Here is a 57,671-nt window from a genome sequence, read left to right as displayed (position 1 = left end):
GAACATCGATATTTGTAGATCCCAGCGAGGAAATTCTCGATGGTGCCCTTGCTGTAGGCACCGATCGCATAGAATTTTACACCGGACCCTACGCGCACCAGTATGCGATTGACCGGGCGGCGGCAGTAGCCCCCTTCGCCATCGCCAGTAGCCATGCGGCAGCTCTGGGACTGGGCATTAACGCGGGTCACGACCTTAATTTGGATAATCTGGCCTTCTTCTCTGAAAAACTTCCTGACCTTCAAGAAGTTAGCATCGGACACGCGCTCGTGGTCGATGCCCTGTATTACGGCCTGGAGAACACCATTCAACTGTACTTAAACCGCCTGAGCAGATGATTTGCCGCGGTGCTGGCTAGCATCTAAGATCGTCCACTGCCGACGGTACCGAATTTGGTTGCGCGCCATTTTACAAGGACGGACGAAAAAATTATTGGTTGCTTAGGCAGCGAAATATTTTAACTTAGCGTTCACATTTTGGCCGCTCCACTCATTTAGTGGGGTGGGGATGATGCAGATTTCGATCTGTTTTATGCCAAAAATCCGCCCGACCATACCCAGATACCAGCCACACGACCGACCCTAACAGAGCCCACAGCGAGCAATCGAGCCTGCTGTGCCCTAACCATATTTTTTCACATTGAGACAAGTAATCAACTAAATTTAGACTAGCATGAAAAGACTTTCACTAGTGATTGCGTTCGTCTGTTTTGCCTGTGGCATAGCGATGGCGCAACAGACCGTAACTGGCACCGTCCAGGACTCGCGGGGAGAGCCACTCATCGGCGCTTCCCTTCTTGTAGAAGGGACGACTTCGGGCACCGTCACCGACATCGACGGTAACTTCAGTATCGCCATACCGGAGGGTGCGGAGAACCTGGTGGTCAGCTATACGGGCTTCACCACCAACGTCGTTTCCATTCAGGGCAATACTGTGCTCGACATCGTTCTTGAAGAGAACGCCGCTCAGCTGGGTGAAGTCGTCGTTACGGCTCTTGGCATCGAGCGCCGGCGCGACGAGGACCTTTCCTCCGCCACACTCGTTAAGGCGGATGTGCTGCAGCGTTCGGGTGAGACCGGCGTGGTACAGGGCCTGGCCGGCAAGACGTCCGGCATCAACATCACGCGTAACTCGGGCGACCCCGGGGCGGGTGCCTACATCCAGATTCGCGGACAGAACACCATTCTCGGTGATGCCTCGCCGCTGATCATTCTGGATGGCGTGCCGATCTCCAACTCCAACATTGGCGGAGGTACCGCCGGTGTAGTACAGCAGAGCCGGCTCAACGACATTAACCCACAGGACATTGAGAGCATCACGGTGCTCAAAGGTGCTTCTGCCGCCGCCGTTTACGGTACCGGCGCAGCCAACGGTGTACTGGTGATTAACACGAAGCGCGGACGTACGGGCGGTAAAAAGTACAGCGTGAGCGCCGGTATTTCTTACGGCCTCGACGAAGTAAACCGCGAGTACGACAAGCAAGACGTATTCGGTCAGGGTTCTCCCAATACTACGAGCAATTTCGACCAGTTCGGTCGTTCGGTTCGCAATACCGGCCTCAGCTGGGGCGATCGTATTGCCGACCGCAGTGGCACCGACGTGGTCGACACCGACGGCGGCTTCTTCACCGGCGACCAGACCGGCACGGTTTATTACCCCATCACCGAAAAGGGAGACCGGTCCACCTTCAACGAGGTCAACCGGGAGCAGGTATTCCAGACCGGAAACACCGTGGACATGAACGTGGGGATCAACTTCCGTGGGGACAACAGCAATACCTACGTCAGCTTCTCCAACTTGCAACAGGAAGGTCTCCTGCGTGGAAATTCCGACTACGATCGTAGTACCATCCGCATCAACCAGGACTTCAACATGACCGATAAGCTGAATATCCGCGTCAACAGCAGCTATTCCGGCGTTCGGTCCAACCGCGTACAGACGGGTTCCAACCTTGCCGGTCTATACCTGGGCTACCTGCGTACCTCTCCCGACTTTGACAACACGGACTATTCCGGTGTCTATACGGATGCCAACGGAATCGCCAGCGAGGGCCACCGGGGCTACCGCAACTACCTCGGTATCGGCAGACCCGCCTACAACAACCCAGGCTGGACGATCAACCGCCAGGTTAACCCCTCCGAGGTCGACCGGTTCCTGGTTGCCCCCGAATTGAACTACGATATTCTTCCCAACCTGAAGTTTACCGCCCGCTACGGACTGGACTACTACACGGACGAGCGCCGTACGGTCTTCCCGGTAAACTCTGCCGGCGATTACGGTCAGGGTGGACTGTTCCGAGACGAGATCACGGAAAAGACCCAGAACCTCTTCCTGATCCTTACGGGCAACAATGAATTCAGCGACGCTTTTTCGATGGATTACACGGTTGGTTACAACTACTTCGACAACGACTACCAGCGCCTGAGTGGCTCGGCTACCAACCTGCTGGTGCCTTCGGATAAGTTCATCATTGAGAATGCCATCGCTTCAAACAATGGCTCCACTCAGTTCCTCAGCCGCAACAAGAAGAACGGCGTCTTCGGTGTACTGAACTTCACGGTCATTCAAAACCTCCTCGTTGAGGTAAGCGGCCGGGCCGAGCGCACGGCGGCACTTCCCGACAACATTTTCTTCTACCCCAGTGCCAGCATCGGCTACAAAGTCTTAGATGACGACACCAAGGGTATCAGCTTCGTCAAGCTGCGGGCCAGCTACGGTGAGGTAGGCATCGAGCCCCCCCTGTACCGGAACCTTTCCACCTTCGTTCCGACCACCCCGGGTTCCGGCGGTTGGGGTGATGTACTGGACGGCCTCAACTACGGCGGATCGTACGCACGCAGCTCGATTCAGGGTAATCCTAACCTGACTAACGAGATCGTCAAGGAAATTGAGTTCGGTGGTGACTTCCGCTTCCTTCAGAACCGGCTCAGCATTGGACTGACCTACTATGATCGGGTTACCAAGGATGCCCTGTTGGAGGTGGAGACCCCCCCCAGCAGCGGATTCTCCTCTAGGTTTGCCAACATCGCCGAAATCACCAACACGGGTGTGGAGTTTGACTTTGCATACAACCTGATCACCACCAGCGATACCCGGTGGCGCATTTTCGGTAACGCAAGCCACAACGAGAACACCGTTACGGAACTGCCCGACGTCAGCCGTCTTATCCTCAACGGCTTTACCTCTACTTCGTCGGCCCTCGTGGAAGGTGAAACCTTCGCCGCGATCTACGGTGGTAAGTATGCCCGGGAAGCTAACGGCGACCTAAGCCTTAACGAAAACGGATTCCCCTTCAACGATCCTGAACAGGACGTGATCGGTGACCCGAACCCAGACTGGCGTGGTGGCCTCGGTAGCGAGTTCGGATACAAGGGCATTTCACTCAGCGTACTGTTTGAAACCGCTCAGGGTCAGGACATGTGGAATGGTACGAAGGGTGTACTCAACTACTTCGGTATTCACCCCAACACTGCCAATATCTCTACTGCTCCTTCCGACATCAAGAACGCCGCTGGCGCAACCATCCCGGCGGGCACCCAGTTCCGTGGTAACGTGATTGACTTCGGTGCCGGCCCCGTCGCCGCCGATGCCTCCTGGTACCTCGGTAACGGTGGTGGTTTCGGTGAAATCGACGAACAGTTTGTCGAAGATGCTTCCTGGACTCGTCTACGCGAAGTTACCCTCAGCTACTCCCTTCCCCTAAGCATGCTGAAGACGGTTGGACTGAGCAACCTGAGTGTCGGTGTCACCGGTCGTAACCTCGTTCTGTGGACTCCATTCGAGGGTGCCGATCCCGATACGAACCTAACTGGTGCTTCCCGCGGTCGTGGTCTGAACTACTTCAACAACCCGGGTAGCCGTTCCGTACTCTTCAACCTGAAGTTCGGCTTCTAAATGACGTGTGGTTTTATGTAGGCCAGTACGATTGGAGGATGCTCTCTAAAGCAGCATCCTCTAATCGGCAGCCATACTACCCACGTTTTTTCCAACCTCCACTTAATAAGATTCAATGAAAAACATAGTATACGCGGGCCTGATTTCCGCAGCACTATTTACGTCTTGTGAGAGCATCGTCGATGACCTCAACCTCAATCCCAATGAGTTTACCGAAGTACCGGCCCAGCTGGTCTTTAACCAAGTGGTTCTCAACACGGCGGCGATCGCCGAAGCCGAACCCTTGCGTATTTCCGGAATGTGGTCCGACCAATTTGCCGGTACCGACCGGCAGTACATTACCCAGGACCGCTTTGAGGTAGGAGCCGCTACCTTCGACGAGGTATGGGAAGACCTGTTTCAGCAGGGAATCTCTCAGGCCCAAATCGCACAGGAGCAGGCTACTTCGGAAGGATTAGGTGTGATCGCGAATTACGCTAAGTTGCTCGAAGGCTATTACGTGGCCGAAGCAGCCCTCATGTTTGGCGATGTACCCTATTCCGAGGTCAACAAACTGGATTTTCCCGATCCAACGTACGAACCTCAGGAGCAGGTCTTAGCGGCCGCGATCGGTTTGATCCAGGCTTCTATCGGCGGACAGGGCGCCGGCAATCTCGTCTCCACGGCTAACCAAGTCCTCACCACCGGTGAAGGCGGCACGACCTGGGGCGAATTCGGCAGTGCACTGCTGGCTCGCTACTATCTTGCTCAGAGCGACTACGCATCCGCGCTCAGTGCGGCCCAGGCTGCTAACTTTAACGATATGACGGATGGTGTCGAAATTATCCATACGACGACTGACTTCGCGGAGAACCTAATCTACCAGTTCGAGGCCGAGCAGCGCGCCAACTACCTGTCTTTCGGTAACGACAGCACGGTTCAGTCTACGCTGTACAACTTCCTGGCCGCAGATACGCCCATGTCGCGTGCAGACGGCAAAACCGATGATGCCGCCCGTCTGGCGCTCTTCAGTTCCGGCGTGGATCAGGGTATCTACCGGATCAACGTGAACGACGACGGCTTTTTCGCCAAGGACGCCAACTTCCCGCTTATCGGTTACCCCGAAGTACAACTGATCATCGCCGAGTCCGCCGCGCGTACGGGTGATGAAGAAACCGCCCTGACCGCCCTGAATAACGCCCGCAATTACTGGGATCAACTGACCGGAACGGATTCCTACGATGACCTGGACGATACTGATCTAAGCGGAGCCGATCTGATCGAAGCTATCCTGGTAGAAAAGTACGTGTCCGTCTTCGGACTGCCTACGTTCTACGACATTATCCGCACCGATAACCTCATCGGAGCCGATATGGATACGCGCAGCACCCCGGCGGAACGTTTCCTCTACCCTTCCACGGAGATTTCTTCCAACAGCAGCTATCCAGGAAATAAGACCCTGGACGATCCTACCCCTGTATTTAACTAGAGGGTAAGTAGTTACCATTTCCAATAGTTAAGCTACGGCGGACGCATCGAACTGATGTGTCCGCCGTTTTTATTGTAAGTTGTAGATATCGTAATTCATAGATCATGAAGACAAGTGCCCGGTTCCTTATTCAAATTGCAATGTTCGCCTCGTTGACGGCAAGTGCCCAGAACGAGACGACTGATTTCTCCGACCAGGCGGAACCAAACGACAAGACGCGCCAAGCCATGTTCAACCTGCAAAACCCTAGCGCGGCACTCACGGCTGGTGGTGCATTCTACGTAAGCAATCCTGATTTGGCCTACGAAATAGATGCAGAAAGGGCCTACCTCGACTCAGAGTTCACCCTTTTTTACGTACGCTTGAAGAGCGGCGAGGATTACCAGATGCCGGGCCGTATTCGGTTGGTCGACCAGAAGGTAGAGGTAAAAGTGGAGGGGGAAGTGTACGAGCTCGATAGTCGGGCAGTACAGACGGTACAGGACAATAACGGTCGGGTCTTTATCTCCGGTTTCGATCCGGTAGGCCGCATTAAGGGGGTGCAGTGGTACGAGGTAGCCTTTACGGGCAAGCAGTACCGTATGCTAATCCACGAGAGTACTGCATGGCAGGACCCACCCCAGAAAAACATGTTTGATACCAGTGAGCCAAGGCGGACCCTCAAGCGCGTTACCCGATATTACTTCATCAGCCCGGGCGGCAGCGTTGAGGTCGATAAAATGAAGGATGTACTGAACAACCTCAGGGGGAAAGAAGCGGATACCGCCGCTCAGTACGTGCGAAAGGAACGGCTCAAGAACAACAAGGAGGACTACTTAGCGCTGCTAAAACACTTGGACTCGAATTAGTAGCATGAAACGGTGAGATTGCCACTAAAGCGGTTGCTGCAAGACCGGTTTTCTGGAAAACCTGGAGGTAGGTTTGCTATATTGCCAGCTAAACTCACTGATCAGTGCAAATTAAAAAGAACGACAAGGAGTACGATGTCGTCATCGTCGGCTCCGGAGCCGGAGGGGGGATGTCAGCAAAAATCCTCGCCGAAAATGGGCTAAACGTTGCCATCATCGAAGCCGGCCCCTATTTCGATCCCCAGGACAACGCTATGAAAACCCAGCTGCGGTGGCCGTGGGAAAGTCCACGCCGGGGCGCATCGACCACGCGGCCGTTTGGTGACTACAACGCGGCCTTCGGCGGATGGCAAATTCCGAACGAACCGTATTCCACCGTTGGAGATACCCGCTTCGAGTGGTTCCGCTCCCGCATGCTGGGAGGGCGCACCAACCACTGGGGACGCATCAGCCTGCGGTTCGGTCCGGACGATTTCCACCGCAAGGACCTTGATGGTCTCGGTGCCAACTGGCCCATTACTTACGAAGAAATAAAACCCTATTACGACCGACTGGATAAACTGGTAGGCGTAACGGGAACCAACGAAGGCCTGCACAACGATCCGGACGGCTTCTTCCTGCCGCCCCCCAAGCCCCGCCTGTCGGAGATGATGTACACCAAGGCCGCCCGCGCCAACGGTGTACCGGTCTATCCCTCCCGCATGTCGATGCTGACCAAGAAGCTGAACGAGGATCGCGGCGTCTGCTTTTACTGCGCGCAGTGCAGCCGGTCGTGTGCGGTGTACGCCGACTTCAGTGCGGGAAGCGTACTGATCTTCCCCGCAATGAAAAAGACCGGGCAGATCGACCTCTTCGTCAATAGCATGGCCCGTGAGGTCATCATGGACGACTCCGGGAAAGCAACCGCCGTCAGCTACGTAAGTAAGGACGACCGCCGCGAATACGAAGTGAAGGGTAAAGTGATCGTCCTGGCCGCATCGGCCTGCGAAACCTCACGCCTGCTGCTCAACTCCCGGCAGAAGGGACAGACCAACGGACTCGGCAACAGCAGCGGAACCCTGGGCCGCTACCTCCACGACAGCACCGGTGCCGGCATTTCCGGCTTCATTCCCAGCCTGATGAACCGCACCCGCTATAACGAAGACGGTATGGGCGGAATGCACGTCTACTCTCCGTGGTGGGGCGACAACAAGAAACTCGACTTCCCGCGCGGCTACCACATCGAAATGGGAGGCTCCATGGGTATGCCGATGTACGGCTTCGGAGGCGGCCACCAGGAGATCCAGAAGCTGCTCAACTACAAAGTTGGCGGTTACGGCAATCCGCTGCTCAGCGAGATCAAGGAAGCGTACGGTGCCTACTTCTACATGGCCGGCCGCGGCGAGGCCGTCGCGCTTTACGACAACTACTGCGAGATCGACCCCAACACTGTCGACGAGTGGGGAATCCCCACCCTGAGGTTCCACTACAAGTGGAGCGACCACGAACGCCTACAGGCCAAGCACATGCAGGAAACCTTCCGGGGAATTATGACGGACATGGGCGGGGAGATCCTTACGCCGATGCCAACCTACGAGCAGGACTACGGCCTGCTGGCACCCGGACAGATTATCCACGAAGTCGGTACTGCGCGCATGGGTGACGACCCCAGCGACAGTGTAACCAACAAGTACGGGCGACTCCACGACGTGCCCAACGTGTACCTGGCCGACGGAGCCATCTTCGCCTCCCAGGCCGATAAAAACCCCACGTGGACCATCATGGCCCTGGCCATGCGCAATAGTGAGCACATTGTCTCCGAACTCAAAAAAATGAATATCTGATGGATCGCCGCAAATCACTCAAAACCCTGCTCGGAGGAGCCGTAGGTACCGCCATCTTTACCCAGGTCGGCTGCAAGGACGATGGAGAACTCGTTCCGGGCTCCAAAGTAGGGGTAGAGCCGACCGAGGGCTACGGACTGCGTACCGCCTACGAAGCCGAGCGCGACGAACGCATCCGCAACGATCGATTCTTTACCGACTTCGAACTGGAAACCATCGGCGTACTCGCTGACATCATCGTACCCGAAGCGGAGGATCACGCGAAGGCCACCGATACCGGTGTAGTAGACTTCATCGAGTTTATGGCACTCGACCAACCCCACGTGCACCAAACCCGCCTCCGGGGCGGACTGGCCTGGATCAACACCGAAAGCAGCCAGCGCTACGGCGGCAAGGCATTCATCGAGGCCACTCCGGAGGAACAGATCGCAATTGTAGACGACATTGCCTATCCGGAAGTAGTAAAGGAATCCGAAGACGACCGCTTGCTACCCGGCGTGCGGTTCTTCGATCACCTTCGCTTCCTGGTCGTCACCGGCTTTTTTACCAGTAAGGAAGGCGTGAAGTACATCGGGTACGAGGGCAACCAACCCAACGTGTGGGAAGGCGTTCCCCAGGAAGTGCAGGACAAGCACGGGGTTTCCCTCGACGAGAAATACCTCCCCCTCTACGTCGACCAGGAACGGCGGGGCATCATCGCGGAGTGGGACGATGAGGGAAACCTGATCACCTGATTCGGTAGTGGGAGAGCAGGAAAAAATCTCTACCCAAAATTGCAACTCGTTAGCCACAAATACCTACCTTTGTGGCTTGGGCGGCACACGGTCAGCTCCTTCTGAATTCCCCCAGGGCAGAAATGCAGCAAGGGTAGGAGGTCGAGCGACTGGTGTGCTTGCCCATTTTTTTTGCTCTTTTGCCAAATTCCACTGCACCCGCGCGCGTCCGCCCCGGTTGTAACTCCCTATGAAAGAGCAACTCGTTTTCGCAACCAACAACCCGCACAAGATCGAGGAGATCCGGCGACAGCTGGGCGATCGCTATACCTTCCGCAGCCTGCAGGACATCGGCTGTACCGAGGACATCCCGGAAACGGAAACTACCCTGGAGGGCAACGCCCGACTTAAAGCGCGGCACGTAAAGTCAAATTACGGCCAGGACTGCTTCAGTGAAGACTCCGGTCTGGAGGTAGCTGCGCTAGGCAATGCCCCCGGTGTTGATACCGCACACTACGCCGGACCGCAGCGCGATGCGGAAGAAAACAACACCAAATTGCTATCCGAGCTCGGCGATCGCAAAGATCGACTGGCCCGCTTCCGGACGGTGATCTGCCTGATTCAGGGAGATACGGAAACCCTCTTTGAGGGGGTATGTGAAGGCCGGATCGCTACCTCCCCGGTCGGGCACGGTGGATTCGGGTACGACCCGGTGTTCGTACCGACGGAGGGGGACGGCCGCACCTTCGCCCAGATGAAGCAGGACGAAAAAGTGCGGATCAGTCACCGGGGACGGGCCATCGCCAAATTACAGGAGTACCTTAAAAGTCGGTCGGGTGCTGATCGTCCCACTGGGTAGCCTGCTGGTAAGCAGCTGCGATGTCTACCAGGGCTTGCTCCCCAAATAGGCGCCCCGTGAAGGTGATGCTGGTTGGCGTTCCCTCGTAGAAGCCGTTCGGAACCGTAATGGATGGCTGTCCCGTCATATTGGTGATGAACAGGCTGCTAGAGTTCCAGCTGGGATTTACGTACACGTCGATGTTGTTTTCCACGAATAGATGATCCATCTGTTCCATAAGTTCCCGGCGCAGGCGGTTGGCCTGGACGTAGGCGACGGCGGGGACAAAGTGGGCGGTCCGAAAAGAATTGGGCCAGGCGTTGCGGACTTGTCGGGTAAGCAAATCATCATCGCCGCTCCGGGTAAGGGATTCGAAAGCTGCCGCAGCTTCCACGTTGAGGATAAATCCGATGTCCGGCGCATTCGGTAGTTCAATCTCTACCAGCTCGTAGCCGAGCCGGCGCAGGTCGTTTAGGGCCACCGAGTCGTTGTCGGCAAAGTTGTAGTCGCCGGCGAAGCTGCCCTTCAGGTACCCGATTCGCATGGGGGAAACAGCCTCCGGTAGCGTGAACTGAAAGCCGGCCCGGATGGCGTGTGCATCCCGGGGATCGTAATGAGCAATGGCCGCCAGCACGAGCCCGGCATCACCCGCCGACCGCGTGATCGGACCGATCTTATCCATTGTCCAGCTAAGGGCCATCGCGCCGTGGCGAGAAACCCGGCCGAACGTAGGACGCAGGCCCGTGGTCCCACATACCGTACTCGGGCTTACGATACTCCCCAGGGTTTCCGTACCGATAGCGAAGGGAACCAGTCCGGCCGCCACCGCACTTGCCGATCCGGCCGACGACCCACTGCTTCCTTTCTCGGTGTCCCAGGGGTTCCGGGTCATTTCACCGAACCAGACGTCCCCCCACGCCAGGGCACCCATGCTCAGTTTTGCACAGAGCACGGCACCGGCTGCGTCGAGTTGCTCGATGACGGCGGCGTCCTGGTCGATTTCCTGGTTTTCGTACGGCTTCGCTCCCCAGGTCGTACGGTAACCGCGGGCGGCAAGCAGGTCCTTGGCGCCGTAGGGGATGCCGTGGAGGTAGCCCCGGTAGTTGCCGGCAGCGAGTTCGGCATCCATTTCATCTGCCTTGGCAAGTGCACGCTCTTCGGTCAGGGTGATCACGCAGTGAAGCGTAGGATCGTACTCCTTCAGTCGATCGAGAAAGTACTCCGTCAGTTCTCGGCTCGTAACTTTTTTGTGGTACACCAGCGCAGCAAGCTGCTCGACCGTCATCCAGCGGTAGTCGCTCCCCGTAGTTGTGGGAGCGGGCGGGGTCGCAGGTGCGGTGATACTGGTATCGGCGGGCATCTGATCGGCCCTCAGTACGGGACTGAAGACGAGAGCGGGAGACAGCCCATTGGGAATATCGCGGCGCGCAATGCTATCGAAAGCGACCAGATTATCTTCGAGGTCCGGCAGCATAAGTTCGATCTCGTCGTCGTCAAGAAAATCGATGCCGAGGACGGTTGCGGCAGTTTTAACCTGATCGGGAGAAAGGGCAACGGCGACGGCCAGCAGGAAGCCGCTCAGCGGCAGCAACAATAGAAGCGTACGGAATTTCATGGTAGTTATTGGTTGGGGCCGCAAACTACGATATTGTAGCGACGGCTTTTAGCCGTCCCGCTGTCTGTTTGGATTTGCAGCATGACGGCTGGAGCCGTCGCTACTATGGGTGCTGTAGCGACGGCCTTTAGCCGTCCCGCTGTTTGGTTGATTTGCAGCATGACGGCTGAAGCCGTCGCTACTGGGCGAACGCTTTCGCCACCAGGTCCTTTTGTTCTTTGACGTGAATCGGCTTGTAGCCCGTAGCGGGGGAGGCTGTAGCCGGACGCCCCACGTAGGGAAGCTTCAGTTCCAAACCGAGGCGCTCGTTGTACAGAAATTGCTCGCTGATGTAGGACCAGGCACCCGCGTTGCGGCTCTCTTCCTGCACCCACACGAACTCCGCATTCTTATACCGGTCGTGCAACTGTTGCAACTGTTCGATGGGGAGTGGGAAGAGCTGCTCCAGGCGCACTATGGCGACATCCTTGCGGTCGTCGGCAGTTTTTTGCTTGGCCAGGTCGAAGTACACCTTGCCGGAGCAGAGGAGTACCCGTTTTACTCCGCTAGCATCTTTTTCGGCGGTGTCGTCGATCAGTTCCCGGAAGCGGGTGCCGGGTCCGAAATCTTCCACTGAACTGACGGCCATCTCGTTGCGCAGTCCCGACTTGGGTGACATGACGATGAGCGGCTTACGGAAGTTCCAGGTCAGCTGACGACGCAGCAGGTGGAACATATTGGCGGGCATTGTGACGTTCGTGACGATCATATTGTACTCCGCGCACAACTGCAGGAAACGCTCCAGGCGGGCGCTGCTGTGTTCCGGTCCCTGTCCTTCGTATCCGTGGGGAAGTAGGACGGTGAGGCCGGTCATGCGTCCCCACTTACTCTCTCCACTGCTGATGAACTGGTCAAAAATGGTCATGGCGCCATTCGCAAAGTCACCGAACTGTGCTTCCCAGATGACAAGGTTGTCCGGACTTGCCGTGCTGTAGCCATACTCGAAGCCCAGCACCGCGTACTCCGATAACAGGGAGTTGTAGATCCGCATTTTACCCTGCTTCTCGCTCAGACCGTCCAGACGGTTGTAAATGCTCTCACCATCCTGGCTCTTTAGCACGGCGTGACGGTGGCTGAAGGTGCCGCGACGGACGTCCTGTCCCGACATCCTGACTTCATGACCGGCCATCAACAGGGTAGCGTAAGCACTAAGCTCGCCGAGCGCCCAGTCCAACTGATCGTTGTTGACCGATTGCTCGTAGCCGGTGTACAGGCGGTTTACCTTGGCAACTGGCTCGAACCCTTCCGGTAGGGTGGTCAGGTGCTTCAGTATCGCTTTGATCTGATCGATGGGCACTCCGGTTTCCGGCGATTCGGCAAAATACTTGCCCTGCCAGTGGTCGCGATTCAGCGCGGTCCAGGCTTTTTCGGGTGGTTGATAACTGTAGGGCAGGTCGCTGTTCTTCACCTTGGTGTAAACGGTCTGCAGCTGGGTCTTGAACTTTTTGGCCATCTCCTTGGCCATCTTGGCTTCCACATCGTGGCGGGAAACCAAGCGGTCCGTATAGACTTGGCGGACGTCGGGATGGCGCTTCACGCGCTCGTACATGCCCGGTTGGGTATAGCCCGGATCGTCGCCCTCGTTGTGACCGTTTTTGCGGTAGCACAGCATATCGATGAAGACATCGGAATTGAATTCGTTGCGGTACTCCATGGCCAGCTTGGAGACGTAGTAGACCGCTTCCGGATCATCGCCATTTACGTGAAATACGGGAGCCTCGATAACGGTAGCCACGCCACTGGCGTAAATGCTCGTCCGGGCATCTTCGTAGTCGGTCGTAAAGCCGATTTGGTTATTAATGATCACGTGAATGGTGCCGCCGGTAGTATACCCTTCCAGCCCACTCATTTGGGCGGTTTCGAAGACTACCCCCTGTCCGGCCACTGCAGCGTCACCGTGCACGAGAATGGGCACGATCTTGTCGTAATCGTTGCCGTAGAGAACATCGGCCTTGGCGCGGGCGAATCCTTCGACGACCGGCCCCACGGCCTCCAGGTGGCTGGGGTTGGGAGCAAGTTTTACGTTAACCGGTTTACTTACACGGGTATCAATCAGCGAGCTGTATCCCATGTGGTACTTCACGTCGCCGTCGCCCTTGATGTTATCGGGAATGACCCCCTCAAACTCCTGGAATATGCTCTCGTAACTCTTGCCCATGATGTTGGCGAGTACGTTGAGGCGGCCACGGTGGGCCATCCCGATCACGACCTCGTCGACCCCGTCGCGAGCGGCTTCGGAAATAATGGTATCCAGGGCCACGATGGCGGCTTCACCTCCTTCCAGCCCGAAGCGCTTCTGGGCGGGAAATTTAATCTTGAGGAAGTCCTCGAAGCCGACGGCGTCGTTGAGTGTTTCCAGGATATGCCGCTTATCGTCGAGGGAAAGGCCATAGGCCTCTTCCGGGTGATGCTTTTCGATCCGTTCCCGGAGCCACCGCCGTTTTGCACGGTGAAAAATGTGGTCCGTCTCAAAGCCAATACTACCGAGGTAGATCCGATCGAGGTTGGCTACAATCTGCCGCAGCGTACTGCCTTCGGGCATAAACAAGTGATGGGCCGCGCGAAAGGGGGTATCCAGGTCTCCTTCACCCAGGTCAAAATCACTCAACTCAATATTAGCGTCCGGATCCTCGAATTCCTGGATCGGGTCGATGTTGGAGGCTACGTGACCGCGGAGGCGGTAGGCCTTGATGAGCGCGAACACACTGAGCTCTTTCCGTACGTGGCTCCAGTCTATTTCTCCCGACGAGACGGTGGGCAGGTTGTCGCCGGGCTTTTCGGACGCATAATCGAAGCCGAGGAAAAAATCGCGCCAGCTCTCGTCGACGGAATCGGGAGATTCGCTAAACTGGCGGTATAGCTGTTCGATGTAGCCCGGATGGGCATTTGCAAGGTAGGAGTAATTGCTCATGATGGTTTTTTTCAACAGCCTCCCGGGGCCGTTGTTCAACGGCTAACTGTAGTAACGGCCCAGGACCCACTCCCAGGCACGGCCCGGTAGAATACGTTGGGCAATGGTACTTAATTTTTGAACGGGTTCTCCGATGACGTAGTGGGGCGAAAGGGTCTCTCGCTCCAGTATTGCAGCCATCTTTTCCGCCACGTGACGCGCGGACATACCCTGGTCTACGTTGTTGACCATGGCTTCGTCCGCACGCCGGTACCGCTCCCGATAGAGTGGATCGAGATCGCCCGCCGGCTGGCGGTACTGGGTAGCGATGGAGTTGGTCGCGATGTCGCCCGGGCTGATGCACGCCACCTGCACCGTCGATCCCCGGAGTTCGAGGCGCAGGCTGTCGGAAAGCGCGATGACCGCCGCTTTGGAAGCGCAGTAGACCGAACGGAAGGGAATACCCATATGGCCGGCAATGCTGCTCACCAGCAGCAGCCTGGCCCGGGGGCTTTTTCTGAGGTAGGGTAGGGTAGCCTGGCATACATTCCAGCTCCCCCAGAAGTTAGCTTCCATTACCTGTCGGGCCTGCTCCTCCGGCATGGATTCCACTGCACCCGCGCCCCCGACCCCCGCACAGTGCAGCACGGCGTCCAGGCGACCCTCGCGGTCTAGGAGTTGACCGACCGCCCGCCGGATCGCTTCGGCATCGGAGATGTCGGCCGGCAGTGCAATCACACCCTCGAGTTCCACGGAGCGTCGGCTGAGGCCGTAAACCCGCCACCCCCGGTCGGTTAGCAGGAGGGAGAGGGCCTCTCCAACGCCGGAAGACGCACCGGTGACCAAGGCAATTTGCGGCATGCTGCGGAGTGTTAGGAAACCCAAATAACGGCAAAGATGAAGCAAACCACCGATTCGATGCGTTTAAGCTGCGTACCTTTGTGGAATTAATTTAATCGATTCCGGAATTCAACCAATCTTATGGCTACCCCCGAAAAAGACCTGGAGACTACCTTTAACGAGAAAGGAGAACTCATCAGCCCGGTTCTCGCCGCCGGTGTGAAGAACTTTCTGATCGACATCGACGGCACCGTTTGTGACGATATCCCTAACGAAGAACCCGAGCGGATGTCTACCTGTCTGCCCTACCCGGATGCCCTGCGCATCGTAAACAAGTGGTACGAAGACGGACACATCATCACTTTCTTTACCTCCCGCACCGAAGAACACCGCGAGATCACGGAAGAGTGGCTCAACCGCCACAATTTCAAGTACCACGGTATGCTGATGGGTAAGCCCCGCGGCGGCAACTACCACTGGATCGACAACCACATCGTGAAGGCAACCCGGTTCAAGGGCAAGTTTACGGACCTGATCGTGAAGAACCGCGACGTCGAGGTCTTCAACGACTAATCCCTAGTCAGGGAGCGTTCCCACGCCAGCCCGCCATCCGTTCCATACACGCTGATCGTTAGCTGCCGGTCGTTTGACGGTCCGGTGAAGTGCAGTATTCCGAAGTTGTGGGCTACGAGCAGGGTACCCGGTACCCGGCGGTCGTTAACTTCGCTGCGGTCGTTGCCCGTGCCGGCCGTAAGGCTGCTAATGGTGATGTCGTATACCATTTTCCCGTTTGGCAACCTCAGTTCGCTCAGCTCCGTATGGTGGCGGTCGCCGGTCAGGAACACCACCCCGCTGATGTTTTCTTCCGTAATGCGGCGCAGGAGATAATCCAGCTCCTCAGGGGCCAGATTTGCGTAGGTTTCCCCACCCGTATGGGTATTGAGTACCTGCCCTCCGATGCAGACCATCTTCCAGGGGCTATCGCTGAAGATCAGGCTCTCGATGAGCCATTCCAGCTGGACTTCGCCCAGGACAGTTTTGTTGTCTTCGCGAACCTGATCGTTGGGGGTTCGGAAACTGCGGTTGTCCAGGAGGAAAAAGTCGGTGTCTACATAACGGAACGTGGACGTTATACCGCCGTTGCCCGGAAGCCCCGAAGTCAGATTGCCCCAGAACAAATCGAAGGTTTCCTTGGCCAGTTCTTTACGCACCCAGCTGCGGTCGCTGTTATTGGGGCCGTAGTCGTGATCGTCCCAGGTGGCATAATTGAAGGACCTGGCCAGCAGGGGCTGCATTTCCGGTAGGCTGCGAGTGTGGCTGTACCGGTGGAAGTAGCCGGTTCGCGTGTACCAGTCCGGTTCGCGCAGGTACATATTGTCCCCTAACCAGATCATCACCTCCGGCTGGCGACGGTCGATCGCGGTGAATATTTCGTATTCCGATCCGTAGCCCGCCCCGGGGCGATCGTACACCGGTTCGTTGACGTACGTGCAACTGCCCAGGCCAACCGTAAAGGCAGGAGGATCTTCGCGCCAGCGCCAGGTGGGTTGGGTCGTGAAGGTCGTGGGGTAGGGGAGGTCGACAACCTTACCGTCCAGAAGAACATGGTAATTATAGGTTGTTCCTGGTTGAACCTGGTCGGCGATCAGCTTTGCCGTAAAGGCTTCGGCGGCACCCGTACGCACGGTTTCGGTGAAGGAAATGGTGCCCGTGCTATCTAGGTAGGCTACCGTGACTTCAGCCGCTTCGGTGGTCTGCACCCAGATTAACACCTCCCGCTGTTCGGCGTAGCCGAGCATGGGGCCGCTCCGGATAGCAGCGCCCTGGGCACACAAGGAGCTGGCCGTCAGCAGGATGGGAAGGCACAAAAGTCGGATTAGGTAGAACAATCGGATAAATTTTCTCAAAAATCGACCATATACATAAAACTTGCAGATTTGTGGTGAAAAATCCGCAGTTTATTTTGTGAATAATTGCAACTAAGGGGGTAAAACCCTATTTTTGATAGGCAAGAATCAATTTATGACTGAGAGACTTTAACAACAAGCACGTTCATTGAAGCAGAATTGGCTTCGACGTACATTTAAGCTTTCTGACATACCATTTTATCCGCCCCTTCGTATTTACCTAATACGAAGGGGTTTTTTTAGTTGGTCGCGTCCTCATCGTAGAACTCATCCTTGTCCACTACGCTGACCTTCTCGCCCGATTTGAGGGTTCGGGCCAGTGCCCCGTAAGGACCGGCGACTACCCGTTCTCCCTTAGTGACGCCCGACACCACCTGGATGTATTTAGCGTCCTGTAAACCGGTTTCGACCGCCACCTGAGCTACGGTGTCCCCCCGAACCACGAAAACTACTTCTTCCAGTTCATTGGTGCCGGCGGTATCGTCTTCGGCTTCGTTTTCCCGGGTCGTTACGGATTCAATGGGGACGGCCAGGGCGTCTTCGGCCAATTCGGTAAGAATATCAACGCCGGCCGACATGCCGGGGCGAAAGGGGTAAGCGTTGCCGGTAGAGACCAGGTCCGCATAGCTTTCGGGGTCGATGCTGATCCTCACCTCGAAATTGGTGACCTGATCGCTGTTGAGGACATTGTCGGCCAGTCCCGCAGTGGTACTGGAGTTTGCAATCTGGGTCACCACCCCGGTGAACTTGCGGTTCAGGTAGGCGTCGACTTCCACTTCCGCCCGGTCTCCCAGGCTCACCGACGGCACGTCGTTCTCACTCACTTCCACCCGTACCTCCATGGCGTTGAGGTTAGCGATGCGCATCAGTTCGGTGCCCGCCATCTGGATCGTTCCGACTACCCGTTCGCCCTGCTCCACGTTCAGTAAGGAGACGACACCACCCATGGGTGCGTAGATCGTGGTGCGGCGCAGGCTCGTCCGCAGCTCGTCGAGGGTAGCTTCGCTGGATTGGATGCCGTATTCCGCCGCACGGGCGCTCTCCTGGGCGGCGCTGATGCTGCTTTCCGCGGCCGATAAATTGGCCTCCAACCCACGGACGTTGGCTTCGCTGGTCTCGAACTCAGCCTGGCTGATCACGCCATCCTGCAGCAATTGTTTGTTCCGCTTCAGGATGTCGCGGGCGTTCTCCAGTTGGGCATTCGTCTGATCGCGTTGCGCCTTGAGGGTGTTGATCTGGGCTTTGGCATTCGCTAACTGGGCCTTGCTGCTGTTAACGCCGGCTACCCCGCGGGCTACCTGCGACTGGTACGCGTCGGCGTCGATTTTGGCCAGCAATTGATTGGGAACCACGCTGTCGCCCTCCTCCACGTACAACTCGACCACTTCCCCCGACACGTCGGAGCTGATCTTTACCTCGGTTTGTGGAAATATCTTGCCGCTGGCACTGACGATCTCCTGTATGGGGCGCTCCTGTACTTCCTGTACGAAGACGCGGGTTCCTTCCTCCGACCGACCGCCAAAGACCACGAAGGCGATGACAATCAGGGCAATAACGCCTAGGGCGAGTAGAATAACTTTGCGGGACATGGTTGTTTGCTTTAGCGTGTGGGGTTAGTTAAGGGAGAGTCCCTGACCGAGGTAAAATTGAATAACCTCGCGATTGAAGATGAGCTGGTACTTCGTGCGGGTGAATTCTACCCGGGCCTGTTCCAGGCGATTCGTTGCCGTAATCAGGTCGAGGCTGTTCGCCGCTCCCGCGCTGTACCGCCGCTGGGTGATGTCGTACGCATTCTGGGCGGCTTCCTGGCTGATCTGGGCGGCCCGGTACGTCTCGCGGGCGGCGCGTAAATCCCCCAGGGCCCGCTCGACATCGGCACGCAACTGGTTCTCCGCCTGCTCGACTTCAATAACGGCTCCAAGGCGCTGAACTTCCGCCCGCTGCACACCGATTTTATTGCGGTTCTGGGTGTAAATGGGAACCGAGATGTTGAAACCGATGGATTGCCCGAAGTTCTGATTGAGCTGGTCGATGTAACCCAGGTTTGGAAATACTACGCCCGTCTGTGAAAAAGTAGCCAGTGTGCTTGCCTCTCCGTTGATCACGACCGGTACGGGTGGCCCCTGTACGATCTCCACGCCTGAAAGGTCGGGATTCTCGAAGTCCTTGCCCAAATTGGAGTAATTGGTACTCACGTTTGCGTACAGCTGAACGGTAGGCCGCAGGCCGGCCCGGGCAATGTCCTTACCAACTTCGGCCGCCGACCGTCGCAGTTCCGCCGCCCGGATCGTGGGCTGGGTCTGTCGCGCGGTATTCAGTACTTCCTGGAGATCGTAATCCGAGAGAAGTACGGCCTCGTCGAGATCGCGTACCGGCGTCACGATTTCAAAATCTTCCTGCGGATCGAGTTCGAGCAGCAGTTGGAGATCCAGCTTGGCCAGACGCACCTGATTTTCTAGATCCACCACCGTCCGCTGGTTGGCGGCTTGCTGGGCAACGATGTCGTAGCGTTCGGCGGCGGGTGCGCTACCGGCCCGGATCATCGCGTCCGTATTCTCTAGTTGTTGGGTGGTCAGTTCCAGCTGGGCGCGGGCGTTGGACAGTTGCTCACGGGTGAGGAGGATCGTCAGGTAACTGTTGGCTACCAGCAGGGCCACGTCGTTTCCGGTGATGTTTGCATCGGTCTCGGCCGCCTGCAGGTCCAGTTCGGCCTGTCGGAGGGTGTTGCGAATCAGGCCGCCGTTGTAGAGCGTTACTCCACCCTGGAGCTGGTAGCCCTGGGAAAAGATGTTCTGGGCCTCGAAGGAGTTTGTCGTGGGGTCGATCGTGCGACCGAGCTGGAGGTTCACCCCCGTTCCCCCGCTGAGGGTGGGTAGGCGGTTGTTGCGGCTCTGTTGCAGGTTTAGGCGGGCCAGTTCGGTCGTATTGTCGAGGCGCCTCACCTGCAGGTTGTTTTCCTGGGCGTAGGTAACGGCGCGGGCCAGCGTCCATTCGTTTGGTTGTTGGGCCACGGCCCAGGCGGGGATCAGCAGGGTAAATAAAAGGAAAACTCCGTTGCGCATTTCACTGATGTTTATCGGTCAGCAAAACTACACTTTCGGTCCTGGGCGGAAAATTTAATCTATGAACGTCACGAAGCACTAGACCGGTCACCCCGCAGGAGAATTTAGCGGCTGCTGTTCGTGATGGTGGTCCCGACCAGGCGATCGTACCTGCCACCCAGCGGCCGGTAGTAGATCAGGCCGATGTAGTCGTTCTCCGTCTGGTCGAAGCTGTCCTCGGTCAGGTCATAACCGGCCCGATCACCGGGGCGGCGTAGATTGGGATTTCCCTTGCCCTCATCCGTGACGTAATAGTAGTTGTAAAAGCCCTGCTTGACCAGTGCGCGGCCGACGTAGGCATTGATGTTCTGATTCCAAACCATGCGGTAGTCGTACTTCAACTGCCATTCGGTCAGTGCACCGAACAAGTATAGGTCCATATCCAGGGGTATGCCGTTGCGGGGCTTAAGGATAAAGGTAGCCTCGATGTATTCTCCGGTAAAGTCGAGGCCGAAGCGCGTAAAGTTCTCCTGTAAAAATTCGTCCGCCAGATTCACCACCGGCCGGTCGGTCCGGAAATTCACGAAGTCGCCGTTCAGGTCAAAATACTGAATGTACACGCTATTCCCCCTGGTTTCTTCCGGTGCCAGCAGCATCGCGTAAAAGTCGCCCTCATTGGTAATACTGGTAACATCCGTGCGCGGTGCCTGTACCGAACGCAGGTCAAGGTTGCGAAACTCGTTGCCTCCCCGGAAGACAATCACGTCCTGATAGTTGAACTGGACGTTCTCGCGGCCCAGTAGGTTGGGGTTCACCCCCGTAACGGCATTGTCCCAGCGGCCATTCTGCAGGACCGTGGCCGTTAGCTCCTGCAGTGGAGAGCGCGGTTGCAGTTGCTTCGTATTGACCGTCAGCCTGACCTCCTGGTGGGTATGGATCTTATCCACCACCGACGGGCGGGTAACCTGGGCACTCACTCCGGCCAGGTTTTCCGACACCATGAACCGGCGGGTGATCACGGGGCGGTCGTCGTCCTGCGTATCGTAAACCACGAGCAGGTAATTGCCGCTGCGCTCGAGGCGCATATTGCGGTTCGGAAATACCAGGTCGTAGTGAACGTACTGTTTCAGGGTTCGCAGACTGAAGTCGTACGTTTCCAGGTAGTCGTTCGAGTAGCCGCTATTGTATTCCATCTGCCCGAGGGTCGACGGCGTCCAGTCCTGGTTGCAGTGAATGAAGGAATACGAGTAGCGCCCGACCTCGTCGCTTGTGTCGTCGAAGGAAAGCCGCAGCCGGGCACCTCCCCCGAGTTCAATAATGGGGTAGGAGTGTGGAAAGCCGTCGATGTGGAGGCGGACCGTCCGAATGTTCTCGACGTAAGTATTGTCGTAAAACTTCAGGTCGCCGTGTTGTGCCATCATCGGCCCGGCCACTCCGAGCAGGAACAGCAGGGCGGCGGCGCGCAGGAGCAGAGAATTACCGAAAAGCAGCAAAGGAGGGCTCATTTAAATGCGTTAAGTCTACTTACGTACCGACTTCCCTTGCGGTAGAAGCGCCAGGGTTTGGCCGCCCATTCCGCTCCGGCGCCGTCGATGCCGATGCGGGGCGTTGCTACGATTTGGTCGTCGCCGAACGTCTTCCCGGTGGCCCTGAGGTGTAGCGCACTTAGGGGGTCAAGAAGGTCCAGGGCGTTGTGCCGCCTCGTTATTCCCAGCACTTTCGACACAACGCCGGGTCCCCGGCTAAGTTGTGGCTTTAAGGTTTCCATATGACGGCGGCGGAGCATGTGTTCCAGCCCCCGCGTGGGCTCGATTGCCCGGATGAGTACGGCGTGCGGCGTCCCCTCCGGACCGGTGATCACGTTGAACAACTCGTGGATGCCGTAGCAGAGATAAACGTAGCTGGTACCGGCCGGAGCGTAGAAGGGCTCGGTGCGCGGCGTTTTCCGGTAGCCGTAGGCGTGACTTGCGCGGTCCTCCGGAGCCCAGTAAGCTTCCGTCTCGGTAATCAGGCCACCCGTCTCGATGCCGTCCATGCGGCTGATGAGTTCCGTGCCGATCAGGCCCCGGGCAATCTGCACCGGATCCTCCCCCCTCAGAAAATCGCTAAGCTCCACTTAGTCGCGACCGTCGGTTAGGCTTCCCTGAGTTCGCGCCGCAGGATCTTACCTACGTTGCTCTTCGGCAGACTCTCCCGAAACTCGACCTCCTTCGGAATTTTATACCCCGTGAGGCTCTCGCGGGCGAAGGCTACCAATTCCTCCTTGGTGAGAGAATCTTCCTTCTTCACCACGAAAAGCTTGACGACCTCCCCCGATTTTTCACTCGGAATTCCGACGGCGGCACATTCCAGAACCTTGGGGTGGGCGGCGATCACGTCTTCTACCTCGTTGGGATACACATTGAAGCCGGAGACCAGGATCATATCTTTCTTCCGGTCTACGATCTTGAAGAAGCCATCCTCCGACATCATCCCGATATCCCCGGTACACAGCCACCCGTCCTTGATGACCTTGGCGGTGTCTTCGGGCCGATTGTAGTACCCCTTCATGACCTGCGGCCCCTTTACCTGTATCTCTCCGCGTTCTTCGGTGGTTGCCACCCGCTGATCCTCTTCGTGCCAAACGCGTACCGCGGTATTCGGGATGGGGACACCGATGGTTCCGATACGGAGTTTGTCGTTAAAGGGGTTCATGGTAGCTACCGGACTGGTTTCGGTGAGCCCGTAGCCCTCCGTCAGGGCGGTACCGGTGAGTTTTTGCCACCGCTCGGCGACTACTCGCTGGACCGCCATGCCGCCGCCGCCCGTCAGCTTGAGGTGACGGAAATCCAGCTTCTGGAAGTCTTTGTTGTTCAGAAGCGCATTGAAGAGGGTATTCACGCCAGTCATCGCTTCGATCTTGTTGTCCTTAAAGGCCTTGACGATGGTGCTCTGATCCCGCGGGTTGGTGATCAGTACGTTGCACATACCGATGTTGAAGGCCGCTACCGCATTTACGGTGAAGGCGAAGATGTGGTACAGGGGCAGAGGACAGAGCATGCGTCCGTCCGTCCCTTCCTTGAGTAGCTGGGTGATCCAGGCGTACATCTGCTGGGCATTGGCTACCAGGTTGGCGTTGGTGAGCATGGCCCCCTTCGAGACGCCGGTCGTGCCACCCGTGTACTGTAGGGCAATGGTGTCGCCCGGTTGGCCACTGAAGGTGGGAAGTCGGTGCTTTTTCCCCTCGTCGAGGGCCGTCTGGAAGGTCACCGCGTCCGGAAGGTTGAAGGTGGGGACCATCTTCTTTACGCTGCGCACCACGAAGTTCGTCAGTCCGCCCTTCACCCAACCCAGTAGCTCACCGATGCTGGTGGTGATCACCGTTGTGATCTCCGTATCCTGAATGATCTGTTCCAGATTAGCGGCGAAGTTTTCGGCGATCACGACCGCCTTGGCACCGCTGTCCGTAAACTGGTGCTTCATTTCCGGTGGCGTGTAGAGGGGATTGGTGTTTACGATGACCAATCCCGCCTTCAGGATGCCGTGGAGGGCGATGGGGTACTGCAGCAGGTTGGGCATCATGACGGCTACCTTATCCCCCGGTTGCAGGCCGCGGTAGTGGAGGTAAGCTCCGAAGGCCGTGCCCATTTGGTCCAGTTCGTGGTAGCTGATGTCCCGGCCCATGCAGGAAAAGGCCGGTTTTTTGGCAAATTTTTTCATCGTTGCCTCCAACATGTCCTTGAGCGTTGGAAAAGCGTCGACGTCAACGTTGGCGGGAATGCCGGCTGGATAATGAGCGAGCCACGGACGCTGGTCGGTATTCATGTAGATCAGTTTTAAGCTTGGTGAGGGGTAAAGTACGACATGGGTGGCGGAATTGCGGTTTCTATCAACTCCGACTGCGTTCGAGACGTTCTCTAAGAAGCACGTGCGAATGACGATGATCTCAGGCGACGGAGCCCCCTTCCGGTGTCTCGCAAATTTTACGGATATTCGCTTCTACACTTTTTAGATCAAACCATCCTACCCACAATGGAAAACGGAATCCTCACCGACGCCCAGCAAAAAGACGCTGAGCTTATTAAAGCCCTGCTCGAGAAAATAGTCAACAAGAAAGGCTTCGACAACGTCAAGGCCAACGCCGAAGGCTATGAAACCCCGGCCAAAATTCGTCGCAGCAAGGACACCGATGAGTACTTCATTCCCGACGTTACCGGTGAGGTGAATGGCCGCAAAAGCTACTTCGAACTCGGTATGAAAACCGAAGACGAACGTGAACTCGTAACCAAGTGGCGTCTGCTCAGCAGCCTCGCCGCCTATAAGCACGGCAAACTCTACCTGGCCGTTCCCCGCGGCCACATGGCCTTTACCAACCGGATCCTGGCCGATTATCCCATTCAGGCAGAAGTGGTAAAAATCTAGGATCGGTACCCTCCGACACTCGGTAACAAAAAAGAAGCCGCGATTTGCAGTCTGCAGATCGCGGCTTTCTATTTGGTTAGGGTCAATTACTACATTACAAATGCGTTGGCCTCAATCAGGAAGTCCGCTACGATTCGGCGCAGCTTCTTCACGTTCTGTGGTGGGTACTTGGTAAAGCGCTTGATGCCCATGGTGAAGGTGCGCAGTAAGTCTCCTTCGATAAAGCTGGCAACCGCATCGGTCGCGTTCTTTTGCATCCGGGCGGTAGCATCGTGGAGGTAGGTGCGCAGTGCGGCATCGTACACCTCCGGCGACTGGTTACCGAGACCATTGTCCCGCATTTTGCGGACCCGCATCAGCGTGCTCTCCGCCTGCAGCAAGTCTCCGAGCATGTCCGCTACGTTCATCAGGATCTCCTGTTCGGCCTTGAGGTTGATCTTGCCGTCCATTTGTTGCTTAGCCGCAGCTCCGGCTACCATCAGGATCAGCTTCTTGAAGTCAGCTACGGCTTTAATTTCTTCTCCATATTCCCCCTCGGGACGGTCCATGCTGGGCATTCCACCAAGCTCCTTCTGCACGTTCCAGGCGGGTCCGACGATGTCCAGCGCACCCTTCATGGCCCGGCGCAGCAGCATGTCGACACTCAATAGTCGGTTGATCTCGTTGGTTCCTTCGTAGATCCGGTTGATGCGGCTGTCGCGGTACATGCGTGGCGCGAGGGTTTCCTCACTGTACCCCATGCCGCCGTGAATCTGCACCACTTCGTCGACGGTGTAATCCAGGGTCTCGGAACCCAGGAACTTCAGCAGGGCGCACTCAATAGCGTACTCCTCCGCACTGAGCAACTTGGCTTCGGCGAATGACTTACCGTCCGCCATCAGTTGCTTGTTCATGTCCTGGATCTGCTGGCTTACGCGGTAGAGGGCGCTTTCGCCCGCGAAGATGCGGATGCCCGCCTCACCGATTTTGTACTTGATGGCACCGAAGTTGGCGATCGGCTGTTTGAACTGGATCCGCTCGTTGGCGTAGCGAATGCCTACTTCCAGCGAACGCTTCGCCCCACCCATACTCAGGGCGTGTAGTTTGAAGCGTCCGACGTTCAGGACGTTGAAGGCGATGAGATGACCCTTGCCGATCTGACCGAGGCTATTGCCGACGGGTACGCGCACGTTCTCGAAGAATACCTGGCGGGTAGAGCTGCCCTTGATGCCTAGTTTGTCCTCTTCGGCACCTAAGGTTAAACCCTCCAATCCGCTCGGTACGATGAATCCGGTAAACTTATCGCCATCCACCTGGGCGAAGACGATGAAGACATCGGCAAATCCGGCGTTGGAGATCCACATTTTCTGCCCGTTAAGCACGTAGGCATCCCCATCAAGGACCGCAGAGGTCTTAGCCCCCATCGCGTCCGATCCACTACCGGGCTCGGTGAGGCAGTAGGCGGACTTCAGTTCCCCGTTGATGAGGCGGGGCAGGTAATCCTGCTTCTGCTTCTCGGTTCCGAAATATAGGATGGGAAGCATACCGATGCCGGTGTGGGCAGCGTAAGAAACCGTGAAGGATCCCGAGCTACCACCCATCACTTCGCAGATGAGGGTATTGGTATTGGTGTCCATCTCCATCCCTCCGAATTCTTCCGGCATGTGACTGCCCAATAGACCTAAGTCGGCCATCTTTTCCAGCAGGCGCGGGGCAATGTTGTCTTCCTGCTTCTCGATCTTGTCGAGGTTAGGCTTGATCTCCTGGTCGATAAAATCCTGGACCATCTGCCGTACCATCCGTTGTTCCTCATTGAATTCCTCCGGAACGAAGGTGGTAGAATAGTCGGCATCGGCGATGAGAAATTCACCTCCCTTAAGGACTTTCTGGTCGGTTAGCGTGTCTGACATGATCAAGGATTTTTAACTCTTAGCGAAAATTCGCTGCTAAGTTAAGCCCAATTTCCCCTCCGTTCAAGTACTGCCGACATTATTTAGCGAATTTTCGCTAATACCCCGTCCGACCGCTAAAGCGGTCGGACGGGGTAACCCGGTCAGCGATTTGAAATGGTGGACGGGGTGGGGGAAGCACCAGGAAGTCAATCAATCCTCTCTACGCTTCCGGTAATACCTAACTGAAGCATACTTTTTCAGCCACTTCGGTTCCTTCCGCGGATCAGTTACCAGGAGCGCCGATGCGAGGGCGTCCGCCAGCGTTCCACTCGGGGCGAAAACGGATACGGACCGCACGCCCACGACCCCCATTCCGGTACGGGGATCGATAAGGTGGCTATAGCGGTTTCCCTCGTGCTCAACGTACTTATAGGCCGTGCCGGAGGTGGCAACCGCCACGAATGCCGTATCGATGGGGCCATTAGGCCCTTTTATCCGCCAGCCGGAACGGTCCGGCGGAGACGCACCGAGCAGCAAATCCCCTCCACCATCGACGAGGAAGGAGGGAAGTCCACCGGTACGGAGCACCTCTCCGGCTGCGTCGAGGGCATACCCCTTGGCGATCCCGCCCAGGTCGAGCTGCATGCTATCCCGGGCCAACCAAACCAGGTTCGGGCGGCGCAGCCGCAGGTATTTCCACTGCACCCGCGATCCCGCCCGACTTATTTCCTGTTCCGACGGGAAGGTCTGACTGCGTATGGCCCGGCGCCAGAGTCTGGATAGGGGCCCCACGGTAGGATCGAATGCGCCCCTGCTCCGACGGGCTAGCTGACGCGATAATTTCAGGATTCGGTATAGATCACCAGACACCCGGTGGTAGCGGCGTGGGGGTAGGCGCGCTAATCGGTTGATCTCACTGTCCGTCCGGTAGTCGCTCATCGCTTGCTCGACGGCTTCGATGCGGGCGTAAGCGCTGTCGATGATGCGGTGAGCGGATGATGTATCGTCCGCATAAACCGTAATCGACCAGGGGGTACCCATGGCGGGGCGGGAGACGGACAGGCGGTGCTGCGCAGGGAGGGGGAGCGATAGCGCGAGAAGAAAAACGGCGAACGATAAGGATACTCGGCGGACGAATTGCATTCGGCCGACGAGTATCCAGCCGACGAGTATCCGGCCGACGGGCACCAGGAACTACTTCACCTTGGTCTCGCCGGGGACGGGGACGGGGTAGTAGCCGTTTTCGAGGGGCAGGATCGGGGGCGGCGCATTGAAGGCGTAGGTAGCCGGCGAGAGATCGAGGTCTGACTGCATGGCCTCCTCCCAGGTGACGACCTGACCGGAATACGTGGCCATACGGCCCATAACGGCGGTGAGGGTACTCTTGGCGGCATTTTCGGCGTCCGCGTATTTGTACTCCCCGTCGGCGACGGCTTTAAAGAGCAGGTCGTGCTCGAGTTGGTAGGGGTTGGGGTCCTTGCGGTCGTTGTGGTCCAGTATGGCGTAGCCGGATTTAGTCAACAGCTTACCGGGAGCCGGGGCGGTACCATTCGTGCCCTGAAACTGTTCGGTAACCTTGGTGCTGGCTCCGTTCCAGTGGCGGCACTGACTGATCATGCGACTGCCGTCGGCGTAGGTGTACTCCACGGCGTGGTGATCGAAGATCTCTCCGTGCTCCTTGCCGTTGCGCATGTGGCGACCGCCGAATCCGGAGGCTTCCCGGGGGTAGTCCTGCTTGACCCAGTTGCCCACGTCGAGGTTATGGATGTGTTGCTCGTTGATGTGGTCGCCGCAGAGCCAGTTGAAGTAGTACCAGTTGCGCATCTGGTATTCCATTTCGGTCTGTCCGGCTTCGCGGGGCCTTACCCACACGCCGCCGCTGTTCCAGTACACGTAGCTGGTGGTGATGTCGCCGATGGCGCCGTTCTGCATCATATCCACCCAGCCTTCGGTGTACTTTTTTTGGTAGTGGCGCTGCAAACCGACGACGACGTTCAGCTTTTTTCGCTTCGCTTCCTCGGCGGCCTTGAGTACCCGTCGTACTCCGGGTGCGTCCACGGCCACGGGTTTTTCCATGAAGATCTGCTTGTCTGCCGCTACGGCTGCTTCGAAATGAATTGGCCGAAAACCCGGAGGGGTAGCGATCACCACCACGTCACAGAGCGAAATGACTTTCTCGTAGGCATCGAATCCGACGAATTTGTTTTCTTCTGCAACGTCGAGTCGTGTCGCGTCAATTTCGTTTTCGGCCAGCTGGGTCTGGATGCCCGTATAAGCCTTGTCCAGCCGGTCACGAAAAGCGTCGCCCATGGCCACCAACTTCACGTTTTGCTCGGTGGCTAGGGCCTGGAAGGCCGCTCCTGTGCCCCGTCCGCCGCAACCGATCAGCCCGATTTTTATGACGTCGGCCCCGTCAATGTGCACCCGTGCGGCTAGCTCGGGAGAGACGACCAGGCCGGCGGCGGCGAGGGCGGTGGTTTTTTGGAGAAAGGAACGGCGGTTGATTGGCATGATCTTGTGGTTTATAATTTACAATTTACAATATTCAATTTAAAATTTGTGGCTCTGCTCGCTACGCTCGTCTTTGTGGCTCTGCTCGCTACGCTCGTCTTTGTGGCTTTGCTCGCTACGCTCGTCGGCATGGCTCTGCTCGCTCCGCTCGTTACGGGAAATGATCATCGGGCGGTACAATTTTAAATCACCAATTTTAAATTTAAAATTTCCCAATAGCTATTAGGAGCACTCAGTTAGCAATATTAACGATGGATTGCATTTCGGGTGAGGACAAATTTTAAATCACCAATTTTCAATTTGAAATCCCCTAGTCCACAATCGCTTCCGCAAAAAAGGTACGGACTTCTTCTGGGGTAGGCTGTTTTTTGGGTGATACGAGGCGGAAGCCCAGGAAGGCGCTATCGACATTCCACCAGAGGCTTTTGGGGATCTGGGGGTCGCGGGCCTGCCAGCGGGGGGAGGATTTTTCACGGGTGCGGCAGCCGGCGTCGGCGGTTTCGGTGTCGAAGGAGCCGCCGCGGACGGTGCGGGAGTGCTTGCCGTCGGGCCGTAGCCATGGGTCGGGGTCGGTGCCGATGCGGTCGGTGTAGTCGTCGTAGTACTCGTCGAGCGTCCATTCGCTGACGTTGCCGATCATGTCGTAAAGTCCGTAGGCGTTGGGCTTCTTTTCGCCGACCTTGTGGTAGGTTTCTTCCCCGTTTTCGTAGAGCCAGGCCAGGTCATGCAGGTCGGCGGAATCGGGTTCCTGGCCGGCGAGGCAAGCGTATTCCCACTCGGCTTCGGTGGGGAGGCGGAAGAAGCGGCCGGTCTTTTCGTAGAGCCACTCGCAGTAGCGCAGGGCAGCCTGCTGGGTGGTGTTCACCTGGGGGTAGCCGCCGCGGGTGCCCATCCCGTAACTCAGGTCGAGGTAGGGTGGGGAGGGGCGGGTGACGGCATCTGCGTCCCAGTCTCCGGAAGCGGCTACGGGCGTATCGTTTTCGCGAACCTGAAAAATGCGGTAGGCCTCGTGGGTAACTTCGTGACTGCTGATCGAAAAAGGAGATAGGGTGACCTCTTTTTCGGTGTCTCCGAACGTGAATGTGCCGCCCGGGAGCGGAACCATGGTAAAACTCACGTCCGTACCCGGTAGGTGCACGGTATCAACCTGGGCGGCAAGCGCGGGAGCAAGGCAAAAGGAAAGGAGCAGGCTAAGTAGGTAGTGCATGAACGGCTGGCGGGATCTAATAAAGGCTTGCCAATATACCGCAACAGACAAAATCTGGCAGCAGAACTGCTTTTACAATTAACGGCTTATCTCCGACCGCTTTACTAGGACAAAACAGTTCATCCAATTAGCGACCGTAAATAGAAGCCAAAAAACGTAACTGGTTACGATCATTCGAGGTTACATTTGTGTAACCAGTTACGCTAATGAGTTGCGGAAGCAGCTTTGGGAGTTTACAGTTCAATTTCCATCCCTATGCATTTATACACGGAACTTCTGGGTTACCTCGCTATTGCCGCCGGTTTCTACGCCATCACCAAAAAGGAAATGGCCGGCTTTCGCTTTTGGCACCTGATATCGAGCTTTATTTACGTGTTCTACGGCGTTCTGATCGCTTCGGGACCGTTGATCATCTCTGGCGCGGTGTTCTGCATCATTCATGCCTATCACTTACGCAAACTGCGGGTTTTTTCGTTCCGGATGCGTAGACCTGGTGGGGTTTGATGGGGTAGCTGAGTCATCGGGACGTCGGATCAATCCTTCAGCGATTCGAAGTGGTGGTGCATACGGGTCTTGAAGTCCGCGTCTGCCATATTCTTTTCTACTACGGCTAGTTGGTCCAGCAATGCGGTGTGGTGGTCCATCATCTCCCGCAGCGCTCGGTCGCCCGCTTCCCAGTACCGGTGCAGTAGCGGCAGTTCCGCGCGGGCCTTATCGGAGAGGGTGAGCTGATACTTGCGCCGGTCGTTTTCGTCTTCGAGAGAAATCAGGTAGCCCTTCCGCTTCATCTTTTTCGTCAACTTCACCAGGGCGGGGTGGGACTGCCCCAGTTGACTTGCCATTTCCGTGACGGTCAGCTGTCCGTGCTTTTCGAGTAGGAGGAAGACCATGTGCCAGTTGGGCTCGATCTCGGCGTCCTGTTCCGTGTAGAATTCCTTGGTTTGGTACAGGAAGGCGTCGCTTAGTCGCTTTAGGCGGGCGGTCACGCCGTTGTAGCTCATTTCTGCGAGAAAGTCGTCTTCCATTAATGGGTAATTGGTTACGGGAATGTACGGTTATTCAGGGGTAAGGTCGAGTGGCTTGTAGCCCGAGACGACAGGTTATGGTATTTTCACCACGGATGGGCACGGATTAAACACGGATGTAATGGTCGAGTGGCTTGTAGCCCGAGACGGCAGGTTAGGATATTTTCACCACGGACGGGCACTGATTCTACACGGATGCAGAGGTCGAGCGGCTTGTAGCCCGAGACGGCGGGAGTACTTAAAATACCTCACTCCCCAATCCGCACCACCACCCCATTCGCCTTAGTCAAATCATTTCGTTCAATTAGTGCAATCACATCTCCGCTGGGCAGTTGCTTGATGGTGCGAACCCGTCCTTCAATGTCCAGTCCGAAGGTCTCGCCGGTTTTTCGGTTGAATTTCATGAGCCTTCGGTAGGCGAGGGAGCCGAAGAGAAAATGACCGTTCCAGTCCTCGATCGTACTGCTGTCGACTTTCAGGAGACAGGCAGGGGCCAGGGCCTGGCCGCCGTCGTCCGTCGGGACGGTCCAGTAGTGTTCCGGCAATATGGTAGAGGCGGCCGCAGAATCGTGCGAGATGGTCGATACCCACTGACCGTCGTAATTGATGCCGTAGCTAACGAGCGGCCACCCGTAATTCTTTCCCTGCTCGATAATGTTGAATTCGTCTCCGCCCTTCGGGCCGTGCTCCACGCCAAACAGGGTATGAGTCGATTGCTCGTAGTACAAGCCCTGCACGTCCCGGTGGCCGTAGCTCCAGATGGTGGAGGGGGAGGTCCGGCCTTCGAAGATCGGATTATCGGGCGGAATACTCCCGTCCTCCAACAGCCGATGAATTTTTCCAGCGTCGTTGTCGAGGTCTTGGGCATACAGGATGGGAAAACTGGAAGTAGACCAGTCAGAATTGCCCACATTTAGAAAGAAGTGCGTGCTGTCCTGCCACACGATTCGCATACCGTTCCCGGTCCAGTTGAGGTTTCTCGTCGTGAAAATGGTATCGAAATCGGTAGCCGTGTCGTCCTGGATTTGGAAGCGCGAGACCCGCGCTAGACCAGTAGTGTCCAGGTAGGAAACGTAGAGAAGGCCGTTATCGGCGTAAGCGGGGTGCAGGCTCACATCCATCAGTCCACCGTGCATAATAGCGCGAATGCCGGGGGTGCCAAAGGTAGCCACCGGTGGCATACCCTCCACCTCGTTCATATAGCCGTCGGTATAGTGATACATTTTCCCCACCCGGTCCGTGATGAAGTATTCACCATCATTCACGATCGCGATCCCGTACGGAATGGTGAACCCCCGCGCTATGGTGTCCACCGAGAACCAATCGTCACTGATGGGGTAGGGCGACTCCGGCACCTCAATGAGGTTGTTCCTGCAACCGAGCAGGCCGCCGAGAGAGATGGTTACCAAGAGAAGTTGAATAACATGCACCGCAATATTAGTTGAGGGTGAGGTGGATAGTGCTCAATGCCAAGGAACACTCGCCAGGGCTTACCCGCAAAACCAATCGACCGAAACCCCTCACCCGCCCGACAAACCACCCCGCTCATCACTCCTTCACCGCGTCGAAGTAATAATTCCCCCCTTCGTCCTCAAATTCAGCGAGCAGCGACAGTCCCGCTTCTGACAACACGGTCTTATATCGCTCCGCTCCCAGCGATACCGACTGTTCTCCGGTCAGAACATCTTTCCACTCGGTTTTCACGCGCGGGGCAGTAAACAGCAGCTTTCCCCCGGTCCGTAGGTGATCGGCAGCTTTTTGAATCATCGCCCCCTGTTCCGTTGGCGGTAAAAGGAACATCAGGCCGATGGCGATAACTGCCCCGTATTGAAGGTCAAAAAACGAGGATTCCGCTACGCTTTCGCGCCTAGCGGGGACGCTCGGAAAATTCTGCCTAAAGGCGCGGAGCAAAGTAGGCGATGCATCTATCGCGTAGACGCGCATCCCCTCTTCAACCAACACCTTAGTAATTGGAAGCCCGGTTCCACAACCCAGATCCAGTATAGAGGCACCCGGCGGCAGAGTACGCGCCCATTTGCGGACGGTCGCGGCACCTATCCCATCCGTGGCTTTTCCGCGGAGTTCGATAAACCTACTAGCTATTTTCTCGTACCCATTCGATTTGTCCATAACCACTTACCCCACCGATGCGATCTCCACATAGAAGATCAAGTTACTGTTTGTCGGGATTCCCTGCCCCCGTCCCTTTGGCCCGTAACCCAGCTTAGCTGGCACAAAGAGCGTGGCTTCGTCACCCCACCGCAGCAGCGCGATGGCTTCATCCCAGGCCGGAATCACTTCGCCGGCTCCGAGCAAAAAGCGCACCCCCCTCGCGCTGCTGAACGATTCTTCAAACACGCTGGGTTTATCCTCGAGTAGCCCGACGTAGTGTACTTCCACCCGCTGTCCCGGCTTCGGCTGCACGCCTTCTCCGGCTTCGTGAATAAGGTAGCCTAGTCCTGACGCCGTCCGGTTGGGTTCCAGTTTCCCATCCAGGTAGTCCTGCCGTATTTCCTTTGCGAAGGCGATGCGATCCGCCGCAATGGCTTTCAGCTTGGCTTTGGTCGGCTTCTTCATGGCGGCAAGGTAGGCGGAATACGGGGGGCGGGGACGCAGGTGCGGAGGAAATTCAGGGAAAGCAATCAACGTGGCGTAGCAGCGAGCACGGACTTCAGCAAACTCCGGAAGTAACGGACCTTTTCGTACTCTTTTCGAGCATCGTCGCAGCCGTTGCAACTACTATTGCAATAAAGGTGCCCATAATGCAGATGGCGAGAAATCCGGCGGGGTCGTCGTCTTCGTGATGAAATTCACGTATGTACAATCCTGCAGCCACGATCGACGCACCCAACACAATCGCGCAAAATTTAATACGTCTCAGGGTTTTAGTCGCACAAGGTGAATAAAACTCATCTCGCCCAATGTATCCGAACAATTGAAATACTTGATACAACAGCACAAAAAAGGCAATTGATGAGGCATATCCATATAGAATAAATGGATCGAGGTAGATGCTTGCCAAGTCTAGATCGGTGGCCCTCCCCTCCATCATCGGAAACCTGACCAGGACAAAAATCGCCAGAATGCCAATCATTACGGTGACTGCCTGAAGAAATGTTGCGATCGGTCGCTTCATAATGGCGGATACAGGAAGCTACTATTACGGATTGTCCAATTTAAAGGTTTTACAACTAAGCATCAGTTAGATGTAGCTGGATGGCCTATTGTACGCTCGCAAGGTTTTTGATCATCTCCAACGGTGCCTTGTGCGCCCGCCCGGCGGCCCGCTCGTAGTCCGACCGCAAGTCGTAAGCGCCGTTTTGAATTCCCTCATAGATGCCGGCGATGACCGTCCCCATAAACTCTCCCAGAGCCGTCCGTCGCTCCTTCGCGTAAGCGGCAACCGAGACCGGACGGTAGGTTAGCTCGGTACCGTATACCCGGTTGAGTAGTTCAGCCAACCGTGCCTGGGTAATGGCCTCACCGACTAAATTGTACACCTGCCCGTGGTGTTTTTCATCCAGCAGCATTCGGGCGTAAGCACAGCCCAACTCACTCCTGCTGGTGTAAGTGCACTTGCCACCACCCGCACAGTTTGTGATCTCTCCGTCCTTTACGTAGTGGTCGATGTACTCCAGATCCGGTTCGATGTAGATGCCGTTCCTTCCGATCACCCACTGAAGACCAGACCCCCGAACATCGTTTTCCGTTTGTCGATTGGACTGTACGATCGGACTAAACGCCGTATCGGTTTCGTCCCCTACAATGCCGGTGTAGACGATCTTCGACACTCCGTTGTACTTAGCGGCTTCAATCACGTTCCGGTGCTGCTGAATTCGTTTCTGGGGGTCATCCATGCCCGAAACCAATAGAACGGTATCGACCCCACGAAGGGCTTCATCAAACTGCTGACGGCTGTTGTAATCACCTTTCCGGATTTCGACACCCAGATTGCTTGCCTTCTCGGGAGTTCGGGCAATTCCGACGACGTGGTCTTCGCCGACCTCATTTATCAGCTGCCTCACGATGGCGGAACCTAGCTGTCCGCTTGCTGATGTAACTGCGATTTTCATAGTCGTAATTGGGCACACAAAAATTAAGGCTTGAACCCAAGTTTGAACCGATCGTTCAGGCTCAAATACGGATCGACCTAGCCGGACACGCCAATTGGACCACGTCCGAGTGCAACACGTAACTAGCTGATTACGGGAGCATTACTGCTGTTTTTTCGCTCTCGGTGCAAAAATAGCCCAAGGCTTACCCATCTCATTTTGCAATAATGAGACAACACTTCGCCAAAATAGCAAAAGCAGGCTTACGCCGGTGCGCCTAGGTTTGCAATATCCTCTACGTGGGGCCCATTCCTAAATCGAGGGCTTACGATATTCCCCGGCTATTCGCAAGGGGGCGTCGCCTGCCTTGTAAAACACCATGTCATGTTGATCCGCAAAATACTGCTGTCCCTACTCGCGCTTTTCGTGCTGGCTTCCTGCACCAAAGACGAGCAATTCGCCCTAAATACCTCGGAGTCGGACGTTCAACGCATCGGGGCGTCAGCTTTGGCTAAGGGCAAGGCCAGGGGCAAAAGTGAATCCGTTGCCATTTACGAAAATCCCGCGGGAGAATGGATGATCATTCCGGGAGCCCACTCCGAATTGCGCCGTACCAAAAACGGCATCACGGCACACTTCAAAACGGAGAACCTAATTCCCGGAAATGCCTATACGCTGTGGTTCGTGGTCTTCGGCGATGAGCCGGGTCCGCCTTCCTCCACCTACGCCGCCGGCCACATCGTCGGTGCAAGCGGGAAGGGCAATTTTTCCGGACACCTACACCTCGGCGACGGCTTTGACGCCCCGCGCACCCTCACCGAATTCGACAGCCCGCTAACGGCGGAAGTACATTTGGCCCTGCGTACGCACGGCCCGGCCCAGCCCGGAATCATCCCGAGCCAAATCAATACGATGGACGGGGGGTGCACCTCCGGCTTCCCATCAGGACCCAGCCTTCATCCGGACTCCGATGAGGTGGGCTACTGCGCGAATATCCAGGTCGCAGTGCACCCGGGGAATTAGGTTGGTAGGTATCTACTGGCCTGTACCGCAGGGCAGACTAGTGGATCAGGGCATCCATTAACTAGTTCACTGTTGATTTAGCCAATCGTTGGTTTTCTTAAACAGTGTATTTCCGGCCACTTGCTCATGGTCAAATGGGTGTCGTTCCGGGTGGCGCAGCAGTTCCTCTAGGCACGCCCTAAGCTGGGCGTCGGCGGGGCCGCAGGTGCAATGTGGTTCGGGTCAATGCCAGCAAACTTGGCTGATACCGATAGACCCTGCACCTGCGTCCGCGCCAAACAACTTCGATTAGGTGAGGTGATAGTGCAAGTATCTGGGTTATGCTCCTTGTTCCCGGACAAACTTCAGTTTTACAGCATATCTCGTATCAGAGCAACACATTTTTCCGGCTGATCGAGCCAGGGGCAATGCCCGGCATCACGCACTACCTCAAACCGACAGTCACGGATTCCTGATGTTTTTGCTCCACCCGTATCGGGCTTCTCGAACGCGTCCTTGTCTCCCCAAATAAATCGTACCGGCATCTTTAGTTGGTGCAATTTATCCCCTACGTACAGGTCTTTCTTCCAGCCCCTCAGCGTCAGGACGTTCTCCAATAAGGTAAGAAAACCAAGCTCGCTTCCCGGTAACAGCTGGCCGTGATAGCAATGTTCCAGGTAAGTGTCCGATAGTTTTTCTATGTCCGCTACCAATAGTTGTTTATGCACGTTTTTTACATTCCTGACACTTGGTTTGGCTAGGGATTTCACCAGTAGGCGATTCAATCCCTTGGTTCCCAGAAACCTTAACACCGGAGGGATCCATAAATTCATACCCGCTGGCGCGCCAATTAAGAGTAGTTTTTCTACTCTTTCGGGACATTTCAGGGCAAAGCAGATGCTAAAGTAGCCTCCCATAGATTGGGCTACGAATAACGCTTTTTCCAGTTCCAGGGCATCCATGAATGACTCGATGAATTCGACCGCATTTTTCTGGACATTAACTCCCGTGTAGTCAAAATTATCCGTCAGTCCACATCCCGGGCGGTCGACGGCGTATACCCGGTAGTGTGCCGATAGCGGTTTGAGAATGTTGATCCATTCACTCGAATGACTCCCTCCGCCGTGTACCAAGACTAGGGGACTTCCCATGCCGATTTCGAGATAGTGGACACGTTTTACCGGGCCGTCCGTAACCACTACCCTCGAATGTGGCTGTATGTCATGCACGTCAAAGAGTCGCTGTCTGCTGCGTTTATAGTTCTCGATCGCGTTCATGCCGTGCTTGTTTTTTTCGCGGCAGCCTGAACGGGATCACTATCTTAAGGGTGACAAAACGTAACAAGCATGCTCACCTGCCCAAACTGCGCGAGTAGAAAGATAATCCTGTATGGCCACACTCGCCACATACCGATATCTAGCAGATACGAAACCAAATCATCCTGCGACAACAACTACTTGTGTTGGCAGCGTAATATGGCCGCACACCGTTACGCATGATGCACCGCCGAATTTCCGACGGCGACTGTCAGTAACATCCCGCCTGTCACCTACGCCATTCGAAACCGGAAGCGGGAAAAGCTGTTGGGCAGTAGCACGGCCGGGGGATTGTCCAGCGGTCAGGCGTCAAAACAGGCAGTATGGAATACCTCATCATTGTTCTTCAGCTTATCGTTGGATTGAGTATCCTGAACGTCTGGCTGGTGCAGTACAACAAGGCTACCCGGTGGCGCGGCGGCGACGCTACTACGATCGTGGAGGAATTTAGGGCCTACGGCCTGCCGGATTGGTCCGTGTACGTGGTGGGGGCCATTAAGACGGTCCTTGCGTTGCTACTCCTCGCCGCCATCTGGTATCCGGTGCTCCGGTTCCCGGCAGCGATCGGTCTGGCCGCCATGCTGGCCGGTTCGGTACTGATGCACCTGAAGATCAGCGATCCCCTCATCAAGTCCTTCCCGGCGGCGCTTTTCCTGATGATGTGCCTGATTATTGCGTTCGTTCCCGAAAACGCTGTGCTCAACTAGCTGCCGCCGTAGTGAATGGCGAGGTACAGATTGAGGGCGGCATACAGAAAGGCTGGGGTGGAGGCTAGGAAACTGTCGCCGATCTTCATCCGAACGCCGAAACCGTAGGCCATCATTAGAAACAGACCGGTGGCGGAGGCGAGTGCGAGCGGGGGCCATATCCAGTAACCGACGATGAGGCCCGCGCCCCCTAGGATCTGCAGGACTCCGACGAGCGGTCGCTGGCGGTCGTACCCGTAGCGGATGAATTCACGCTTCATGTAGGAAGAGGTCAGGCAGCTTGTCCCGAAGAACAGAAAGGAGAGCCCGGAGAAATAGGTGGCCACGGTGGGGAAGTCCATAGGTGAGGTCTTTGGGGAGCGGGCAGGGGAGGATTCCGCTCACCGAGCGCCAGGTGGCAGCCTAATGCGAAACGGCCGGAGGATGTTGTAGCTATTTGACCCGCACCGGTCCCGGCTCAGTCGTCTACCGCCGCGCCCACCAGCAGACGAAACTTCCAGGCCGTCTGATCCTGTGACGTGCCCTGGGTTTGCTTCATCAAGATGCCGATGAGCTGTTCCTGCGGATCGGCGAAGTACTGGGTGTTGAAGTAGCCGCCCCAGTCGAAGGTCCCCTCACTGCCCCGACCGCCGCGGCCCTGTCCCGTTTCGTCTACGACACCGAAGGCCAGCCCGTAGTAGCTCCCCGGGTTCCGGAGATCGCCAACCTGGTTGGCCATGATGCTCTGAATGGTCGTCCGACTGAGCAGACGGGTGCCGTCGAGTTCTCCGCCGTTGAGGTACATCTGCAGGAAGCTGGCGTAGTCCGCGGCCGTGCTCGAGAGGCCGGCTCCGCCGGAGAAGAAGCGGCGGGCGCCCGCAATGGGGTATTTCGGATCGTAAAAGGTGGTAGGGTAATTTTCCCAGCCGTCGCCAGCGGGCCGCTGGATGCTTACGAGGCGATCGTGCTTGTTTTCCGGCAGGTAGAACCAGGTGTCATCCATGCCCAGTGGTTCGAAGATGTGATTGCGGAAGTATTCGTCCAGCGGCTCTCCGGATACTACCTCGATGAAGTAGCCCAGTACATCGAGTCCTTCGCTGTAGGTAAAGCGCGCGCCGGGATCGTGGTGAAGGGGTAGGGCGGCCAGTTTCGTGACGCTCTCTTCGATGGAGATATCTTCGGTAGTGAAGAGGTCGGTGACCCCCGCATCCGCGTAGATACGTTTGAATCTTGGGTCTCCGTCGATGACGCCGTAGCCGAGTCCGGAGGTGTGGGTCAGCAAGTGGCGGATGGTAATGGGCTTATCGGCCGGTCGGGTATCGTAGGTGCCGTCTGCGTAGAGGGTATCAAGCACCTGGGCGTCCGCGAAGGCAGGAATGTAGTCGGCGACCGGGTTGTCGAGTTGAAAGAGTCCCTGCTCCCAAAGCATCATGACTGCGGTAGAGGTGATGGCCTTGGTTTGGGAGGCGATGCGGAAGATGTCGTCCCGCTCCAGTTCCCGCCCGTCGGCCGCGGCCGTGCCGAACGCCTTGTGGTAGACGATCTTGCCGTTGCGGGCTACCAGTGCCACTGCTCCGGGGACTTGCTCTTCCGCGATGGCCTCGGTTAGCATAGCGTCGATACGAGCGAGCCGTTCGGCCGACATGCCCACGCTGGCCGGGTCGGCGGTGGTCAGTGGCGGCGATTGCTGGGTGGAGGGCGTTTGGGCCGTGAGGCTGACGGCTAGCAGGAGGGAAAAGAGGGAAAGTAGAAAACGGAAATGCATGGAGGATCGAACTTGGGTGAATCGAATATACTCCCACGGCTGAGAACTGCTGAGCCCCTGACTGTATGCGTTAGGCGTCTTTCCTGGCGGATGCGGTCCGGATTATTCAGATGGCTATTTTCCTGGTGGCTCGTCTTACGATCCACTGGGTATGCTTATTCGGTGATGTTTGCCATTCCTGTAGCAGCTTTCTCGTTGGTTCGTAGTTTACCTTTAGCCAGTCCGTCAGGTGGTTTCCGACCGATTTCTTGACGAACATCACCTCGTCCGCTTTTAGCAATTCAAGGATCTCAAAAATAGGTCTGGGGTTGTCGTTGAAGAGGTCCAGCTTCCTCGCCCAGGGTAGTTTCGGTCGTAATCCTTCACTAGCTAACCGCCGTAAGTGAACGTCCTCCGATCTCGCCCACTCCTTCATCTGGGCGAGACAACGCTCGGGATAGTTTCGGATGAAGGGCCGGATCGCGTATTCACCGGTGTTACGTTTCGTGATTTCTTCGATCGCTTTGATTGAAACTTCATAGTTGTTCAGACCGTATAGCTCGACGTACTTTCCGATCGGCATGATCCACCAATACTCGGTGAACATGCCCGTTTCCTTAGGATTTTCGTCTCCCAGGATTCCCAGTAGTATGCTTGTAGCGTCTTCGTAGTTGTCCGGCAAATAAGTAAATAGCTGTTGGGCGATAAATACGATTCGTTCCGTGTAAGACTTGTTGGGTACGCCCGCCGCGACCGCTGCAACAAACGATTCCGAGTCAAATCTTGCGTAAACGGTTTGGATCTTCTCTGACAACAGCACCGCGAGCGATTCTCCGAACTGTTCGGTTATGCTTACTCTTTCCACCATCACTTTGGGTTAATCGGGTGCAGCATACCTCACAATATCTATCCCTATGCCATTTGGGTCTTCAATGGAGAAATGTCGGTCTCCCCACGGCTCGTCCCTTAGGTCCACCTTGACGTCGACTCCTTTTTTCTTTAAGTCTGCGTAGATGGTGTCTACCTCATCCATTTCGATCGTCAGGTACATCCCCTTTCCACCGTAGGGCGTACGAAACAACGGCTGTTGGCTTGGATGATTGGGCAGTAAAAAAGATAATTCAGCCTGCTTGTTTGGCGTATGCATTAGAACGTAGAAATCGTTTTCGAAGGTCACGCCGAAGCCCAGGTGATCCGAATAGAATGCTTTACTTTCCGCTAGTTTCTCCGTAATCACTCCCGCATTTAGTTTCATCGGTTGTTCGGTTTAGAGTTGAGCCAAAGAGTCGTCAGCTGGTCTGGTCAAGCTACCATTTCAGTGGAGATGGGCAACTGGGATGAACTTGACTCACCGACAACCAGGAAGTTATTGTTTACTGTCCGGACTTGCAAAACAAGTGGTGGCTTTGTCAACGCGACATCCTTCCCGCAAGCGGTATCGAAAGCTAGTAATGATCTGCTACATTCATGGATGGTAATTGCAGATGAACATTATCCGGTGCTGATTTCATCTTGCTGTCTTGATGACAGACCATGCACCGATCGAATTTCATTACCTCAATTTCGGTGTATTCTTGCTGTGTCGCTATGGCCGTAGCGTAATCGATCCTTGCGTCCAGGTGTTTTTGGTAATCCCAGTGCTTGTATTCTTGGAAATACTTCGCGTTCTCGTATACCCTGAGTGCGGTTGCGTAGTCTCTCCGTTTGAGCAGTAGATCGCCCAGGATCATGAGGAATCCTTCCATGTTATGGGGAGCAATCCAGGTATTCCAGCAAGTACTCTGTTTGCCTTCCACCGTTTTTCGGGATAGGTACTTCCGGTAGTCCAAATTCTTTCGATCAACCTTTTCGCCAGCACACTTATCGAGGTTCTCCCATAGCATATTTACGGCGGCCTCTCTGTCCTTTTTTCTGGGCGACATCGCCAGCGTATATGCTGCAGTAAAAAGATTGAATTCAGGGTATTTTCTTGCGGCCTTTTTCATTTTGAAGTACCCTTCCGTCATGTCCTGCATGTTTCCGTGTATCCCACCTTCCGCCATGTACATGCTCACCATGAACCCGTAGTATCGCCACTCTTTGTCCGGGTGCAGAACAAAAGCCTCGTCGAAGTATTTAACGGCTAGGGTAGCGTGGTCGGTCACGCGTGGCGAGGGCTGGTCCATCCTTCCGCTTTCCGCCAGCGCCCAGGAGTGGGTGAATCCGATGTGCGCAGCCAGTCTATAGTCTTCATTGTTGTCCAGATAAGCTGCCGTCAGCTTGTCGAGCATTTGGGGAATGCTATCGTAGTTTCCCCGGTGGAAATTATCCCAGAAGTACTTATCTGCTTCCATCGCCACTGCCGACTGCGACAATTTCCCGGTTTTTTTAGGTGCAAATGGGGGGATGATCGTCGAACAGCCCCAAACGGTCACTAAAGCGAAAACTATCAGTAGTTGTTTTTTCATCTTTTGGGCGGTACGCACAATTCAGGTTACCGTACGGGCAACCTGCTTTTCTCTTATTCTAAAGATAAAAAAAGCTATCGGTCATCCCGAAAACTAACCGCCCCGGCTCAGCTCACCGCCCAATAGCGCAGCGGCAATGCTTCGAATTTGCTGTAATAAAACAAGGCTACTTCGTAAAGGTCAAGTTTCCATCCTCCAAGCCATAACAGAGCGACGCTTTCTTCAAACCAAACACCCGGCCGTCCTTCGCTTCGTAGTTGGCGTATAAGTCGCCGTTTGGCCTGAATGCCTGTTGGATGCCCGCTTCCTTCCCCATATTCAGGTTCAGTTTTTTGTACAGCTCACCCGTCGGATACCACTGCCGCTGTTCTCCGTGCGGCCTTCCCGCACGGTAGTGCAGGTGGGCAATTAACACATGCTGTGCGTCTGGAGACCACGTTTGTTTCTCCCCATGAAGTTTTCCTTCCTGGTAGTTTGCTACTTCCTGGAGGTGCCCGTCAGCGTACCACCGGATGGCCTGATTCTGTTTTTTACCAGCCCGGATGCCTATTTTTTCTTTCAGCGTGCTGTCCTGATGAAAGCTGACAATGTAACCCGAGTAGGGTTGATCCTTCAGGGTCCATAGCGAAGCCTTGTTGTCGTAGGTCAGCAGGGATCGGTCAACCGATATATTCGGTATTTCTACCGAAGTAGCGGTCAACGTTGGGGTAGGGGGAACTTTCGTTTCCTTCTCTGCACAACTTGTGAGCAACATGTTCAGCAACAGTACGATTTGGGTAAGGCACTTCATTTGGTGTAGGTAAGAGAGGAATCACCGGGATCTAGCTAATTGCAGATTCCGATGATTCCTTCCGTGTAGAAAATTGGGTTTGGGATCAGAAAATACCGTTTGGCGTTCCCTGCAGATCTACTCCGAAGAGGACGATCAGGGTGCCCAGGTAATATTCATTGATGATGTGGTAGTGGTAGAATGCTTCCCCCTCGCTGTGTTGGGTCGAAGAGGTATGGCCTCCCGATACATCCAGATTCGTTGGGTGGTCCCCCGTCGAATTACACTTTCTTCCGTAGATCAAAAAGCCATCCGACATGATCCCAATCAGTTTCTCATCGTCGTGAGACAGCATCGTATTTTCGGGGACGTCCGAAGCCTCTACGTGGTAGTGGTACCCCGACGGGCCATTATGCGCCCCTGCATAATCGAACGTTTCGGCAGTTTGCTCTTCCAGGGGGCGGTTCGGTCCTTCCGTATCGTTGAAAATCGGGGCACCCGACACGGCGATACCGATAGGTCCTAATCCCGTAGCCGTACTCGAAGCAGCCAATTCCGGTGCAGTAGGAACGGTGAGGGTGTAACTGCGATCGCCGCCGATGCGACCGGGCGTGAGCGCTTCGGCGACGACGGGTTCGATGTACAGGGGGCTGGTCTCCTCCCAGTAGGGTGAGGTATGGTTAGGGAGGCCGTTCGATTCAAGGGTGATTTCGGCACCGTCGAAGGAGACCGTGACCGCAGCGGAATTAAAGTCGTCAAACGCGGACACGGGAGTGCTGGTACCCCCGGTGTCATTGGGGTCGGAGTCGTCCGCCACGTAGCCATCCGGTTGCTCGCAGGCAGATAGGGTGACATCTGCGTTGCCTAATCCGTCGCCATCGGCGTCTTCGTACCAGGTGATTTCGATGCAAAGTTCGTCGTCGTCTTCACTGCAGGAGGTGAAGAGGAGCGCGGGTAGTCCGAGGAGGACGGCAAGGAGGGGAAAAATGGATCTTATCACGAGCAGGTCTTTTGGGTTAGTTTTCCTATAGACCGGCGGGTGGGTGGAATCCTTTGGTAGGGATGTAATTTTTCCTGCCTGGTGGGAAATTTCGTGGCAGATTACGTGGTGACCTACTTTAAGTCGCGTGGCTGTTGTGACGGCGCGTCACGGGGAGTGCAACGCTAATACCCTGTGAAATTGACAGCTTAAACTTTAAAAAAAGCGTCCGTTCAGTACTATTTTAGTTGAAAAATAAGTTTATAGGATTGAAGGGGATGTAGATGTGCCGCGCACTCCTGTAAGGTTGGAAAAGCGTAACCAGTCTTGCGCCCACGCGACATCAAAAATGTTTCGATATATCTTCAAAGTTATCCTCAAGGTACATATTAACGGCATCTATCTCCGCCTGAGCATAATTATGACCCAATTGCTTCGCTACCTCCTTTTCAATTCGCTCGAACTGATCGGTCATCGCGTTCAGACTTTCCCAGATACTTCGCTGACTGAGTAGTGGATAGGTGTTGCATAGACTCTTCCACTCAAGCTCGTTTAGGTAGTGTTTTAAGAATCTATACTCGCTACCGAGATTAATAGCATAGTTAAACTCATATCCTACCTTCCACGACAGCATAAGTAGCAGCATGTCCCGTAGTGGCCGTTCTAATTTGCGTTTAGCATAGAGCAATTCGGACCTCAATAACCCCTTAACGACGTAAGTGCTCACCCACCAGAATTCGTTACAGCAATCGCTAAATTCCCCTTGGGTAGGCTGGGTAACCAGAAAATTGCTTGCTTTAAAATCAATAGCACCTTTCACAACGCCCTTTTTATCGATGATCAGTTCAGCCGAAGTGTCCACACATGAGCCTAAATAATCTAATTCCACCAGCGTCAGATCAATTCTCACGTAATCCGCAAATAGCATCAAGCAGGCAAATCTGGTGGTCTTCTCCTCGCCTGTATTGCTTCCTTTTGGGATCACCATCACATCCGGGGTCTGACTCAAAATAGGGTCCCCGAATGCCTTGATCCATTGGGCATCGTCAGTAAATTCTTCAATATCGTTTACCACATAGATAACATCGTAATCTTGATACTGATCTCCTGGAATGCTTTTGTCAGCCCTTGATCCGACCAATAAACCGGCAATTATGCGATCATCGTTCTTAGCAATTGTGGTTATCAAACTAAGTATTTCGTGCGCTGGCCTCATGGGTTAATTAACTAGGACTATTTAGGAAAGAATTTGCTTCCCGGACGGCCTTTAATGGCGGCCTGTTGCCCAACAATAAAACCAATACACACCACATCGTGTGCATTCGCTGACTTGCATACAATGCCCAACCGCACAACACAGGACAGCCCGAACGCGAATAATAACCCCCACTAACGACTCCCACATCCCACCCCCGTGCGGTATAGGTGAGGGTAAGGTGGCCACGATTTTCGGAGTGGCAACCATTGCGGGAAGCATAAGCAAGGAAAGAAACCCCTTAACCAAACCCTAACCATCCCCTTAACCTATCCTTTGCGTCAGCCGCGGTGCTGCCTTCGTTTAGAGGAGCAAACTGACTACCATGAAAACCCATCTGCTGCTCTTCTTCGCCCTCCTCGTTTCCGGAATCGCCACCGCCCAGACCACCTTCGGGGTGAGGGCGGGATTCGGAAAGACGTCGCTCCGCTCGGGAAATACCTTTGACGCCATTACCGATCGCACGGTTGGGGTAGGGGTGCCCTCCTTCGGCTTCTTTGCGGAGTTGCCGGTGACCGATTACATCAGCCTGCGCCCCGGACTCGAACTCACCAAGCGCGGCACCGGCGTAGCCCTGACGGACGAGGTGGAACTGGCCGGCGTAAAGCTGCCCCTCGGCGCCTTCGCCAAGACCCGCTTCAGCTACCTGGAAGCCCCGCTGCTCGTGCAGTTCAACCTGCCAACGGAAAGCGCCATCCAGCCCTACGCCATTCTCGGTCCCAGTGTTGGTTACGCCACCGGAGGAAAGGTGACCACCTCCGCGAAGGCTATTATTGAGCTTAATCTGTACTCCACGGACATCGATCTAGACGCCATCAACTACCAACGCTTCAACCTTGCCGTCATCGGCGGCATGGGGGCAAGGGCGCGGGTCGGGCAGCACAACGCACTGTTTCTCGAAGCCCGTTACGCTTATGACCTCAGCCAGCCCTACGACGTGCCGGTAATCAAGGACAAGGTCGGATTCCAGGGATGGAACATCGGGGCGGGAATGAGTTTTGCGCTTTAGAATCACAATGCCCGACATAGAAACGGCGGACTTCCGAAAGGAAGTCCGCCGTTGTTGCGTCAGTAATAGATCGTTTAGGCAACCTCGATCTGCCGGGCCGGCTTTTCCTTGGCCTCTTCCCGCTTCGGGATGACCAGGCGAAGGATGCCGTCTTCGTAAGTAGCCTGGATTCGGGCGTCGTCCACTACCTGGTTGTTCAGGTTGAAGGAACGCTGGAACGACTGGTAGCTGAACTCGCGGCGGGTGTACTTGCCGTTTTCGTCCTGCTCCTCGTTTTCGTTGCGCATTTCGCTGCGGATGGTCAGGGTATTGTTGTCGATTTGGATGTCGAAGTTGTCCTTCTTCATGCCGGGGGCGGCCATTTCGACGACGAATTCGTCACCCGTTTCCTTTACGTTGACCGAGGGAAGGGTGGTGGTTCCACTGCTGAAGTTTCGGTTGCGCCAGTCGAAGAGGTTGTTCCAGTCATCGTCCAGAAATCTGGAGACGGAGGGAAGCAAACTAGAGTTTCTCATGAGTCTAAGATTTAGGTTATGAAATGGAATGTCGCCCTACCTTTTGCAAATGGCATGCAAAACGGTGCTGGCTTGTCAAATTGACATTTTAAAACTCAAAATTGACAGCGTGGTGTCAAAATGTACGTTCCAACGAGTATTGCTCTTAATCTGATTTCCGTTGCACCCGCGCGCCGCCGCCCCCCCCCGGCTTATCGCAGCCCCTACCGTACGTGGCATTTTTTGATTTTTATGCGGGAACGCGGGAGCAAGCTGGATTTGGGGGAGCAAATTCATCAGGAGGAGGCTTTCTAAGCCGACCCTGCACCGCCCCGCCTACCAGGGTCGCCCTAGAAGGGCTCATCCTTGTATGATCCAAAGGTTGAGGCTTTCTAAGCCGACCCTGTACCACCCGTCTACCAGGGTCGCCCTAGAAGGGCTCAACCTTGTATGATCCCAAGGTTGAGGCTTTCTAAGCCGACCCTGCACCGCCCCGCCTACCAGGGTCGCCCTAGAAAGGCTCATCCTTACAAATTACAGCTCCCGCGCCCCGCCGCCCACAAAACAATTTCCTACGCCGCGCGATTCTCTGCACGCATGACCGACCAACAGCGCGCCGAACTCACTCAGCTCCGATCCCTCATCGACCTCGAACGGCAGGAAGAACGCCGCCTGCACCTGGAGATTATTCAGGCGATGCCCCTGGTGCAACGGGTGGAAAAGGGCTACTGCTGGTATAACCTGCAGGTCACGAAGAGTGATTACGGACTGGCCGGCCGGCCCTTCGTGGTCGTGACCCGGGAGGGAGAGGAGGCCCACCAGTTCCGGGCCGGCACTTCCGTCAACCTGTTCACTACCCAGCCCGACGCCCGCTCCCCCCAGCGCGCCGGCGTGATCCAGTACGTAAAGAAGGACCGGATGAAGATCATCCTCGGCGGCGAGGACCACCCGACTTGGCTGCAGCGGGGCGGCATCGGCGTCGACCTGATGTTCGACGAGCGCACCTACGTGGAGATGGACAAGGCCATCCAGCGACTCGAAACTGCCCGCGGCGACCGCACCGCCGAACTGCGCGACGTGATCATGGGCGTCCGCCCCGCCGAACACCAACCCGTAGCCGAGGAAGCCGTGGCCCACCTTACGGAGCTCAACGATAGCCAGCGGGAGGCGGTGCGGGAAATCATGGGTGCCAGTCACCTGAGCCTCATCCACGGACCCCCGGGTACCGGCAAGACCACCACCCTCGTCGCCGCCGTGGGGGAACTGGTCAAAACCGAATCCACCATCCTCTTCTGCGCGCCCAGCAACAGCGCCGCCGACCTGGTCACCCTCCGCATGGCCGAACGCGGCATCCGCGTGGTACGCACCGGCAACATCAGCCGGGTGGAGGAAGATGTCATGAGCCACACCCTCGAAGTGCAGGTAGCGCGCCACCCCGACACGAAGCAGGTCAAAAAACTCCGCAAGGAGGCCGCCGAACTGCGCAAGAAGGCCGGTCGGCTCCGCGGCCGCGAAAAAGGCATGACCTACGGGGAGGCCGGTCGCCTGAACAGTTGGGCCACCCAGCTGGAAGATCACCTGCTCAGTCACCTGCTCGATGCGGCCGACGTGATCGTCTGCACCCTCGTCGGCGCGGCCAGCTCGATCCTCGGCGATCGCACCTTTAAAACGTGCATCATCGACGAGGCGGCCCAGGCCCTGGAACCCGCCAGCTGGATTCCCATCAGCCGCAGCAACCGGGTGGTGCTGGCGGGCGACCCCTACCAACTGCCGCCGACCGTAAAGAGCAAGGACGCCGAACGCGGCGGCTTCGGCACCACCCTGCTCGAAAAGGCCCTGGAACGCCACGGCCGCAACGCCCTGCTCGAAGTACAGTACCGCATGAACGAGCGCATCATGGGCTTTAGTAACGACTACTTCTACGGCGGGAGACTACGGGCCGGGCCCGGCATCGCCCATCGCACCCTGCCGGGCGTCAGCCTGTCCGATAGCGTAGTGTTCGTCGATACGGCCGGCACCGGCTTCGAGGAAAAGTTACACCCGCAGTTCAAAAGCCGCTACAACGATGGCGAACTCGATCTCCTCGTGGAACACTTGCTGCTGCTACAGGGCAGCATCCCGCCCGAGTATCCCCTGCCGCGGATCGCGGTGATCAGTCCGTACCGCGAACAGGTCGTGCGGGCCGAAGAGCGCATCGAAGAAGTGCCGGCGCTGGCCAAGCTGGACATTACGATCAATACCATCGACGGCTTCCAGGGCCGCGAGCGGGAGGTGGTCTACCTCAGCCTGGTCCGCTCCAACGTCCGCTCCGAGATCGGATTTTTATCCGACTACCGCCGCATGAACGTGGCCCTCACCCGCGCCAAGGTGCAACTGGTCGTGATCGGCGACAGCGCCACCATCGGCAACGATCCCTTTTTTGCCGGCTTCCTGGAATACGTGGAGCGGGCGGGTGCCTACCAAACGGCCTGGGAGTATATGGTGTAGGCGACTTTAGTTTACTGCCACGCCGGTCGTCGTGAACGAGAGCCCCTGTTGTCCGGAAGTAGAGATCATCACGGCTTCGAAGAGGGGCGGATTGGCGGTGGGCGGGGCCGCCCACTCGAAGAGAAAATTGGCCCCCGTACCGCCCTCTTTGTCCCTCTCGTCGATCACGATCTCGACGGTTTCCATGGGGGCGATGTAGATGTGCCGGTTGAAGTAAGTACGTATGAGGTGGCCTGTAGTATTGAAGTACTCCGCCTGGTCGACGTAGACGGTGTCGGTCCGATTGGTGTTGCGAATGCTCACCATGACGGTCAGGCTATGGGTTTTGTGCTCAGTGAGGCTGTACACGGAGGAATAAACGGAGAGATAAGTGGTGCCAGTGGCTAAAGAGTCCGCCGGGTTTGTCGGTACCGTTCGGCTCTGCCAGTTTACCGGATCCAGCGAACTGAAGGATTGGGAGTCCTCACACCCGGATATCAGGGCGCAGAGAGCGAGTAAAAGGAGTAATTGTCTCATACGTGATGGTGTTCCCCTCTCAAATGTACGCTTCCCCCCACGAGTGCCGCCGTTGTACGATGATTCCGCGAGTTAAGACAGGGCACCCAGGGCGGCCGAGCCTTTAATCGCATTTGTGCCTAAAATCCATCCGTTCGCAGCTATTATAGGTCCATTCGGGGTAAAAATGCTGGTTGTAACTTGTAAATGCTTAGCTTGAAGTTCATCCTCTAGATTAGCAGTTCCGTCAGTCAGGCGATCGACGTACACACACTTTGAACAACACTTATTTATCTGGTCGTTCTGATTGGCGGACTGTTTTATTCAGGGGGACAACAGGTTACTGAACAAAGGATAAGGCCTGTAATTTTTCCCGAAGGCCTTCCGCATCGATGGGCTTAGAGAGGTAGTCGTCCATCCCCGCATCCAGGCAACGCTCCCGGTCTCCTGCGAGGGCATACGCCGTCATGGCAATGATCGGAGTAGGGTGTTTTTCGGTAGCCTGCTCGTGAATGCGAATCTGCCGGGTGGCCTGCAATCCATTCATTTCGGGCATCTGGACGTCCATCAAAATCGCGAGATAGTCCCCCGATTGTGCCTTTTCGACTGCCTGAAGTCCGTTCCGGGCGATGTCGTAGCTGTAACCAAAAATCTTGAGGTAGCGGGCCGCGATCAGGGCGTTCGGTTCAAAATCTTCCACGAGCAGCACCTTCTTCTGTTCGTTTACGGGAGCCTGTACGTGCGTTTGGCTGGTTACGTCGGAGCCCTGTTCCAGGGTGCCGACTTTGCTGTACGGGAGCTGCACCGTCACCGTGAAGGTAGATCCCTCACCCAGGACGCTCTCAACGGTAATGTTACCGTCCATCATCTCCACGAGCCGTTTCGTAATGGCCAACCCCAGTCCCGTCCCGCCAAATTTTCTGTCGATGCTACTATCTGCCTGGGTAAAACTGCGGAAAATCGCCGACAGCTGCCGTTCGTCGATCCCGATCCCGGTATCCGAAACCGCGATACTGACGTCGACGAAGCCGTCCTGAGCGGCAGGTGAACAGGACAACTGGATCGCTACCGTGCCCTCCTGGGTAAATTTTAGGGCATTGCTGCATAAGTTCAAAATCACCTGCCGCAGGCGGGTAGGATCGCCCAGCAGCACATCGTGGTTGGTGCATTCGCCCGATGCCCGAAAGCGGAGCCCGTTCTGGGCCGCGCGTACCGACATCATATCGCTAATCTCCTGCATCAACCGGGTGATGCTGAAGGGCACCCGTTCGAGCTCGATGTTCTGCGTTTCGATCTTGGAGATGTCGAGCAGGTCGTTGATCAGGTCGAGGAGTGCATCGGCGGAATTCTGGAGGGTCTGCACCATTTCCAGCTGAGTGTCGCTCAGGTTCTCATACTTGGCCATGATGTTGGCGACGCCGACGACCACGTTCATCGGTGTACGCATCTCGTGGCTCATATTGGCCAGGAATTCGGATTTAGACCGGTTCGCTGCCTCGGCTTCGTTGCGCGCCTGAATGAGTTGCTGTTGTGCGAGGCGTTTGCTTACCATGTTACGCTCCCGTTCGATTACGGTAGCCGCAGTCCGGGAAATTATTTCAGTCAGCTGTAAAAGGTCATTTGTCGGGCTCGTCGGTTTAGCATGGTAGAGGGCAAAGGTGCCGAGCACTTCGCCGGTGGAGGAAAGCAGGGGAGTGGACATGCACGCCCGCAGGTCGTTACGTTTTGCCAGCCGTCTGGCCCGCTGCCAGTTGGGGTCTGTTTCGATGTCGTGGGCGACGTAGCTCTTGCCGGACCAGGCGGCCATTCCGCATGAACCCATTCCGGGTCCGATCGGCATTCCGTTGATGGCCGCGTTGTACTCCGGCGGCAGGCGCGGTGCGGCGCCCACCGTTAAGTGCTGGCGGTCCTCGGTCATTAGCATGATGGAGGTTTTTGCGCCGCTCGCGGTGTTCTCGTCCATCGTGAGGATCAGTCGTTCCAGGATTTGTGTCAACGGTTCGCCACGGACAGACATTTCCAAGGCTTCCTTCTGGCCTTCGGCCACGGACCACAATCTCCGGGTTTGGGTGATGTCAGTTGCCGCGCAGTAGACCATCTTATCGGCTACCTCCATCCGGGTGTGCCAGCTCAGCCACCGGTAGCTGCCGTCTTTACACAGGTAGCGATTTTCGGTATTGAGGCGGGTAGTTCCCGCCATCAGGGTGCGCTGGGCTCCCAGCGACATCGCGACGTCATCGGGATGAATGAAATCAAGCCATGGCCGACTCGTCATTTCCTCCTGAGTCCAACCCAACACCGCCTCACAGGCGGGGTTGATCTCTTTAAAATAGCCGTCAAGACCCACCTTAACCAACACGTCGGATGCCACATCAAAAAAGCGATTACGGTCGATTTCCGCCGCGATCTGGTTGGTCACCTCCGCTACCTGGTGCAGAATGAAACGGATCGTGCCGTCTGGATTGAAAACGGGAATATTGGCGGGCTGCCAGTACTTTTCCTCGAAGCCGCCGCCCTCTTCCGCCGGCCGGGGCACGGCGTACCGCTGGATGTCCATTTCATGGATTTCCCGGTGTTCCAGTACGTGCAGTAGCGATGCCGTCCACTTTTCTACCCCGTCGGCGGTGGGATCGTCAGGGTTATCGGGAAACGCTTCAAACACGCCGCGTCCTATCAGGGTTTCTTCCTTCGACAGGGTAGCATCGGTGAACGATTGGTTGGCCTTGAGAATCGTGAACTTAGGGGCATCAGGTTTTAGGAGCAAGCACGAACTGGTGGTTGCGTCGAAAACAGCTTCATAAAGTCCGGGAACCGGCTGATCTACGATCTTCATGACATTGGGTTGAAGTTTGAAACGACACAAATGGCGATCGGATCGAAAACTTCCTGGTTTTTTTACTTGCTGTTTGTGCCCGTTTAGGGTCGATCGGACAAAATCAGAACGATCTGGTTAAGGCTCCCTATAATTATTCAGACCCAACTTCCTGCACCGTCGGGGTGGCGGTGCAGGCAGGCGAATCAGTACCTTACTGCGCAAAAGGGCTTTTGCGCGATTGTGTTCGCAGGTAACGGGTTCTATTTCAAATTCGTGGGATGCCCTTGCTTGAATTTTATCCGCAACCTGTCCCGAAGCCAATTGGGCGGGAAGACGACCTAAGCAACGGTGGTGCGACGATTTGGATTGCCCACCCGGATTGTGTTGTAGCTTTGCGGCCCTTAATTCGTACCCCTATGCGTTTTCGATTTCCTGTTCTCTTGCTGGTGCTCGTTGGCTTACTCAGTGGCTGCAGCAAAGACGATGAAATAACTACCCCGACCGTCTGCGAAGAAGGCTTAACCTCAGTCGCTGTATTTGCCGCTTCGGACACCCTCACCTACACCGAATTGGATGATACGGGCATGCTGTACCACATCACCGACCCGGGCACGGCCGAGCGCCCGACCCTACAGAGTACGGTGACGGCCCACTACCGGGGATTCGTAACCAACGGCCGGGTCTTCGACCAGACGACCCCGAGCACCGGACCCGTGGATTTTCCACTCTCCGGGGTCATTCAGGGCTGGCAGCTCGGCGTACCCTTGATCGGTAAGGGGGGCAAGATCAGGCTCCTGATTCCTGCTTCCCTGGGATACGGCAGCACGGGAAGTTGTCGAATGGGCGTTTGCACTATCTGCCCGGATTCCGACCTGGTTTTCGATATTGAGTTGGTTGACTTTACGAACTAAATTATCGCGGACCGCAACCTCTCACATCGCTGACAAGCGGTCCAGTATTTTTGTCTGAAACTCACTGATTACCGAAGCAACTTCCGGCTGTCCGTACAGATCCGTCCACTCCGCCGGGTCCTCTACCAGATTGTAAAATTCACCGGTGATGATGTTGTCGGCAGTGTAATCGGCGGCATCTTCCTGCCGCTCAAACACCAGGATCAGTTTGTGCTCCCTGGTCCGCCACATAAAGGCTGCTTCCCCCTCCCGTTCGTGGAGTGCCGCAAAGCTGCCTTCCCGGGCGGGCGGAGCGAGCAGGTTCACGCCCGGCAGTTCCTCATCCTCCTGAATGTTGGCCGCTACGAGCAAGGTTGGTAGGATATCGACCAGGTCGACCGCACGATGATCCACCGTCCCCGGCTCGAACCCATCGGGCAGGGCACTACCCGACAAGATCACCGGCACCCGTACGCTCGCTTCGTACAGCGAGTACTTATTAAAGCGGTAGTAGTGCTCGCCCAGCGACTCGCCGTGATCGGAGGTGTACACCACGATGGCGTTGTCGAGTAGGCCCTTTTTCCTCAGCTCGGCCAGGGTGCGGCCCATCATATCGTCGATCCAGGTCACGTTAGCGTAGTAGCGCATGGTCATGAGCTGCCATTCTTCCGGACCGGCAGTTTTCCAGTAATCAACGTACATATCGCGGCGATTCACGCCGGCTGCGTGGGGGGAGTAGTCTTCCGTCCAGTGCGGTTGTTGGGCGTAGGTGATGTTATCGAGGTCGTAACGGTCTTCGTACCCGGCCGGCGGATTGTGCCCTGCGTGGGGCTTCATGTACGACAGGTACAAAAACAGGGGCCGCTCATCCTCCCGCTCCCGGATGTAGTCGATGGCCCGGGCGTTGATCCAGCCGTCGCGGTGATCCGTCTCCGGTAGCTTACTGGTGAAGCCCAGGTAACCCAGGTTGTTCTCTTCACCGGGACCCATTACCGCAATTTCAGCGTCGTACCGGGCTTTGGCTGCTGGATTCATCTCTGCCATATTCCGGCCACCCTCCTCCGGAATTTCAGAGGTGTAGCGCGTCTCAAAACCCCGGGTGCCCGTCCGGTATTTTCCCCAGTGCGTCTTCCCGAAACCGGCCGTCTCGTAGCCCGCATCGCGGAAGTATTCAGCCATGGTTCTGCCGGGTGCGTCCTCGTCCCTTAGTCCGTCGCCGTTCCGAAACACGCCCGTCTGACTGGGGTACATCCCGAACATGATCGAGTTGCGACTCGGCACACACATCGGCGCCTGACAAACGGCCTGGTCGTACAGAATGCCGTGGTCCATCAGGCTATCCAGCGTAGGTGTGATCACCTGCGGATTTAGGTTCCCGATCGCATCCCAGCGGTGCTGATCGTCCATGATAAATATCACATTCGGGCGCGCGCCCTCAATCCTTCCCTCCCTCAACTCCTCGTTCCCTTCTCCCTTCATTCCCTCATTCCCCCCAGAAGAGGCGGGGCCGCAGGAGCAAAGAACAACTGCAAGAAGCAGGCAAATAGGGAGGTAGTTCAACATGGATTGGGACGGATTAAATTTCACGAATTTTTGCTGATTTTACAGATGTAGAAGGCGGGTGAAATTTTTCGTGCGTTACGTCGCTTTAAACGAGATAAAACACCTCCCGCAGTTCCTCACTCACCGGACTTGCATCCTGGTTGGTGTGCATTACGTCTTGCATGTGTTTCCACCAGCGGCGGCAGACTTCCGTATCTGCAATGGCCGTCCACCGTTCTTCCGATTCCACTTCACAGTAAGCGAATAGGGCGGAGGTGTCCGCATCGTACCAGATCGAATAGTTGCTCACGCCGTGGTGCTTTAGCACCTGCGACAGTTCCGGCCAGATGGGGTGGTGACGTTGCGCATATTCTTCCACGCGGTCGGGAAAGACCTTCATTTTAAATGCCTTACGGATCATCGGGAGAGGAGTTTGTCGCAGTACACGCCCTCGCTGCCCCTGGTTGCTGCTGCGTCGAACATTGGCGGCAACCGGGCCGGGGCGGGTACGCAGGTGCAGGGCAAGGCCAGTAAGGCAAACAGTTTTCGCATGTGGTCAACAATTGAGTCCTCAAACTAGCGCGTGTGTTTGAGGCAACCATCCTGTACCATCGGGTTTGCGGCCGAGTTTGGGGATCGGTAAGGAGCGGCGGTGATGGATGATGGGTTCGGCGATATCCAGGAGCTGCTCGCCGAGATATGCCACGAACCGTCCTGGTTCCCGGCATCTTGCCGGGGTCGCTGTGGGTTGAGACTTGGTATCCATGATAGCCGCGGCAGGATGCCACGAACCGTTACCGCGGCTAGAAGCCACGAACCGATACCGCGGCAGGTTGGTTCCCGGCATCTTGCCGGGGTCGCTGTGGGTTAAGACTTGGTATCCATGATAGCCGCGGCTAGAAGCCACGAACCGTTACCGCAGCTAGAAGCCACGAACAGAATTTCCAACGCTCGACAGCAATCTGACCGACAAGCACCTGGCGCACGACATCAAAGCTTCGCGCTACCTCTAATCCAGCTCTGGCATTCTGGGTATTCGCCGATGGCTGCCGGCGGTTCCGTCGTGGAGGTAGCACAGCCGAGTAGAAGTACAGGAAGTAGGTAGAATAGCTTAAACATCGCGGGTTTATAGGGTTGCCATTAGAAGGTAGACAGATATTCCAGCTCGTGAATATCGCGTTTGGAGGTGCGTTCGTAGAGCTCGTAAACGATGCCGTCCTTGAGCCCGACGCGGGGTACCAGGATAGTGTCCGCCCCGGCCGCTTCCAGTACGCGGATGTAGATCTCGGAAGCCGGCACGATCACGTCGGCCCGGTCGGGATTAAGCTTGAGGATCGACATTCGCTGCTTGACGGTAAAGGTCTTCACGTAGGCCCGGATGGCCCTGAGCTCGACCAGCGACATACTGGTTTTGCCGGTACGGTTGGAGAGCTTGAACAGCCGGTTAATATTGCCCCCGGTGCCGATGCCGACCGCGCTCCCCTTCATCTGCCGGCGGTGGGTTTTGATCCAGTCTGTCATCTCCGCGAAGGCGTGTGTTCGCTCGTCGGTAGAGAGCTTGCGGACCGATCCGATGCGGAAGGACTTGCCGGCGACCACCTTCGCCCCGTCGTAGATGTTGATCTCGGTGCTCCCACCACCCACGTCCACGTGTACTGCAGGACCCTCATTCAGGAAAGGAATGATTGCTTTATTCAGAATGCGGGCTTCCTCGTCGCCGGAAATGATCTGAATGTTTACCCCGGTAGTCCCGAGCACGGCATCGCGCAGCTCTCGTCCATTACCGGCCTCCCGCATCGCGGAGGTGGCGACGGCAAACTGCCCGTCCACCTCGTAGAGCTCGATGAACAGCCGAAAGGTTTGCATGAGTTTGGAGAACTTGGCCGCCGTCGGGGCGGTAATGGTCCCTTTATTGAACACATCCCGCCCCAGCCGCAGCGGGAACCGCAGGTACTCCACGCTCTTAAAGCTGATGAGTTCCGTCTCGTCGTAAACCTGTACGATCTGTAACCGAATGGCGTTGGAGCCGATGTCAATAGCCGCTAGTTTCAAGGGGGAAGGGTATGAGAGGTGGATGAAATAGGGAGTAAATGTTGCCGTAAGCTAAAGTTGACTGCTCCGCAAGAAAAGCCACTCGTTCGGACCGAGCCCGGGCGCGCAGGCGACCAGGCAAAGGGTCAGGACGATGAACGCAGCGGGAAGGGGATCAGAAAGGTAAAGCAATAGCATAAGTGCTTATGGGCAGCTGCCGCACGTAAACTACAGGGAAAACCGGCCCACCCACATCCTGGTCTGTCCTGCACGCTGCCAGAGAAAAGCTTCATGTATAATCCCAAAATCATCAGCCAAAATAAAGATCACATTGGTGAAGATGTCCACAGAACTACCTTCCGCAGCCAGCGCGGAACATCCCGTGGCAAACGCGAGCAGAGCCAGTAATCCCTTAACGCATAAAGGCAACCGCGGAGCAAATGGTAGGTGGCACATCCTGAAAACTGTGAATGGTAAATTGAATAAAGCTCGGCGTGCAACGCCTCGTCCTACAAATCCGTGCAAATCCGCGAAATCCGTGGTGAACTTGTGTTGCGCAGCAACCCTATCCCGGACCATTGGCCACTCAACCTTACGCCTCTAATCCGCGAAACAATCTGCGCCCTCCGCGTAATCTGTTTACTATTGTCTACGCAAGTCCTGCATGGACTTTTTTGTCATACGTAACGTCTTTCTTCAGGCACGTGTACAGGACCCGGATCATCTT

General features: G+C 56.1%; 50 protein-coding genes and 1 other RNA gene (1 of these 51 running past the window's edge). 16 read left to right on the top strand and 35 right to left on the bottom strand.

Annotation, left to right across the window (positions count from 1 at the left end; all coding sequences use genetic code 11):
- The 8 genes from GGR28_RS16040 to rdgB all read left to right on the top strand — a co-directional run.
- On the top strand, positions 1-338 hold the 3' end of the coding sequence (locus GGR28_RS16040) for a pyridoxine 5'-phosphate synthase (protein WP_183496840.1). It extends 379 nt beyond the left edge of the window; 338 of the gene's 717 nt are visible here — the last part of the coding sequence; its start codon lies beyond the left edge, outside the window; its stop codon occupies positions 336-338.
- Positions 339-672: 334 nt separating this feature from the next.
- Positions 673-3,894 (top strand): SusC/RagA family TonB-linked outer membrane protein, encoded by a 3,222-nt coding sequence (locus GGR28_RS16035; protein ID WP_183496839.1) that lies wholly within the window; start codon positions 673-675, stop codon positions 3,892-3,894.
- Positions 3,895-4,009: 115 nt separating this feature from the next.
- On the top strand, positions 4,010-5,362 hold the full coding sequence (locus GGR28_RS16030; RefSeq protein WP_183496838.1) for a SusD/RagB family nutrient-binding outer membrane lipoprotein: 1,353 nt from the start codon (positions 4,010-4,012) through the stop codon (positions 5,360-5,362).
- Between the two features lie 104 nt (positions 5,363-5,466).
- Entirely contained in the window at positions 5,467-6,210 is a 744-nt protein-coding gene (locus tag GGR28_RS16025; protein WP_183496837.1) for a hypothetical protein, read from the top strand.
- A 104-nt stretch (positions 6,211-6,314) separates the two neighbouring features.
- Positions 6,315-8,033, top strand: coding sequence for a GMC oxidoreductase (locus GGR28_RS19390; RefSeq protein WP_183496836.1), 1,719 nt, complete (start codon positions 6,315-6,317; stop codon positions 8,031-8,033).
- Entirely contained in the window at positions 8,033-8,767 is a 735-nt protein-coding gene (locus GGR28_RS16015; protein WP_183496835.1) for a gluconate 2-dehydrogenase subunit 3 family protein, read from the top strand. The genes GGR28_RS19390 and GGR28_RS16015 overlap by 1 nt, the downstream gene beginning before the upstream one ends.
- Positions 8,768-8,841: 74 nt before the next feature.
- Positions 8,842-8,938, top strand: an RNA gene (ffs, locus tag GGR28_RS16010) — signal recognition particle sRNA small type.
- Positions 8,939-8,996: 58 nt separating this feature from the next.
- Positions 8,997-9,605: an RdgB/HAM1 family non-canonical purine NTP pyrophosphatase gene (rdgB, locus tag GGR28_RS16005; RefSeq protein ID WP_183496834.1), complete on the top strand. Its 609-nt coding sequence runs from the start codon at positions 8,997-8,999 to the stop codon at positions 9,603-9,605.
- Here rdgB and GGR28_RS16000 read toward each other — a convergent pair.
- The 3 genes from GGR28_RS16000 to GGR28_RS15990 form a co-directional block, all read right to left on the bottom strand.
- Positions 9,568-11,199, bottom strand: coding sequence for an amidase (locus GGR28_RS16000; protein ID WP_183496833.1), 1,632 nt, complete (start codon positions 11,197-11,199; stop codon positions 9,568-9,570). The genes rdgB and GGR28_RS16000 overlap by 38 nt on opposite strands.
- 178 nt (positions 11,200-11,377) lie before the next feature.
- Entirely contained in the window at positions 11,378-14,149 is a 2,772-nt protein-coding gene (locus tag GGR28_RS15995) for a 2-oxoglutarate dehydrogenase E1 component (protein WP_183496832.1), read from the bottom strand.
- A 42-nt stretch (positions 14,150-14,191) separates the two neighbouring features.
- The gene (locus GGR28_RS15990; RefSeq protein ID WP_183496831.1) at positions 14,192-14,989 is read right to left on the bottom strand and encodes an SDR family oxidoreductase; all 798 of its coding nucleotides are present in this window, start codon (positions 14,987-14,989) and stop codon (positions 14,192-14,194) included.
- Between the two features lie 120 nt (positions 14,990-15,109).
- Between GGR28_RS15990 and GGR28_RS15985 the strand changes: the two genes are divergently transcribed.
- The gene (locus GGR28_RS15985; RefSeq protein WP_183496830.1) at positions 15,110-15,541 is read left to right on the top strand and encodes an LNS2 domain-containing protein; all 432 of its coding nucleotides are present in this window, start codon (positions 15,110-15,112) and stop codon (positions 15,539-15,541) included.
- Here the strand turns inward: GGR28_RS15985 and GGR28_RS15980 are convergent.
- The 6 genes from GGR28_RS15980 to GGR28_RS15955 all read right to left on the bottom strand — a co-directional run bounded on the left by GGR28_RS15980 (position 15,538) and on the right by GGR28_RS15955 (position 23,720).
- The gene (locus GGR28_RS15980; RefSeq protein WP_246416787.1) at positions 15,538-16,857 is read right to left on the bottom strand and encodes an alkaline phosphatase D family protein; all 1,320 of its coding nucleotides are present in this window, start codon (positions 16,855-16,857) and stop codon (positions 15,538-15,540) included. The genes GGR28_RS15985 and GGR28_RS15980 overlap by 4 nt on opposite strands.
- A gap of 257 nt (positions 16,858-17,114) precedes the next feature.
- Positions 17,115-18,464, bottom strand: a complete 1,350-nt coding sequence (locus GGR28_RS15975) for an efflux RND transporter periplasmic adaptor subunit (protein WP_183496829.1) — start codon at positions 18,462-18,464, stop codon at positions 17,115-17,117.
- A 24-nt stretch (positions 18,465-18,488) separates the two neighbouring features.
- On the bottom strand, positions 18,489-19,937 hold the full coding sequence (locus GGR28_RS15970; protein WP_183496828.1) for a TolC family protein: 1,449 nt from the start codon (positions 19,935-19,937) through the stop codon (positions 18,489-18,491).
- 104 nt (positions 19,938-20,041) lie between these two features.
- Positions 20,042-21,421, bottom strand: coding sequence for a type IX secretion system plug protein (locus GGR28_RS15965; RefSeq protein WP_183496827.1), 1,380 nt, complete (start codon positions 21,419-21,421; stop codon positions 20,042-20,044).
- Positions 21,418-22,032 carry a DNA-3-methyladenine glycosylase gene (locus GGR28_RS15960; RefSeq protein ID WP_183496826.1) on the bottom strand — a complete coding sequence of 205 codons (615 nt, stop codon included), beginning with the start codon at positions 22,030-22,032 and terminating at the stop codon, positions 21,418-21,420. The genes GGR28_RS15965 and GGR28_RS15960 overlap by 4 nt, the downstream gene beginning before the upstream one ends.
- Positions 22,033-22,049: 17 nt before the next feature.
- A complete protein-coding gene (locus GGR28_RS15955; protein ID WP_183496825.1) occupies positions 22,050-23,720 on the bottom strand; it encodes an AMP-binding protein in 1,671 nt (556 codons plus the stop codon).
- A gap of 207 nt (positions 23,721-23,927) precedes the next feature.
- Here GGR28_RS15955 and GGR28_RS15950 point away from each other — a divergent pair, with 207 nt between their 5' ends.
- Positions 23,928-24,317 (top strand): hypothetical protein, encoded by a 390-nt coding sequence (locus tag GGR28_RS15950; protein ID WP_183496824.1) that lies wholly within the window; start codon positions 23,928-23,930, stop codon positions 24,315-24,317.
- A gap of 89 nt (positions 24,318-24,406) precedes the next feature.
- Here the strand turns inward: GGR28_RS15950 and GGR28_RS15945 are convergent, their stop codons facing one another.
- The 5 genes from GGR28_RS15945 to GGR28_RS15930 all read right to left on the bottom strand — a co-directional run bounded on the left by GGR28_RS15945 (position 24,407) and on the right by GGR28_RS15930 (position 29,906).
- On the bottom strand, positions 24,407-26,206 hold the full coding sequence (locus GGR28_RS15945; RefSeq protein ID WP_183496823.1) for an acyl-CoA dehydrogenase family protein: 1,800 nt from the start codon (positions 26,204-26,206) through the stop codon (positions 24,407-24,409).
- Positions 26,207-26,398: 192 nt separating this feature from the next.
- Entirely contained in the window at positions 26,399-27,331 is a 933-nt protein-coding gene (locus tag GGR28_RS15940) for an FAD:protein FMN transferase (RefSeq protein WP_183496822.1), read from the bottom strand.
- A 51-nt stretch (positions 27,332-27,382) separates the two neighbouring features.
- Complete coding sequence (locus tag GGR28_RS15935) at positions 27,383-28,699, bottom strand: Gfo/Idh/MocA family protein (RefSeq protein WP_183496821.1); 1,317 nt, start codon at positions 28,697-28,699, stop codon at positions 27,383-27,385.
- Between the two features lie 39 nt (positions 28,700-28,738).
- Complete coding sequence (locus GGR28_RS19235) at positions 28,739-28,867, bottom strand: hypothetical protein (RefSeq protein ID WP_262890792.1); 129 nt, start codon at positions 28,865-28,867, stop codon at positions 28,739-28,741.
- Positions 28,868-29,009: 142 nt separating this feature from the next.
- Positions 29,010-29,906: a formylglycine-generating enzyme family protein gene (locus tag GGR28_RS15930; RefSeq protein ID WP_183496820.1), complete on the bottom strand. Its 897-nt coding sequence runs from the start codon at positions 29,904-29,906 to the stop codon at positions 29,010-29,012.
- Positions 29,907-30,161: 255 nt separating this feature from the next.
- On the opposite strand from GGR28_RS15930, the gene GGR28_RS15925 reads away from it, so the two are divergent.
- Complete coding sequence (locus GGR28_RS15925; protein WP_183496819.1) at positions 30,162-30,410, top strand: YgjV family protein; 249 nt, start codon at positions 30,162-30,164, stop codon at positions 30,408-30,410.
- A 29-nt stretch (positions 30,411-30,439) separates the two neighbouring features.
- On the opposite strand, the gene GGR28_RS15920 is transcribed toward GGR28_RS15925, so the two are convergent.
- From GGR28_RS15920 to GGR28_RS15895, 6 genes are all read right to left on the bottom strand, one after another.
- Complete coding sequence (locus GGR28_RS15920; protein WP_183496818.1) at positions 30,440-30,931, bottom strand: MarR family transcriptional regulator; 492 nt, start codon at positions 30,929-30,931, stop codon at positions 30,440-30,442.
- 248 nt (positions 30,932-31,179) lie between these two features.
- Complete coding sequence (locus GGR28_RS15915) at positions 31,180-32,340, bottom strand: PQQ-dependent sugar dehydrogenase (protein WP_183496817.1); 1,161 nt, start codon at positions 32,338-32,340, stop codon at positions 31,180-31,182.
- A gap of 139 nt (positions 32,341-32,479) precedes the next feature.
- A complete protein-coding gene (locus GGR28_RS15910; protein WP_221233918.1) occupies positions 32,480-33,061 on the bottom strand; it encodes a class I SAM-dependent methyltransferase in 582 nt (193 codons plus the stop codon).
- 6 nt (positions 33,062-33,067) lie between these two features.
- Positions 33,068-33,508: an FKBP-type peptidyl-prolyl cis-trans isomerase gene (locus tag GGR28_RS15905; RefSeq protein WP_183496816.1), complete on the bottom strand. Its 441-nt coding sequence runs from the start codon at positions 33,506-33,508 to the stop codon at positions 33,068-33,070.
- A 94-nt stretch (positions 33,509-33,602) separates the two neighbouring features.
- The gene (locus GGR28_RS15900; RefSeq protein ID WP_183496815.1) at positions 33,603-34,067 is read right to left on the bottom strand and encodes a DUF2975 domain-containing protein; all 465 of its coding nucleotides are present in this window, start codon (positions 34,065-34,067) and stop codon (positions 33,603-33,605) included.
- Positions 34,068-34,152: 85 nt separating this feature from the next.
- Positions 34,153-35,004 carry an SDR family oxidoreductase gene (locus GGR28_RS15895; protein ID WP_183496814.1) on the bottom strand — a complete coding sequence of 284 codons (852 nt, stop codon included), beginning with the start codon at positions 35,002-35,004 and terminating at the stop codon, positions 34,153-34,155.
- A gap of 363 nt (positions 35,005-35,367) precedes the next feature.
- Between GGR28_RS15895 and GGR28_RS15890 the strand changes: the two genes are divergently transcribed.
- Entirely contained in the window at positions 35,368-36,006 is a 639-nt protein-coding gene (locus GGR28_RS15890) for a hypothetical protein (protein WP_183496813.1), read from the top strand.
- Between the two features lie 350 nt (positions 36,007-36,356).
- Here GGR28_RS15890 and GGR28_RS15885 read toward each other — a convergent pair whose 3' ends face one another.
- On the bottom strand, positions 36,357-37,262 hold the full coding sequence (locus GGR28_RS15885; protein WP_183496812.1) for an alpha/beta fold hydrolase: 906 nt from the start codon (positions 37,260-37,262) through the stop codon (positions 36,357-36,359).
- Between the two features lie 362 nt (positions 37,263-37,624).
- On the opposite strand from GGR28_RS15885, the gene GGR28_RS15880 reads away from it, so the two are divergent.
- Positions 37,625-38,008, top strand: a complete 384-nt coding sequence (locus GGR28_RS15880) for a DoxX family protein (RefSeq protein ID WP_183496811.1) — start codon at positions 37,625-37,627, stop codon at positions 38,006-38,008.
- On the opposite strand, the gene GGR28_RS15875 is transcribed toward GGR28_RS15880, so the two are convergent.
- The 8 genes from GGR28_RS15875 to GGR28_RS15840 form a co-directional block, all read right to left on the bottom strand.
- A complete protein-coding gene (locus tag GGR28_RS15875) occupies positions 38,005-38,349 on the bottom strand; it encodes a DoxX family protein (protein WP_183496810.1) in 345 nt (114 codons plus the stop codon). The two genes, GGR28_RS15880 and GGR28_RS15875, sit on opposite strands and share 4 nt — an antisense overlap.
- Before the next feature lie 116 nt (positions 38,350-38,465).
- Entirely contained in the window at positions 38,466-39,752 is a 1,287-nt protein-coding gene (locus GGR28_RS15870; RefSeq protein WP_183496809.1) for a serine hydrolase domain-containing protein, read from the bottom strand.
- A gap of 106 nt (positions 39,753-39,858) precedes the next feature.
- On the bottom strand, positions 39,859-40,599 hold the full coding sequence (locus tag GGR28_RS15865) for a DNA alkylation repair protein (RefSeq protein WP_183496808.1): 741 nt from the start codon (positions 40,597-40,599) through the stop codon (positions 39,859-39,861).
- Positions 40,600-40,608: 9 nt separating this feature from the next.
- The gene (locus GGR28_RS15860) at positions 40,609-40,986 is read right to left on the bottom strand and encodes a VOC family protein (protein ID WP_183496807.1); all 378 of its coding nucleotides are present in this window, start codon (positions 40,984-40,986) and stop codon (positions 40,609-40,611) included.
- Positions 40,987-41,176: 190 nt separating this feature from the next.
- Complete coding sequence (locus GGR28_RS15855; protein WP_183496806.1) at positions 41,177-42,178, bottom strand: hypothetical protein; 1,002 nt, start codon at positions 42,176-42,178, stop codon at positions 41,177-41,179.
- 166 nt (positions 42,179-42,344) lie between these two features.
- Entirely contained in the window at positions 42,345-42,968 is a 624-nt protein-coding gene (locus GGR28_RS15850; RefSeq protein WP_183496805.1) for a toxin-antitoxin system YwqK family antitoxin, read from the bottom strand.
- 85 nt (positions 42,969-43,053) lie between these two features.
- Complete coding sequence (locus GGR28_RS19385; protein WP_319936740.1) at positions 43,054-43,947, bottom strand: YHYH protein; 894 nt, start codon at positions 43,945-43,947, stop codon at positions 43,054-43,056.
- 322 nt (positions 43,948-44,269) lie between these two features.
- Positions 44,270-45,142, bottom strand: coding sequence for an aminoglycoside 6-adenylyltransferase (locus GGR28_RS15840; RefSeq protein WP_262890791.1), 873 nt, complete (start codon positions 45,140-45,142; stop codon positions 44,270-44,272).
- Between the two features lie 364 nt (positions 45,143-45,506).
- On the opposite strand from GGR28_RS15840, the gene GGR28_RS15835 reads away from it, so the two are divergent.
- Complete coding sequence (locus GGR28_RS15835) at positions 45,507-46,190, top strand: porin family protein (RefSeq protein ID WP_183496803.1); 684 nt, start codon at positions 45,507-45,509, stop codon at positions 46,188-46,190.
- A gap of 74 nt (positions 46,191-46,264) precedes the next feature.
- Here the strand turns inward: GGR28_RS15835 and GGR28_RS15830 are convergent, their stop codons facing one another.
- A complete protein-coding gene (locus GGR28_RS15830) occupies positions 46,265-46,705 on the bottom strand; it encodes an Hsp20/alpha crystallin family protein (protein ID WP_183496802.1) in 441 nt (146 codons plus the stop codon).
- 576 nt (positions 46,706-47,281) lie between these two features.
- Between GGR28_RS15830 and GGR28_RS15825 the strand changes: the two genes are divergently transcribed.
- Positions 47,282-49,171 (top strand): AAA domain-containing protein, encoded by a 1,890-nt coding sequence (locus GGR28_RS15825; RefSeq protein WP_183496801.1) that lies wholly within the window; start codon positions 47,282-47,284, stop codon positions 49,169-49,171.
- Positions 49,172-49,177: 6 nt separating this feature from the next.
- Here GGR28_RS15825 and GGR28_RS15820 read toward each other — a convergent pair whose 3' ends face one another.
- Positions 49,178-49,687, bottom strand: coding sequence for a DUF3124 domain-containing protein (locus GGR28_RS15820; RefSeq protein WP_183496800.1), 510 nt, complete (start codon positions 49,685-49,687; stop codon positions 49,178-49,180).
- Between the two features lie 319 nt (positions 49,688-50,006).
- A complete protein-coding gene (locus tag GGR28_RS15815; protein WP_183496799.1) occupies positions 50,007-52,499 on the bottom strand; it encodes a PAS domain-containing hybrid sensor histidine kinase/response regulator in 2,493 nt (830 codons plus the stop codon).
- A gap of 398 nt (positions 52,500-52,897) precedes the next feature.
- Between GGR28_RS15815 and GGR28_RS15810 the strand changes: the two genes are divergently transcribed.
- On the top strand, positions 52,898-53,392 hold the full coding sequence (locus tag GGR28_RS15810) for an FKBP-type peptidyl-prolyl cis-trans isomerase (protein ID WP_183496798.1): 495 nt from the start codon (positions 52,898-52,900) through the stop codon (positions 53,390-53,392).
- A gap of 21 nt (positions 53,393-53,413) precedes the next feature.
- Here the strand turns inward: GGR28_RS15810 and GGR28_RS15805 are convergent, their stop codons facing one another.
- The 3 genes from GGR28_RS15805 to GGR28_RS15795 form a co-directional block, all read right to left on the bottom strand.
- Positions 53,414-54,934, bottom strand: a complete 1,521-nt coding sequence (locus GGR28_RS15805) for a sulfatase family protein (protein ID WP_183496797.1) — start codon at positions 54,932-54,934, stop codon at positions 53,414-53,416.
- An 85-nt stretch (positions 54,935-55,019) separates the two neighbouring features.
- On the bottom strand, positions 55,020-55,334 hold the full coding sequence (gene rhaM, locus GGR28_RS15800) for an L-rhamnose mutarotase (RefSeq protein ID WP_183496796.1): 315 nt from the start codon (positions 55,332-55,334) through the stop codon (positions 55,020-55,022).
- A 719-nt stretch (positions 55,335-56,053) separates the two neighbouring features.
- Positions 56,054-56,965 (bottom strand): Ppx/GppA phosphatase family protein, encoded by a 912-nt coding sequence (locus GGR28_RS15795; protein ID WP_183496795.1) that lies wholly within the window; start codon positions 56,963-56,965, stop codon positions 56,054-56,056.
- Between the last annotated feature and the right edge of the window lie 706 nt (positions 56,966-57,671).

It is taken from the genome of Neolewinella aquimaris, assembly GCF_014197245.1.
Lineage (GTDB): Bacteria > Bacteroidota > Bacteroidia > Chitinophagales > Saprospiraceae > Neolewinella > Neolewinella aquimaris.
This window is presented reverse-complemented; position numbering and strand designations above follow the sequence as displayed.

Bases quoted from the DNA above. Each gene is read 5' to 3' on its own strand.
- GGR28_RS16035 (WP_183496839.1), top strand. From the start codon at position 673: ATGAAAAGACTTTCACTAGTGATTGCGTTCGTCTGTTTTGCCTGTGGC.
- GGR28_RS16030 (WP_183496838.1), top strand. From the start codon at position 4,010: ATGAAAAACATAGTATACGCGGGCCTGATTTCCGCAGCACTATTTACG.
- GGR28_RS16025 (WP_183496837.1), top strand. From the start codon at position 5,467: ATGAAGACAAGTGCCCGGTTCCTTATTCAAATTGCAATGTTCGCCTCG.
- GGR28_RS16015 (WP_183496835.1), top strand. From the start codon at position 8,033: ATGGATCGCCGCAAATCACTCAAAACCCTGCTCGGAGGAGCCGTAGGT.
- rdgB (WP_183496834.1), top strand. From the start codon at position 8,997: ATGAAAGAGCAACTCGTTTTCGCAACCAACAACCCGCACAAGATCGAG.
- GGR28_RS16000 (WP_183496833.1), bottom strand. From the start codon at position 11,199: ATGAAATTCCGTACGCTTCTATTGTTGCTGCCGCTGAGCGGCTTCCTG.
- GGR28_RS15995 (WP_183496832.1), bottom strand. From the start codon at position 14,149: ATGAGCAATTACTCCTACCTTGCAAATGCCCATCCGGGCTACATCGAA.
- GGR28_RS15990 (WP_183496831.1), bottom strand. From the start codon at position 14,989: ATGCCGCAAATTGCCTTGGTCACCGGTGCGTCTTCCGGCGTTGGAGAG.
- GGR28_RS15985 (WP_183496830.1), top strand. From the start codon at position 15,110: ATGGCTACCCCCGAAAAAGACCTGGAGACTACCTTTAACGAGAAAGGA.
- GGR28_RS15975 (WP_183496829.1), bottom strand. From the start codon at position 18,464: ATGTCCCGCAAAGTTATTCTACTCGCCCTAGGCGTTATTGCCCTGATT.
- GGR28_RS15970 (WP_183496828.1), bottom strand. From the start codon at position 19,937: ATGCGCAACGGAGTTTTCCTTTTATTTACCCTGCTGATCCCCGCCTGG.
- GGR28_RS15965 (WP_183496827.1), bottom strand. From the start codon at position 21,421: ATGAGCCCTCCTTTGCTGCTTTTCGGTAATTCTCTGCTCCTGCGCGCC.
- GGR28_RS15955 (WP_183496825.1), bottom strand. From the start codon at position 23,720: ATGAATACCGACCAGCGTCCGTGGCTCGCTCATTATCCAGCCGGCATT.
- GGR28_RS15950 (WP_183496824.1), top strand. From the start codon at position 23,928: ATGGAAAACGGAATCCTCACCGACGCCCAGCAAAAAGACGCTGAGCTT.
- GGR28_RS15945 (WP_183496823.1), bottom strand. From the start codon at position 26,206: ATGTCAGACACGCTAACCGACCAGAAAGTCCTTAAGGGAGGTGAATTT.
- GGR28_RS15940 (WP_183496822.1), bottom strand. From the start codon at position 27,331: ATGCAATTCGTCCGCCGAGTATCCTTATCGTTCGCCGTTTTTCTTCTC.
- GGR28_RS15935 (WP_183496821.1), bottom strand. From the start codon at position 28,699: ATGCCAATCAACCGCCGTTCCTTTCTCCAAAAAACCACCGCCCTCGCC.
- GGR28_RS19235 (WP_262890792.1), bottom strand. From the start codon at position 28,867: ATGATCATTTCCCGTAACGAGCGGAGCGAGCAGAGCCATGCCGACGAG.
- GGR28_RS15930 (WP_183496820.1), bottom strand. From the start codon at position 29,906: ATGCACTACCTACTTAGCCTGCTCCTTTCCTTTTGCCTTGCTCCCGCG.
- GGR28_RS15925 (WP_183496819.1), top strand. From the start codon at position 30,162: ATGCATTTATACACGGAACTTCTGGGTTACCTCGCTATTGCCGCCGGT.
- GGR28_RS15920 (WP_183496818.1), bottom strand. From the start codon at position 30,931: ATGGAAGACGACTTTCTCGCAGAAATGAGCTACAACGGCGTGACCGCC.
- GGR28_RS15910 (WP_221233918.1), bottom strand. From the start codon at position 33,061: ATGGACAAATCGAATGGGTACGAGAAAATAGCTAGTAGGTTTATCGAA.
- GGR28_RS15905 (WP_183496816.1), bottom strand. From the start codon at position 33,508: ATGAAGAAGCCGACCAAAGCCAAGCTGAAAGCCATTGCGGCGGATCGC.
- GGR28_RS15900 (WP_183496815.1), bottom strand. From the start codon at position 34,067: ATGAAGCGACCGATCGCAACATTTCTTCAGGCAGTCACCGTAATGATT.
- GGR28_RS15895 (WP_183496814.1), bottom strand. From the start codon at position 35,004: ATGAAAATCGCAGTTACATCAGCAAGCGGACAGCTAGGTTCCGCCATC.
- GGR28_RS15890 (WP_183496813.1), top strand. From the start codon at position 35,368: ATGTTGATCCGCAAAATACTGCTGTCCCTACTCGCGCTTTTCGTGCTG.
- GGR28_RS15885 (WP_183496812.1), bottom strand. From the start codon at position 37,262: ATGAACGCGATCGAGAACTATAAACGCAGCAGACAGCGACTCTTTGAC.
- GGR28_RS15880 (WP_183496811.1), top strand. From the start codon at position 37,625: ATGGAATACCTCATCATTGTTCTTCAGCTTATCGTTGGATTGAGTATC.
- GGR28_RS15875 (WP_183496810.1), bottom strand. From the start codon at position 38,349: ATGGACTTCCCCACCGTGGCCACCTATTTCTCCGGGCTCTCCTTTCTG.
- GGR28_RS15870 (WP_183496809.1), bottom strand. From the start codon at position 39,752: ATGCATTTCCGTTTTCTACTTTCCCTCTTTTCCCTCCTGCTAGCCGTC.
- GGR28_RS15865 (WP_183496808.1), bottom strand. From the start codon at position 40,599: ATGGTGGAAAGAGTAAGCATAACCGAACAGTTCGGAGAATCGCTCGCG.
- GGR28_RS15860 (WP_183496807.1), bottom strand. From the start codon at position 40,986: ATGAAACTAAATGCGGGAGTGATTACGGAGAAACTAGCGGAAAGTAAA.
- GGR28_RS15855 (WP_183496806.1), bottom strand. From the start codon at position 42,178: ATGAAAAAACAACTACTGATAGTTTTCGCTTTAGTGACCGTTTGGGGC.
- GGR28_RS15850 (WP_183496805.1), bottom strand. From the start codon at position 42,968: ATGAAGTGCCTTACCCAAATCGTACTGTTGCTGAACATGTTGCTCACA.
- GGR28_RS15840 (WP_262890791.1), bottom strand. From the start codon at position 45,142: ATGAGGCCAGCGCACGAAATACTTAGTTTGATAACCACAATTGCTAAG.
- GGR28_RS15835 (WP_183496803.1), top strand. From the start codon at position 45,507: ATGAAAACCCATCTGCTGCTCTTCTTCGCCCTCCTCGTTTCCGGAATC.
- GGR28_RS15830 (WP_183496802.1), bottom strand. From the start codon at position 46,705: ATGAGAAACTCTAGTTTGCTTCCCTCCGTCTCCAGATTTCTGGACGAT.
- GGR28_RS15825 (WP_183496801.1), top strand. From the start codon at position 47,282: ATGACCGACCAACAGCGCGCCGAACTCACTCAGCTCCGATCCCTCATC.
- GGR28_RS15820 (WP_183496800.1), bottom strand. From the start codon at position 49,687: ATGAGACAATTACTCCTTTTACTCGCTCTCTGCGCCCTGATATCCGGG.
- GGR28_RS15815 (WP_183496799.1), bottom strand. From the start codon at position 52,499: ATGAAGATCGTAGATCAGCCGGTTCCCGGACTTTATGAAGCTGTTTTC.
- GGR28_RS15810 (WP_183496798.1), top strand. From the start codon at position 52,898: ATGCGTTTTCGATTTCCTGTTCTCTTGCTGGTGCTCGTTGGCTTACTC.
- GGR28_RS15805 (WP_183496797.1), bottom strand. From the start codon at position 54,934: ATGTTGAACTACCTCCCTATTTGCCTGCTTCTTGCAGTTGTTCTTTGC.
- rhaM (WP_183496796.1), bottom strand. From the start codon at position 55,334: ATGATCCGTAAGGCATTTAAAATGAAGGTCTTTCCCGACCGCGTGGAA.